Here is a 54,065-nt window from a genome sequence, read left to right on the forward strand (position 1 = left end):
AATCCCCCCCCCCCCCCCCCCCCCCCCCCCCCCCCCCACCGCGCCCCCCCCCCCCCCACCCCCCCCCCCCCCCCCCTTGTCCCCCCCCCCCCCCCCCCGGGGCATGTCCGATTCCCACGGCGTACAGCCGGCCGAGACCGTCCGTGACCGGGTGACCGCCCGGCTCAGCGCCTGGGACCGGGAGGTCTTCCACCGGGTCGCCACCCGCCACTGGCCGGGTGGCGACCGGGTGCTGCCCCGGTTGAGTCATGCGGCGAACCATGGGCTGCTGTGGTTCGGCGCCGCGGCCGGCATGGCCGTCGTCGGGCGCGACCCGCGCTCGCGGCGGGCCGCCGTGCGCGGCGTGGCGTCCCTGGCGCTGGCGTCCGCGGCCATCAACACGGTCGGCAAGCGGTCCGTGCGCCGCGCCCGGCCGGTGCTGGACGCGGTGCCGCTGGTGCGCCAACTGAAGAAGCAGCCGTTCACCACGTCGTTCCCGTCCGGGCACTCGGCCTCCGCGGCCGCCTTCGCGACGGGCGTCCTGCTGGAGTCCAGGGGCTGGGGCGCGGCCGTGGCGCCGGTCGCCGCCGCCGTGGCACTGTCCCGCGTCTACACGGGCGTCCACTACCCGAGTGACGTGCTCGTCGGCGCGGCGCTCGGTGTGGGAGCCGCGTTCGCCGTGCGCGGGATCGTGCCGACGCGGTCGCAGTTGCCCGCCCCGGGCCGCCCGCACGCCGACGCGCCCGCCCTGCCCGGCGGCGCCGAGCTGGTCGTCGTCGCCAACCGGGGCTCCGGCTCCGGGGACACGGCCTCGCTCGTACGGGACGCGCTGCCGCGCGCCGAGGTGCTGGAGTGCGACCCGGACGACCTGGCGCACGTGCTGGAGAAGGCCGCCGTGTCCGGGCGGTGCCGCGCCCTGGGCGTGCTCGGCGGCGACGGCACGGTCAACCGGGCCGCCGCGGTGGCCGTCCGGTACGGCCTGCCGCTCGCGGTGTTCCCGGGCGGCACCCTGAACCACTTCGCCCACGACCTGGGCGTCGAGTCGGTCCACGACACCTGTCGCGCGCTCGCCTCGGGGGACGCGGTCCGCGTCGACCTGGGCCGCTTCGCCCCGGGGCCGGACGGCGCGCCGTACGGGTACTTCCTCAACACCTTCAGCCTGGGCGTGTATCCGGAGCTGGTACGGCTTCGGGAGCGCTGGTCGCCCCGGATCGGCGGCTGGCCCGCCGGTGTCCTGGCGGCGTGGAACGTGCTGCGCGGCGAGCATCCGCTGGAGGTCGAGCTGCGCGGCCGCCGGCGCCCGCTGTGGCTGCTGTTCGCGGGGAACGGCGTCTACCGGCGCATGGGCCCGACACCGGGCCGCCGCCACGACCTGGCCGACGGCCTGCTGGACGTCCGGGTGGTGCACGCCGGCCGGCTGCCGGGGCTGCGGCTGCTGGCGGCGGCGCTCGCCGGGCCGCTCAGCCGGTCGCCGGTGCACGCGGCGGAGCAGGTGCGGCGGGTGCGGGTCTCGGGCCTGGCGCCGGGGACGCCGCTGGCGTACGACGGCGAAGTGACGAAGGCCCCGCCGGAGTTGTTTGTCGACAAGGCCGACGAGGTGCTGACGGTCTACCGGCCGCGTAAGGCCCTGTGACGGCGGGGCCCGGAAGGTCTTTGGGCACCCGGCGGTCACCGTCCGAGCGTTCCCGCGTCCCCCATCACGATCACCGGGTTCTTCGCCGGGTCCAGGGCGAGCAGCAACTGCCGCATGTCGTCCCGCTGGAGGGAGATGCACGCGCGCGTGGGCCCGCCGTGGTCGACGTGGATCCAGACGCCGCCGCCCTTGCCGAGTCCCAGGGGGCGGACCTTGTTGAGGGGGGACGTGCCGGGGACGCGGTTGTAGTCGATGGCCACGACGTGGTCGAAGGAGCCCTCCAGGGGTTCGCCCAGGAAGCCCGTGCCGGACAAGTTGAACTCCGGGTCCTGGTCGTAGGGCAGCAGGGTGCCCGGGTCGGGCAGGGCTCCCCCGGCGTCGCCCAGGGCGAACACCCCGATGGGCGTCCGCAGGTCTCCGGCCCGGTGGTTGGCCGTCCAGCCGCGCAGCGCGTTGTGCGCGGGCCACGGCTGGCTGACGGCCTTCCACCCGGTCGCCGGATCGCGCTCGTACAGCACGGCGGTCGACTGGTGGGAGTGCGGTCCGTCGCCCTTGACGACGAGCGCCTGGCTGCTGGTGGCGGGGATGTGCGAGCGGGTACCGGGGCCCAGGCCGGGGATCTCGGCGGGCGCGGGCCGCGTGGGCCGTACGGGCGCTCCGGGTGCCGGGGCCGCCGCCGTCTTCTTCACCGGGCCCTGGGGGCCGGTGGCTGTCCGTGGCTCTCCCGCGCATCCCACGAGCAGTCCGGCGCACACCGCGGCGGTGAGCACGAGACGTCCTGCGCTGTTGACGACGGGCATGTCGGAGCCTTTCCCTTCATCGCCGGCGGCCGGGCGGCGTGGACTGCGACCACCGGATGATGATCTGCTGATCCCGTTGCCGAGCGCGGTGGTGACGGGGCGACGCGCGTGAATTTCCCCCGGTCCACCTAGCGCGGGCCCGCACCGGGCCCGTTCCGTGTACGAGTTCGAATCCGGGGCACCCGGAGGGCGGAGGTGCAGATTATGGTTCCCATCCTGCTCGTTCTGCTGCTGGCGCTGGTGCTGTTCGGCTTCGGCTTCGCGGTGAAGGTGCTGTGGTGGATCGCCTTGGCGGTCCTGGTGATCTGGCTGCTCGGCTTCCTGATGCGCACGACGACGGACGCCGGACGGTCACGCTGGTACCGCTGGTAGCGGGTGAGAGAGGGTCAGGTCGCGGAAGCGGACAGGAGAAACGGATCAGAGCAGGGGCCCGAGCGGCCCCAGGTCGATGTTGAGGTCCTCCGGCGCGAGTCCGAAGCGCGTGCGGAGGACCTCCATCCGGTCCTCCAGCAGCATCAGCGTCAGCCCGATCCGCTCCTCCTGCTCCTCGGTGAGGTCCCCGCTCTCCACGCGCCGCAGCGCCTGGCGCTCCATGAGCTGTCGCAGCAGCTCCACGACCGTCAGGACGAGCGCGGCGAGGTCCCGTTCGACGGTGTCGGGGTCGAGCTCCACCGTGCGGCGGCGCGGCGCGGTCACGGGCCCACCTCCCAGGGGGACGGCACGTCCTCGCTCACCGAGCTGATGAGGGCCTTCAGGTCGACGCGTACGAGGTCGACGTCGGCGATCCGGAGGGTCAGGTCACCCGTGAGCACCACACCGCCCGCGAGCAGCCGGTCCAGCAGGTCGACCAGGGCGATGCGCCGCACGGCCAGCGGCTCCACCGCGCTCGACGAGCTCGTCGTGCCCACCGTGCTCATCGGCCGGCCTCCTGGCCCTCATGGGCCTCCTCGTCCGCCACGCCCGCGAACGAGTACGGCGCCCACGGCCCCGTGAGTTCGACACGTACGCCCGGCTCGGACGCCCCGTCGACCAGCTCGACGAACCGCTGGCTGCGCGCCCGGTCCACCAGGTAGGCGGCGTTGAGCACGTTCACCCCGGCGGCGCCGGAGAGCCGGGCGTCCTGGGGCCGGTGGACGGTGCCGGCCTCCGCGTACCGGGACAGCTCGGCGTGCAGCCGCCGGCACAGGGCGTCGGCCCGCTGCCAGTCGCCCTCGCGGCTGCGGCGGGCGTGCAGGCGGCGGCGCAGGTAGTCGCGGCCGCTCGCCCCGGTCGCGGGCTTCGCCGCTCCCGTCTCCGGCTCAGCCTCCGGTTCGACTCCGGCGCCTGGCTCCGCGTACACCTTGACGCCCCATTCGACCCGGCCGTCCAGCCGCTCAAGGGCCCGTACGAAGCGGTCGTGCCCGTCCTCCAGCAGGCGCCGCACGCCGCTGTCGTCGCGGCAGACGGTCGCGAGTCGCAGCGGGAGCGGGCAGGTCACGGTCGACAGGGCGGAGATCACCGCGTCGTGGGCGCGCGCGGTGCCGGCCAGCCAGTCGAGGTCCTCCAGGCGGGCGCGCAGCGGCGCCTCGTCGAACTCCTCGGCCGGGACGGCGCCGGTGACGGCGACCAGGTCGCCGTGGCGCAGCAGCCTGGGCGGTTCGCCGTCGATGCCGCGTGCCCCTTCGGGCAGGACGCCGTCGAAGGGTCGCGTGACGGCGTACACGTAACGCAGCCGGTCGGTGCTCATGCGGTGCGTCCCTCCAGTTCGGCGATGCGGCGCTGCAAGTCGGCGTTCTCGCGGGCCAGTTCGCTGTGGCGGGCGCGGGAGGAGAGCGCGGGGTCGCTCTCCCACCAGTCGATGCCCATCTCCTTGGCACGGTCGACGGAGGCGACGACGAGGCGCAGCTTGATGGTCAGCAGCTCGATGTCGAGCAGGTTGATCTTGATGTCACCGGCGATGACGACGCCCTTGTCGAGGACGCGCTCCAGGATGTCGGCGAGGTTGGCGCTGCTGCCGTCCGAGGCGTACGGGCTGGGCAGGCCGCCGCCGGGGCGTGCGGGGCGTGGGGTGGTCATGGCTGTCTCGGGCCCTTCTCCAGTCGGTCGAGGAGCTCGTCCTCGCGGCGGTCGAATTCCGCCTCGTCGATCTCGCCCGCCTCCAGCAGTTCGTTGAGGCGGGCGAGTTCGCGCTGTACGGCGGCGGGGTCGTAGTACTGCCGCTCGGCCTCGGCCACCACCTGGCGCAGCACCCAGGCGGTGCCGCGCACGGGGGCGGCCGGCAGGAGCAGCAGCTCGCCCAGCAGGCCCATGGCTCGGGTCCTTCCCTCTCACTCCACGAAGCTGTACGGCGGCAGCGGTCCGTTCACCTGGAGCACGAGGTGGTTGTGCGTCTGCCGGAGCTTGTCGATCGCGGTGATGAGGGCGCCGGCGCGGTCCCGCTCCACCAGGAACGAGATGTTGGCCAGCCAGCCGCCGCTCTCCGGGCCGGGGCGGACGTCGGCGGCCTCGGCCTCCAGCGCCTGCTGGATGAGGACCGCGTCGCTCGCCTCCCGCTGCTGGACGGCGGCCGCGACGCGTTCGCCGAGGGCCAGCTTCTGTTCGTACGTGCCGCCGCCGGCCGCGCGGTTGGCCTCGCTGAGCTCGCGCAGCTCGGGGTTGTCGGCGAGCACGCGGTGCAGGACGGCCTCTTCGTCGTGGCTGGCCTTGACGTTGTACTCGACCTTGTCGTCCAGGGCCCGCAGCCGTTCCAGGTAGTGCTCCTCGCGCTCGCCCAGGACGGCGACGACCGCGTCGTCGTCGGGTGAGATGCCGCCGAACCGCATCGGCAGGACGGCTCCGCCCGCGCCCGCCTCGGCCAGCACGTTCTGGTGGGCGAGCAGGTCACGCCGCTTGGGCCTGAGGTCCTCGGGCGCGTCGCTGACGAGCGCGGCGAGGGCGCCGTGGGTGAGGACGCGGACGGGCTGGGGCGGTTCGCCGATGCCGCCCATCTTCTCGGGCAGGCTCGGGTGTGAGCTGCGTGCGATTCCGTAGACGTACGTGCTCACTCCTGCTCCTCCTTCTTGCGGGTCGACGACGAGCGGCCGGACGAGCCGCTGGACGAGCCGCCGGACGAGCCCTTGAGGGCGTCCGAGATGGTTTCGGCGGCTCCGGAGAGCGCCCCCTTGGACTTGCCGCGGGCGCCGGACTCGGTCATCTCACCGACCAGGTCGGGCAGTCCGGGGTCCTTGCGGGGGCCCGCCTCCAGGTCGAGGCGGTTGCATGCCTCGGCGAAGCGGAGGTAGGTGTCGACGCTGGCGACGACGACCCGGACGTCGATCTTCAGGATCTCGATGCCGACCAGGGACACACGGACGAACGCGTCGATGACGAGTCCGCGGTCCAGGACGAGTTCGAGGACGTCGTACAGGCCGCTGGTGCCGCGGGCGCCGCCGCCTCCGCCTTGCTGTGCCGGGACAACGGTCATGGTGGGGTGCCTCCCTCCCTCAGGAACGGTCGGCCCTGCCGCGTTCGTAGCGGCGGACGCGCCGGTAGCCACTGAGCTCGCCGTGGGCGTCGAGTTCGACGTCGTACGAGGCGAGCAGGCTCATCGTGTCGGGGACACGGGCCAGTTCGAGGACCTCGACGGTCAGGCTCCAGCCGTCCTCGGTGCGTTCGAACGACGACACCGACTCGGCCTCCATGCCGGTCAATTCGGCGAGCTGGGCGCATGCGCCGCGCAGCACCTGCATGGGGCCGGGTGACTGTTCCCGGGGCTGTTGTTGTGCCCGGGCGCTCTTCGCCCGGGCGTTGGTGTGGTTCTGGGTGTTCTCGGGTTGGTTCGCCATGAATGCCTCGCTCTTCGGGTTGCCGTGACTCGGGCCCGCAAACCCTTGGCCCTGGCTCGTGCGCGGCTCAGCGCAGTGCGTCGAGGCGCCGGCGGGCCGGACCGAGGGCGCGGGGGCGGAGCGCCGAGCCGTCCCAGGGGGTACTGCGGGCCTGTTCGAGTGCGGTGGCGACGGTCCAGCGGCGGGCGTGGGTGGCCGGGTCGTCGAGCTGGTCCCAGCGCAGCGGCGTGGCGACGGGGGCGCCCGGCCGGGCGCGTACGGAGTAGGGCACGACGGCGGTCTGCGCGTAGCCGTTGCGCTGGACGTCCAGGTAGAGGCGGTCGCCGCGGGCCTGTTTGCGTGCGGCGGTGGTGAGTTCGCCGGGGTGGGCGGCGGCGAGGGTGTCGGCGACGTCGCGGGCGAAGCCGCGCACGTCGTCGAAGGCGCTGTGCCCGTCGAGCGGCACGATGACGTGCAGCCCCCTGGAGCCGGTGGTCATCAGGGCGGAGGGCAGCCTGAGCGCGTCGAGGAGTTCGCCGAGGAGGTGGGCCGCGCGGCGTACGGCGTCGAAGTCGTCCTCGGGAGGATCGAGGTCGAACACCATGCGGTCGGGCCGGTCGATCCGGTCGGCCTTCGACTGCCAGCGGTGCAGGGTGACGCACGCCTGGTCGGCGAGGTGGAGGAGCGTGGCGGTGTCGTCGCACACGGTGTGGGTGACGGTGCCGCCCTCCTTGGGGACCGTCACGCGGTGCACCCAGTCGGGGTAGTTGCCGGGCGTGTCCTTCTGCATGAAGCGGGGGCCGTCGATGCCGTCGGGGTGCCGTTCGAGCATCAGCGGCCGGCCGCGCAGGTGCGGCAGCATGAAGGGCGCGACGGAGTGGTAGTAGTCGGCGAGTCCGGCCTTGGTGATCCCGTCGCCGGGGAAGAGGACCTTGTCGGGGCGGTGGATGTCGACGGTTCGGCGGCCGGCGCGTACGGCCCTGGTGCTGCTCGTACTCATCGTGTGCGCGTACCCGGCCGGCCCCGGGCCACACCCGCAATCCCGTTGCGGGGCGGCGGTGCCGGGGCGGACGATCCGTTGCCATGAGTGTCTTCCTGGAAACGCCCCGGCTGGTGCTGCGTACGGTCACGGAGAACGACCTGGACCACGTGGTGGCGCTCGACAACGACCCCCGGGTCATGCGGTACCTCAACGGCGGCCGGCCCGTGTCGCGCGACGAGGTGCGGACGGGAGCGCTGCGGCGGCTGATGGGGCCGGGCTTCTGGGCCGCGGAGGCGCGCGGCACGGGCGAGTGGCTGGGCTGGTTCTCGCTGGAGCCACTGGCGGAGGAGGGCACGGTGGAGCTGGGCTACCGGCTGCGCCGGCCGGCATGGGGCCGGGGGTACGCGACCGAGGGCGCCCGGGCGCTGCTCGACAAGGGGTTCGGGGAGCTGGGCGTGCGGCGGGTGACCGCGCAGACGATGACGGTCAACGCGGGGTCGCGGCGCGTGCTGGAGAAGTGCGGGCTCCGTTACGTCCGGACGTTCTTCGAGGAGTGGCCCGACGTGATCGAGGGCTCCGAGCAGGGCGATGTGGAGTACGCCCTCACGCGCGAGGAGTGGCTGGCGGCGACCCGGCCCTGAAGGCCGGAGGGGCCAGGGCCGCAGGGCACGGGCCCGGGGGCTCGTCGGTCTTACGGCGCGGGGGCTCGGCCTTGGAAGGCGTACGGGTCCGGGGCCCCCGGCCCGAGTCGGTCTTACGGCGCGGGCGCTCGGCCACGGGGCCCCCGCGTGGCGGACCGGTGCGGGGGGCGGGCCGGGGTCGGCCGCCTCCCGCACCGGTCACGGTGCCACGACGCGCTCCACCAGCAGTTGTACGGCCGCCACGATGGCCTCGGCGTCGATGCCGGCCTTGTGGAGCTGCTCGTCCGGGGTCGCCGACGCGGGCATGTTCCGTACCGCGAGGCGGGCCATGCGCGGGGCGGGCCGGCCGTCGGAGAAGGCGTCCGCGACGGCGTCGCCGATGCCGCCCTCCGGGTGGTGGTCCTCCACGGTGAGGATGCACCCCGTGGCACCGGCCGCGTCGTCGAGCGTGTCGGCGTCGACGGGCTTGACGGAGTACAGGTCGATCACCCGCACCGGGATGCCGTGGTCGTCGAGCAGGTCGGCGGCCTTGAGCGCCTCGTGGACCGTGACCCCGGCGGCGACGATCGTCGCCCGGTCGTCGTCGCCGTGGGTGCGCAGCACCTTGGAGCCGCCGACGGGGAAGGTCTCGTCCGGCCCGTACAGCACGGGCAGGTCACCGCGAGAGGTGCGCAGGTACCGGACGCCCTTGAGGTCGGCCATCGTGGCCACGAGCCTCGCGGTCTGGTTGGCGTCGCACGGGTACAGCACGGTGCTGTCGTGCACCGAGCGGAACATGGCCAGGTCCTCCAGCCCCATCTGGGACGGTCCGTCCTGGCCGATGGCGACGCCCGCGTGGGAGCCGACGAGGTTGACCCCGGCGCGGCTGACGGCCGCCATCCGGACGAAGTCGTACGCCCGGGTCAGGAAGGCCGCGAAGGTCGACGCGTACGGCACGTAGCCGCGCGTCTGGAGCCCCACGGCGGCGGCGACGAGCTGCTGTTCGGCGATGTAGCACTCGAAGTACCGGTCGGGGTGGGCCTTGGCGAAGAACTCGGTACGGGTGGAGTCGCTGACCTCCGCGTCGAGCGCGACGACGTCGGCGCGTGCCGAGCCGAGGGCCTCCAGGGCGTGCCCGTAGGCGGTGCGGGTGGCGACCGAGTCGCCGACGTCGAAGCGCGGCAGCTCGGGCTCGGGCGGTTCGCCCTCGCCGCCGTTGGTGACGGTCTTGCGGCCGGTGGTCCGCGGGGGTTTCTGGACGTCCACGTGGACGGACCGGGGGCCGCCCAGCTCCGCGATGGCGGCCTCGGCGTCCTTGAGGGGCTTGCCGTGGAAGCCCTCCAGGTCCTCGACGGCGGCCACGCCCCGGCCCTTGTGGGTGGCGGCGAGGATCACGGTCGGCTGCCGGATGGTGGAGCGGGCCTCGGCGAACGCCCGGTCGAGGGCTTCCACGTCGTGGCCGTCGACCTCGATCGTGTGCCAGCCGAACGCGTGCAGCCGCCGCTCGTACGCGGCCAGGTTGTGCTCGTGCCGGGTCGGTCCGCGCTGCCCCAGCCGGTTGACGTCGACGATCAGGGTGAGGTTGTCGAGGTGGTTGTACGCGGCGTGTTCGACCGCCTCCCACACCGAGCCCTCCGCCATCTCGCTGTCGCCGGACAGGACGTAGACGCGGTACGGGATCTCGTCGAGGCGCTTGCCGGCCAGCGCGATCCCGACGCCGACCGGCAGGCCCTGCCCGAGTGAGCCGGTGGCGACGTCCACCCACGGCAGCCGGGGCGTTGGGTGCCCTTCGAGGCGGCTGCCGAGCTTGCGGAAGGTGAGCAGTTCGTCGTCGTCGACCGCGCCGGCCGCCTTGTACATGGCGTACAGCAGCGGTGAGGCGTGCCCCTTGGAGAGCACGAACCGGTCGTTGCCGGGGTGCTCGGGGTGGTCGAAGTCGAAGCGGAGGTGGTGGGCGAGGAGGACGGCCGCGATGTCGGCCGCCGACATGGACGAGGTGGGGTGCCCGGAGCCGGCGGCGTCGGCGGCGCGTACCGCGTCGACGCGCAACTGCTGTGCGAGGGTGGCCAGTTCTTCGTGGTGCATGTCACTCCTTGCCGGGTCCACCGGGGATCCGGGCCAGTTCGGGCGAGGCGGTGTCGAGGGGCACCTGCCAGGAGCGGAGCAGGCCGAGCTGGACGGCCTGGCGCGGCAGGGCGGCGTCGAGCAGCCAGTCGGCGGCGACCCGCACCCGGTTGCCGGGCATGGCGGCCAGGTGGTAGCCGCGGGTCACGGCGCCGGCGACCGGGCCGGACAGCTTCACGCCCATCGGGTTGGCGGCCGCCTTGACCCCGCCGAGGTCGACGGCGAAGCCCAGGTCGCTGTGCTTGTACGGGACGGCCTCGCCGTACCCGAGGGACGCGGCGACGTTGCGGGCGGCGACCTTGCCCTGCCGGGAGGCGTGCTGCGCGGTCATGGGCGTGAACTCGCCGGGCCGGGTCAGGTCCGGTACGGCGGCGGCGTCGCCGCACGCGAAGACGTCGGGGTGGCCGGGGACGCCCAGTTGCGGGGTGACGACGAGCCGGCCGCGCTCGACGGGCAGGCCAAGCTCGGAGACGAGCGGGTCGGGGCGTACACCGACGCACCAGATGAGCGAGCGGGTCTCGACGAACTCGCCGTCGTCCAGCAGGACCCCGTCCGTCCGGGACTCCTTGACCGACGTCTTGGTGCGCACGTCCACGCCCCGGCTGCGCAGCACCTCGTCGGCCGTGCGGGAGAGCTTCTCGTCGAGGCCGGGCAGGACGCGGTCGGCGACGTCGAGGAGCATCCAGCGGGGCCGTACGCCGGCGGGCCAGGCGGGCTGCTTGCGGACGAGGGCGTCGGTGAACATCTTGCCGTGCGCGGCCAGTTCCGTACCGGTGTAGCCGGCGCCGACGACCACGAAGGTGCAGCGGGAGGTGCATTCGGCGGGGTTCCCGGAGGCCGAGGCGAGCTCTATCTGCCGGGTGATGTGATCGCGCAGGTACAGCGCCTCGGGCAGGCCGCGGAAGCCGGTGGCGTTCTCGGCGACGCCCGGGATCGGCAGGAGTTTGCTGACGCTGCCGACGGCGAGCACGAGCCGGTCGTAGGTGAGGGTGCCCTCGGTGCCTTCCGGGTCGGTGTAGTGGACCGCGCGCCCGTCGAGGTCGACGTGGTCGGCCTGGCCGAGCACCAGCCGTACGTGGCGGAGGGTGCCGGGCAGGGACACGGTGATCCGGCGCGGTTCGAGGACACCGGCGGTGACCTGGGGCAGCAGCGGGAGGTAGAGGAAGTAGTCGGTCGGGTTCAGCAGCACGATCTCGGCGCTTCCGCGCAGGCTGCGGGAGAGGTGCCGGGCGGTCTGGTATCCGGCGAAGCCGGCTCCGACGATCACGACGCGCGGCAGGGCGCGGGCGCGGGTGCCGTCGGTGTGGCCGGGCCGGCCGGAGGGGCCGGGAAGCGGGCCGGACGGGCTGACGGACGGGGTCACAGGGCCTCCAGCGTCATGTCTGCGTGCACAGCTTCGTCAAGCGGACGGACCTTCCCGGTGCCCCGGAGCCTGCCTCCCAAACGCGGCATACCGGTCACCGGGCGGCCCCTCAGCGGCGTCGGCGCAGCGCCGTCACGGCCGCCGCGGCGCCCGCCAGGGCTCCGGCGGCCAGGGCGACGGGGTGGCGCAGCAGGACGGTGTCGGCGTAGAGGGCGTGGGAGGTGGCGTCGAACCGGCCGTGGGCGCCGAAGTCGCGGCCGAGGGGGCCGTCGACGGGTGCCCAGAGGTTGCTGGGGGCCGGTTCGTCGGCGTGCCCGGCGAGCGGCGCGCCGGGGTCCTGCTGGGCCTCGTACATGGTCCGGGCGAGGTAGCGGTCGAGGAGGCCGGGCGCGAGGGCGTTGGCGAGCAGGGTGGCGACGGTGGAGGCGCCGACCCGGTACTCGCGGCGGCCCGGGTGACCGGCGGCGTGGACGACGGCCCGGGCGGCGACCTCCGGCTGGTAGACGGGGGCGACGGGCCGGGCGCGGCCGGGCATCCGGGAGAGCACCCAGTCGAACTGCGGGGTGTTGACGGCCGGCAACTGCACCATGGTGGTGCGCACCTCGCTCCCGGCGTGCAGCAGCTCGCAGCGCACGGACTCGTTCCAGCCCTGGATGGCGTGTTTCGCGCCGCAGTACGCGGACTGGAGCGGGATGCCCCGGTAGGCGAGGGCGGAGCCGACCTGGACGACGGTTCCCCGGTCGCGGGGGACCATGCGGCGCAGGGCGGCCCTGGTGCCGTTCACGTACCCCAGGTAGGTGACCTCGGTGACGCGGCGGAACTCGTCGGGACCGATCTCGGTGAAGGGCGCGAACACGCCGGTGAAGGCGTTGTTGACCCAGACGTCGATGGGGCCGAGTTCCGTCTCGACCCGCTCGGCCGCCTCCTCGACGGCCTCGTGGTCGGCGACGTCGACCGGCACGGTGAGGGCCTCGCCGCCCGCCTCGCGCACCTCGGCGGCGGCACCCGCCAGGCCCTTCTCGCCGCGCCCGAGCAGGGCCACGCGGTCGCCGCGCGCGGCGAAGGCGCGGGCGGTCGCCCTGCCGACGCCTCCGCCGGCGCCGGTGATCACGACGGTGCGCGGCTGCGGCGGGTTCGCATCCATGCGGCGGCGGGTACCCCGGCCGGCCCGGGGCTTAACGGGCCACCACTCCGTATCAGAATGTGAGAAGCGCGTATCATCATGCGACACGGCAACGTACGGTGGCGGCACCAACCACCCGGCAGTCAAAGGGAGTACGGCGATGGCCGACGCTGTCTACACGCATGGGCACCACGAGTCGGTGCTGCGCTCGCACCGGTGGCGGACGGCCGCCAACTCGGCGGCGTACCTGCTCGGCGAGGTGCGGCCGGGACTGGACGTGCTGGACGTGGGCTGCGGCCCCGGCACCATCACGGCGGACCTGGCGGCGCTCGTCACCCCGGGCGGCAGCGTGACGGCGGTCGACGCGGCGGGCGGCGTCCTGGAGCAGGCCCGCGCCACGGTGGACGAACGCGGCCTGGACAACGTGGAGTTCGCCGTCGCCGACGTCCACGCGCTGGACTTCCCCGACGACTCCTTCGACATCGTCCACGCCCACCAGGTGCTCCAGCACGTGGGCGACCCCGTCCTCGCGCTGCGCGAGATGCGGCGGGTGTGCCGGCCCGGCGGTGTGGTCGCCGCACGCGACAGCGACTACGCGGCCTTCGCCTGGTACCCCGAACCGCCGGTGCTGGACGAGTGGCAGGAGCTGTACCAGCGGGTCGCCCGCGCCAACGGCGGTGAGCCGAACGCCGGCCGCCGGCTGCTGTCCTGGGCCCGGCAGGCCGGGTTCACCGACATCACCGCCACGGCCGGCACCTGGTGCTACGCCACACCCGAGGAGCGTGCCTGGTGGAGCGGGCTGTGGGCGGACCGCACGACCGCGTCGGCGTACGCGAGGCTCGCCGTCGACGGCGGTCACGCGACCGAGCCGGAGCTGGCCGCCATCGCCGAGGGCTGGCGCGAGTGGGGGCGCCAGGACGACGGCTGGTTCCTGGTGCCGCACGGCGAGGTGCTGTGCCGGGTGGCGTGAGGGCGAATCGATCTCACTGCCCCACTCGGTCAACTACCCTCGCCGGTATGGAGATCCTCGGCACCACGCTGCGCGTCTGCGTCGACGACCTGGAGACCTCGGTGGTCTTCTACGAACGGCTCACCAAAAGCCGCGCGCTCCGCTTCGAGCGCGGCGGCGTGTCCGTGGCGGCCATCGGCTGCTTCCTGTTGATGAGCGGCCCGGAGTCCGAGCTGGAGATCCTCCGCAAGGTGGCGGCCACCATCGCGGTCGAGGACGTGGACGCCGCCCACACCACGCTCACCGAGGCCGGCGCGAAGGTGCTGGCGGGGCCGGTGCCGACGCCCGTCGGGCGCAACCTGATCGCGGTCCACCCCGACGGTTCGGTCTTCGAGTACGTCGACCAGCGCCGCTGAGACCCGGGACCGCGACACCGGTCCTATATGATTAATTCAATGCTTTATGACACCTATGTCGGTTATGACAGCAGGTGACGAGAACGATGCCTTCGGAACGGCACAGCGACGGACAGCGGCGCGATTCCCGCGATGGCGGGGGCGGCCCGCCGCGGCGGATGTCGGCACCGAAGGCCATGCGCTCCGCTGCCCAGCAGTTGCAGGAGCTGCTGGGCAGGCCGCCGGAGTCGGTCTCCGCGCTCCGGCCCACCGATGACGGGTGGGAGGCAGAGGTGGAGGTGCTGGAGCTGGAGCGGATCCCCGAGACCACCAGTGTGCTGGCGAGCTACCGGGTGACGCTCGACACAGAGGGTGAGCTCATGGCGTACGAACGGATCCGCCGCTACACGCGCGGACAGATCGACCGGCGCACCTGAGCCCCGGCCCGGACCGCCCGAGCAGGCGGTCCGTGAAAGGAGGCACCATGACGGTGGTGCCGCAAGGAGGCGGAGGTCCTGTCGCCCGGGGCGGAGGCGGCGGCGGGTCCTCATCGCTGTACGACGTGCTGGAACTGATCCTGGACCGCGGCCTGGTCATCGACGTCTTCGTCCGCGTGTCACTGGTGGGCATCGAGATCCTCAAGGTCGACGCCCGCATCGTGGTGGCCAGTGTGGACACCTACCTGCGCTTCGCCGAGGCGTGCAACCGGCTCGACCTCGAAAGCGGGCGCAAGGCTCCCACGCAGCTCCCCGAGCTGGTGGGGGAAGTGACCGAGGGCGGGGCCCGGGGCAAGAGCAAAGGGGCGCTCACGGGAGCGGTGGAGGCCATCTCCGACTCGTTCACCGACTCGTTCCGCAAGGGACGCGACGACGAGCGCGACGAAGAGCCCGAACCGGTAGAGGAGCGGGAGAGGTCACGGCCACGCCGTCCTCCCCGGCGCCGGGAAGAGTGAGCCATGGCGGTCTACGTCTATGCGATCACGTGGGAGAGCCACCCCCTGCGCCTCGACGGCGTCTCGGGCGTGGGCGAGCCCGCCCAAGAGCTTCGTGTGGTGGCGGAGGGTGACCTCGCCGCCGTCGTCAGTGACGCGCCGGACGGCCTGCGGGCCAAGCGCCGTGACGTGCTCGCGCACCAGACCGTCCTCCAGGAGCTCCTGGGACAGGCCGGCGTGCTGCCGCTGCGCTTCGGTTCGCTGGCGCCCGACGACGACGCGGTGCGCGATGCGCTCAAGGAGCGCGCCGAGGGCTACCGGGAGCGGCTGGACGCCCTGGACGGCTGCGTGGAGCTGCACCTGAAGGCGTCGTGCGACGAGGAGGTCCTGCTGCGCGACGTGCTGCGGGAGTCGGAGCAGGCACGGCGCATGAACGAGGAGATCCGCGGCGGGCGCGGCGGCCAGGACCTGAAGATCTCCCTCGGTGAGCTGGTCGCGGCCGGGGTCGACGCCCGCCGCGAGTCCCTGGCGGCCGGCGTGGTGGAGGCGCTGCGCCCACTGGCGCGTGAGGTCCGGGAGTCGGACGCGGTCGGCGACGACTTCGTGAGCGTGTCCTTCCTCGTCGAACGCGAACGGCAGAGCGGCTTCCTGGAACGGGAGGCGGAACTCGCCGGGCAGTTCGGCGACGGCTTCGCGTTCCGGCTGCACGGGCCGCTGCCGCCCTACAGCTTCGTGTAGGGAAACCGCCGGTCATGGGCCTCTTCACCCAACTGATCACCCTTCCCCTGGCTCCCGTGCGAGGGGTCGGATGGGTGGTGCGGAGGGTCGCCGAGGCCGCGGAGCAGGAGTACTACGACGCTCGGCCGGTCGTACGCGCTCTCGCCGAACTGGAGCGGGAACTGACATCCGGCCGGATCGATCAGGAGACCTTCGACAGGCGCGAGGACGAGCTGCTGGACCGGCTCGAGGAGATCCAGCGCTTCTGGGAAGGCAGCGGACCATGACGTGCGAGGAGGACCTAGCGCGATGAACAACGCGACGACCGGTGCGGCGCTGCTGAGCGGTTACGTACTGGGACGGACCAAGAAGGGCAAGCTCGCCATCACCCTGGCGACGTGGATGCTGCGGAAGAAGATCAACCCCAAGAAGGCGGTGTCGACGGTCATGGATTCACCGGCCGTCGACGCGCTCAGCGAGCGGATACGCAACGACCTCGTCGCGGCAGGCAAGGAGGCCGCGGCCACGGCGGTCGCCGCCCGGGCGGACCGGCTGGCCGATTCCCTGCACGAGCGGACCGCCGGCCTTCGCAGCGGTCTGCCCTCCGTGCCCGGCGCGGAGGACGAGCGCGGGGACGAGTACGAGGGCGAGCACGAGGGCGACGGCGAGGAGGAGCGCGAGGACGAGCAGGGGGACGAGGCCGCCGAGGAGGAAGAGCGGCCCAAGCCGCGCAAGCGGGCGACGCGGGCCGGGTCCGACCGGCCACGCCGCGGTCCGGCGGGCAAGGCGGCCGGTGCGGCGGGCAAGGCGGCCGGTGCGGCACGCGAGAAGAAGACCACCGGCACGTCCACGTCGGCACGGAGCGAGGGACGTGACAGCGGCACGGCGAGGAGGTCCCGGTCATGAAGGGCGGAAAGGGCACGGACGTGGTTTCCGGTGCGGGTGACCGGCTGAAGGAGGAGCTGCGGAGCTACCTGGAGGCCCGAGCCGAGCGGGCGGTGAGCACCATGGGCGAACGCCTGGGCGAGGCCACGCGGCAGCTCGGCGACCCCGGCAATTCCCTCGGCAACGTCCTCGGCACCCTCTCCAAGGGCGGCGAAGCGTACGGCAAGGGCAAGTCACCCGGCGGTGTCGCGGCGTCCATGGCCTTGTCGCAGGTGGCCGGCGGGGTGAAGGACAAGGTGTCCGGTCTGGTGGGCGCCGTCACCGGCAAGGCGGGCAAGGGCGGCAAGGGTGAGACGCGGGGGAAGAGCGTCGTGATCATCGAGGACGTCGACATCGGGGTCCCCGTACGCCAGGCCTACGACCAGTGGTCGCAGTTCCAGCAGTTCGGCCGCTTCGCCAAGGGCGTCGTCAACGTCCAGCAGTCCGACGAGACCACCACCGACTGGCAGGTGAAGGTCGCCAAGGCCAACCGGAGCTGGCAGGCGAAGATCGTCGAGCAGGTCCCCGACGAGCGGATCGTCTGGACGTCCGAGGGACCCAAGGGCACCACGAAGGGAGCAGTGACCTTCCATCCCCTGGGCGACAACCTCACCAAGGTGCTGCTGGTCCTGGAGTACTTCCCGAAGGGGCTGGTCGAGAAGACCGGGAACATCGTCCGCGCGCAGGGCCGGCGGGCCCGCCTGGACCTCAAGCTCTTCCGCAAGTTCGTCACCCTCCAGGACGAGCCCGCGGAGGGCTGGCGCGGCGAGATCCGCGACGGCGAGGTGGTGCGCGACCACGAGGAGGCGGAGGACGGCCAGGAGCACGCCGAGGACGAGGAACGGGACGAGGACGAGGACCGGGACCTGGACGAGGACGAGGAACGGGACGAGGAACGGGTCTCCGCACGGGGCGGGCGCGGCCGCGAGGGGCGTCGCCGCACCGCGTACCAGGAGGAGGACGACGAACCGTACGGACAGTACGCGGAGGACGACGACGAGGACTGGGACGAGGAGCGGGGCCGGCCCGGGCGGAACGAGGAGGACTGGGAGGAGGAGGACGAGGACGACGAGGGGGCCTACGAAGAGGAACGCCCACGCCGCCGGGCCGGCGCCCGGGGCTGACCGACGCCGAATCGAGGTCGACCGGCCGTGACAGAACCTCTCTCCAACAGCCTGGGTTCGTTCCCGTCCCGGGCCGCGCCCCCGTACGGGCAGGGCTCGTCGGCGAACCTGGCGGACATCCTGGAACGCGTGCTCGACAAAGGGATCGTCATCGCGGGTGACATCCAGATCAACCTCCTCGACATCGAGCTCCTGACCATCAAGCTCCGGCTGCTGGTGGCCTCGGTGGACAAGGCGAAGGAGATGGGCATCGACTGGTGGGAGCACGATCCGTCGCTGTCGTCCCGGGCCGACCGCCGTGGACTCGCGGAGGAGAACCGGCGGCTGCGCGAGGAGATCGAGGCGTTGCGCGGCGAGCGTGCGCTCGGCCGGGCCGAGCCCACCGCCGACGAGGCGGCGGAAGGACGCGGGCGCAGGCCGTCCCGTGCGGCAACCGGCCGGCAGCGGCCCGTGGAGGAAGGCCGATGAGCGGGAGCGTCAGCTATCTGTACGCCGTCACCGAGGCGACGCCCGCGGTACGGGACGCGGTGGAGGGCCTTACGGGCGTCGCCGGTGCGCCCGTGCGTGTGGTGGCGGACGGGGAGCTCGCGGCGGTGGTGAGCGCGGTACCCGCCGCGGACTTCGAGGAGCGGCCGCTGGCGGCCCACTTGGAGGACCTGGCCTGGCTGGAGGCCGTCGCCCGCGCCCACCACGGGGTCGTCGACGCAGTGGCGGGCCGCGCCACCGTGCTCCCGCTGCGGCTGGCCACCATCTACCGCGACGACGAGCGCGTCCGGGCGCTGCTCCGGGCGGGCCGGGGCGCGTTCCTGGCCCGGCTGTCGAAGCTGGCCGGTCACGTCGAGTGGGGCGTGAAGGTCTACGCGGAGCCATCCATGGCGGCGGGCGCACCCGGCGGCGCGGTGCGCGGGGCCTCCGGGGGCGCCGGCCCGGAGGCGGGCGGCGCGGGGGCCGCGGAGGCGCCGGAGCTGAGCCCCGGGCGGGCCTATCTGCGCGGCCGCCGACAGGAGCGCACCGCCAGGGACGACGCCCACCGGGCGGCGGCGGAGGCCGTGGGGCGCATCCACGAGGCGGCGCGGGCCCATGCCGTCGAGCACGTGCGCCACCGAGTCCAGCAGGGTCCGCTGGTGCGCGGTACGGGGGAGAACATCAGCAACGACGCCTACCTGGTCCCCGCCCGGCTGTCGGACGCGTTCCTGGCGGCGGTCCGGGAGGCGGCCGGGAGCGGGGAGCCCGTACGGGCCGAGGTCACCGGACCGTGGGCGCCGTACTCCTTCGCCGCCGACGCCGCGACGGAACCGGCCCAGGAGGAGGCGACCCCTGGATGACCATGGACGCCCGGCCCGCCACGGCCGGCCCCGCCGGCCTGCCGCAGCGCCAGGTCGCCCTGATCGACCTGCTGGACCGGCTGCTGACCGGTGGCGTGGTCATCACGGGCGACGTCGTCCTGTCGATCGCCGACATCGACCTCGTACGGATCTCGCTGCGTGCGCTGATCGTGTCCATCAGCGCCGAGAACCCCCCTCCCTGGGACCGCGCCGTGACCGCCGCCCCTCCTGATCCCCATGCCGCCCGATCCTGACCCGGCCCGCTACCGGGAGGTCGCCGACGCGGCCGCCCGCGCGTTCCGGCTGCTCCCGGCCGCCCCGGGTGAGCTGCCCCGGCCCGGGCGCACGGCCTCGCCTCCGCGGCCGGCCCGCCGGATCAACACCGATCCGGACAGCGTCGAGCGCGACCTGATGAAACTGGTGCTGACGCTCGTCGAGCTCCTGCGGCAGCTCATGGAGCGGCAGGCGCTGCACCGGGTGGACGCCGGGGACCTCACGGAGGAGGAGGAAGAACGCCTGGGAGCGACCTTGATGGTCCTGCACGACCGGATGACCGGACTCTGCGCGCGGTACGGCCTCGCCATGGAGGAGCTCAACCTGGACCTCGGGCCGCTGGGAACCCTGCTCCCGCCCCCGGAGGACCATGAGTAGTATAAATCTCCAATATGGGGATCCGCGTGCTTGGTCCGCCACCCGGCGGGTAACTGCGCGTTGTAGGGGCGTGTTCCGCACGGCGCCCCGCCGGTGCGGGCGATCGCCCAGGAGGTGACACACATGGCCACGGGCAAGAAGGCCAAGAATGTGGCGCGGACCGCCAAGGGCAAGGCCAAGGAGGCCACCGGAAGGGCGGTCGGCAACGAGAGTCTCGAGGCGAAGGGACGGCTCGAGCAGATGAAGGGCGACGCCAAGCAGACGGTGGAGAAAGGCAAGGACACTCTCAAGCACTGACTCAGGTGTCATGGCCGGCGAGCGGCGGGGCCGCCCGCCGGCCGACGCCTGTGCGCCATCGGGCCCGTCCCCTCACGACCCGTCCGTCCTCCCGCGCCCCCTCACGACCCGTCCGTCCTCCTGGGCCCGGTCCGGAAGTCGTAGCGCGCCGGGAGCGGCTCGTCCGTCGCCGCCGACCACAGCTCGCCCAGCGTCTCGGCACCCTCCCGCAGGTCCGGCACGTCGAAACCCGCGTCGAACACCGCCCGCGCACCCGCCCGGTCGCCCTCGGCGAGCAGCACCCGCACCTCGGCCAACCGGAACGCTCCCCGCTGCCGCGTCCCCGGGGGCAGCCTGTCCAGCACGGCCCGGGCGGCACCGGGGCGGCCCGCCGCCAGCAGCGCGTCGAGCGCCTCGCGGGAGAGCGCGACCAGGACGGGGGTGTCATCCGTACCCAAGGAGGCGCACAGGCCGTCGAACGCCTCCGCGTACCGGTCGGCGGCCCGTTCGGGGTGGCCGCCCTCGCGGTCGGCGACGGCCAGGCAGCGCAGCAGCGGCCACCGGGCCGCCCCGGCGCCGCCCAGGCCGCGCTCCCAACTGCGGGCGGCCTGCGCGCGGTCGCCCGCGTGCCACTGGGCGACGCCCAAGTGGTACTCGGTGTGCCAGTCCGCCGGCGCCGTCTCCAGCATGTCCCGCCAGTGCGGCGCGACCAGTGACGGACCCGGCGGCGCCCCCGGCGGCGGCGCGGGCAGCGTGCCCGTGCGCAGCAACTCCCGCCACGGCTCCTGCTGTTCGCCGATGGCCGACTCGGCGAAGGGCGTGCCGGGCAGCGTGAAGTGCCCGCGCAGCACCTCCAGCGCGCCCCACCCCGACCCGGTGGCCAAGAGCGTGCCGGGCTCGGTGTCGGCGCACCGGCGCCAGGCCCGGTACGCGGCCTCGACGTCCGCCCGGGGCAGTTGTTCCTCCAGCCGCTTCGCGACCTCCTCGCGTGCCGCGCCCCAGTCAGCGCCGTGCACGGCGCGCGGGTCGGCGGCCAGCGGCCCGTACGCCTCCAGCCAGCTCAGCTCCCCGTCGGCGTCCAGCCGTAGGTGTTCGAGCTGGGTGCGGGCGAGCCCGGCCTGGATCTCGGCGTAACCGGGCGCTCCGGGCGTCCCTGGCCCGGTGAGCCACTCCTGCCAGCGCCGCCCGCCCCTGGCGTGCCCCCACACGAACAGCTTGCGCCCGCGCAGCAGGTCGGTGGAGGTGTGCACGAACCCCTCGCCGTCCGCGTCGAGCGCGGCGATCCACTTCCGGGAACCGTCCGGCACCTCGTAGAACCAGTCGCCCGAGTGGGCGCTGTTGAGCGGGTACGTACGGTCCTCGCCGTCCTGGTACGGCACCGGGACGCGGCGCAGGGCGTGGGCGTGGCCGTGGTGCCAGGCCTCGTCGGCGGGTGCCAGGACCCGACGGTCCTCGGGGACGGCGATGTTGGTCCACCAGTAGACGGGCGCGGCCCGCTCGTGCGGGTTGCGGAGGCGTACGCCCGCGTAGAGGAAGTCCGAGCCGGCCGGCAGCCACAGGTCGACCTGGAAGGGCAGGTCGCGCAGCCGCTCCCACTCCCACAGCCGCACCATGTCGCCGCCGTCGGGCGCCGGGACGACGGCGGCGTGCAGCGGGGCGCAGGTGAGGGTGGTGTGGCCGGTGGCGCCGATGTTCCACTCGATGCCGCCGGAGAACCAGGCGCCGTTGAGGGCGAAGGCGGCGGGCTGGAACACCGGGTTGCGGTGGAGGAGTTCACGGCCGGTGGGCTTGTGGTGGAGCGAGTGGACGCGGCCGCCGAGCCCGGGCAGCACGGTGACGCGCAGCCGGTCATTCTCGATCACGATGGCGTCGAACGCGGTGTCGGTGCGGTCGCGCCCGTACCCGTCGAGGACTCGGGTGGGCAGCGGCGTGCGCAGCGGCGCGTGGCCGGTCTGGCGGGCCATGTCGCGGGGCATGGCCCGCCGGGTGGCGTCGTCGACGGTGCGGGGCCGGTCGAGGAGGCGGAGTGCGGGAAGCGGGTTCTCCGGTCCCAACGCGGCGGCCGGCAGGGTCAGTACGGCACGGCGCACGGTCGTCCCGGCGTTCGTCGTCATGACGACCATGGAACACGGTGGACGCCCCCCGGGCCAGGGCGTCTCACCCCCGCCGGGGCGCGGCGGCAAGGGGCTGGTCGGCCGTGATCGCCCAGCGTTCGTGGTCGCGCCAGGCGCCGTCGATGAAGATGAACGCCGGGGAGAAGCCCTCCAGTCGGAACCCTGCGCGGCGCACGAGCGCGATCGACGCCTCGTTCAGTGGCTGGACGTTGGCCTCCAGCCGGTGCAGGCCGAGCGGCCCGAAGGCGTAACCGAGGACCAGGCCCAGCCCCTCGCTCATCAGGCCCCGGCCGGCCGCGTGGGCGAAGGCGCCGTAGCCAAGGGTGCCGCTGAGGAAGCCGCCCCGGACGATGTTGTTGATGTTGATGAACCCGGCGATGGCGCCGCCCGCCTCCCGCTCGCAGACCAGGAGCGGTTCGGCGGCCGCGCTCTCGATGCGGGCGCGCGCGTAATCGGCGTACGCCTCGGGGGTGTCCGGCGGGAAGAGCCACGGACGGTGCAGGTCCCTGCTCTCGCGGACCCGTGCGGTGAACTCCTCGGCGTCCTCGTGGGCGAAGTGCCGGATGCCGACGCGCGGGCCTTCGGCGAGGTAGCGGGCGTGGGGGCCGTTCGCGGACATCCGGTCAGGGTAACGGGGGCGTCAGCGGGGGCGCTTCGGGCGGGGCGCCGCCTTCCGGGGTGGGCACTTCTCGCCCTTCTTCATCACCTCGACGGAGAGGGTGCGGCCCCCGAGGTCCGTACCGGGGGCTGGGTGCTGGGAGCAGACCTTCCAGTTCGTCGGCCACAGCACCGTACGGTCGTAGCCGCTGGCGTCACGCACCTCGACCTTGGTGCGGTAGTCCATCGTGGTGAAGACGGTCATGAGCCCCTTGCCGGTGAAGTCGGGCAGCGGCGGGACGGCATTCGCGGCGGTCGCCGCCGCGCTCGCCGCGCTCGCCGGGCCCGTCGCCGTCAGGACGAGGGCCAGCCCCGCCGCCACCGTGACCGCACGCCGCACTGTCGCCTCCCGGGTGGAAAAACGCCGCCGCCCCCGGCAACCAGGATGTGCGGATCCTGGCCGCGCGGGGGCGGTGGAGCGGGCCGTACGGGTGATCAGTGGTGGGTGACGACGAGCTGCGGCTCGTCGGTGTCGGCGGTGTCGGCCGGGTCCGGGCGCTGGATGAGCAGCGCGGTGACGACGCCGATGCCGAGCAGGGCCAGCGCGGTGTACATGGCGTGCTGGTAGCCGGCCTCGGTGACGCCCTGGGCGTCGCTGCCCGCGCTGATCATGGCGGAGGCGAGGGCGATGCCGAGCGAGGCGCCGATGCCGAAGCAGGCCCCGTTGAGACCGGAGAGGGAGCCGGGCTTGTCTTTGGGGGCGGTGGTGACGGCAAGACCGTTGAGCCCGGTGAGCATGAAACCGCCGTACGTGACGCCGAGCGCGGCGAGCGCGGCGACCAGGATCCACTCGCTGTGCAGGAACAGCGTGGCGAAGATGAATATCGCGAAGTTGGCGACGGCACCGGTGACCACGACCGTGCGCCAGCCGATCTTCGGGCCGAGGCGGCCGGTCAGCGGGGCGGAGATCACGCCGATGAGCTGGATGGGGGTGAGGAAGAGGATCGCCGCGGTCACCGCGCTGAGGCCGAGGCCGACCCGGGCGTCCTGGGAGAAGAGGGGGATCGTCAGCGCGATGGCGCCGAACGCGCCGCCCAGGGTGCACACGGTGGTGAGCAGCAGCGGCCAGGCGCGGCGGGAGGCCAGGACATCGAGGTCGATGACCGGGTTGGGGGCGCTCTTCTGCGAGACGACGAAGAAGACGAGGGAGGCGACGCCGCCGAGCAGGAAGCCCAGGGTGAGCGCGGAGGTCCAGCCCCAGGCGCCGCCCTGGGCGAGGCCGACGAGGATGCCGGTGAGGCCGAGGGCGAGGGCGGCGATGCCCCGGGAGTCGAAGCGGGCGTCGGCGTCGGTGGTGGGCGGGACGTCGGGGACGTACCGGCGTACGCCGATCAGGCCGGCGACGGCGATCAGGGTCGAGCAGACGAAGATGCCGCGGAAGCCGATGGTGTCGGCGATCTGACCGCCGGCGATGGCGTCCACACCGGCGAGGCCGCCGTTGACGGCGGTGATGATGCCCGCGGCCTTGCCGAAGCCGGCCGGGGTGAGGAGCTGGTTCAGGGTGAGGAAGGCGAGGGTGAACATCGCGGCGGAGATGCCCTGGAGGACGCGGCCGGCGATGAAGATCTCGATGTTCGGCGCGAAGACGCACAGCAGGTTGCCGATGATCAGGACGAACGCGCAGACGATCATCATCGGCTTGCGGCCGCGCTGGTCGCTGAGGCGGGCGAGCGTGACCTGGCCGATGGCGGCCATCAGGAAGAACAGGGTCTGCGACAGGCCGGCGGCGGCCGTGGTGGTGCCGAGGCGCTCGATGACGTCGGGCAGCGCGGGGCTGAGCATGGTCGCGTTGATCTGGTAGCCGAGCACGGCCATGACCATCGCCAGCAGCATGGGGCCACGGCCCGCGAGGTCTGATTCGGCTCCGGAACGCGTCCGGCCGAGCGAGATGGACATGTCGGCCCCTTTGCCTTGGATGTCATGTCGGGATCGGTGAAACGGCACGCCGCTTGCCTTGTCAGACAAGTGCTGCTGAGCCAGATTGAGATCTACGCGCGTAAACGTCAATACCCTGCCGCCAACTTTTCGAATTGCCGCAGCTCAGTGCGGCTGAATCGAGACCGAACACCATTGCCGAGCCCGGCCGCCGCGGCATAACTTGCTGACAAGTGAGCCGAGGAGGGGCAGTGGTGGTCAGCAGCGCTGAGCAGCGGAGACCGGTGGTGGTGCTGTACGAGCGGATCGTGGACGCCATCCACGCCGGCACCTACCCGCCCGGCTCGACCCTCCCCTCCGAGCCCAAGCTCGCCGCCGAGCTGGGCGTCAGCCGCCCGGCCCTGCGCGAGGCGCTGCTGCTGCTCCAGGAGGACGGGCTGCTGTCGGTGCGCCGTGGAGTCGGCCGGACCGTCGCCGACCGGCCGCCCCGGCGCGGCTTCGAGCACATCCAGCCGCTGGAGGAGCTGATCGGCGCGGGCGCCCCCGTGCGCGTACGGGCCCTGTTGCGGGCGGTCGAGGAGCCGACCGACTTCACCGCCCAGCACCTGCTCGCGGCCGCCCGGGCCCGGCTGCGGTTCTGGGAGTCCCTGCTGGCCGCGGACGGTACGGCGGCGGCGCTCAGCCAGGAGTGGGCGGCCGCCGAGGACGTCCTGGAGGCGGCCCACCCGGGCTTCGCACGGACCCTGGAGGCCGTCGCCGGACAGCCGGACGCCGCCCGCACGTCGATGCTCGCCGTGCTCGTCTCGTCGTCACGGGGTGTGCCGCTGAGCGCCCACAGCAGCGTGACGGCCACGCTGGTCGGGCAGCGCCGCGGGGAGCAGCTCGGCCGGCCGGCCGACACCCCGGCCGTACTGATCACCCAGGTCGTCCGCACCGGCGACGTCCCCGTCCTGGCCGCGAAGCACATGCTGCCAACGGGCGCGGCGGCCCTTCCGGTCCTCCAGTCGAACTGACCCTGCCGCCGCTCCCCGGTCACCGGTTCCTGTCGCTGGCCCCTGTCGGGGGCCTGCCCCCTACCCCCGGGTCGCCGCCCACTGCCACCGCCGCCCCTGCCCCCTCCGCCGCCGCACCCCGGGTCCCCGCCCCCTCCGCCGCCGCACCCGGGTCCCCGCCCCCTGCCGATCGACCCCTGCCACCGGCCCCTGTCGGCTGCGTCACGGCGCCGGGGCGGGGCGTGCCGTACACTCGCGCCCCATGCACTTGTCTGACAACGTCCCCGCCGACGCTCCCGCCATCGCCGACTGGATCCGCCGCGCCCCCAAGGCGGTCCTCCATGACCACCTGGACGGTGGCCTGCGCCCCGCCACGATCATCGAGCTGGCCCGCGAGTGCGGTTACACCGGCCTGCCGACCGAGGACCCGGCCGAGCTCGCGGTCTGGTTCCGCGACGCCGCCGACTCCGGCTCACTGGAGCGCTACCTGGAGACGTTCGCCCACACCTGTGCGGTGATGCAGACCCGCGAGGCGCTGTTCCGCATCGCGGCCGAGTGCGCCGAGGACCTGGCGGCGGACGGTGTCGTCTACGCGGAGATCCGGTACGCCCCCGAGCAGCACCTGGCGGGTGGCCTGACCCTGGACGAGGTCGTGGAGGCCGTGAACGACGGCTTCCGCGAGGGTGAGCGCCGCACCGGCGGGCGGATCACCGTCGGCACGCTGCTGACCGGCATGCGTCACACGGACCGGTCGCTGGAGATAGCCGAGCTGACCGTCGCCCACCGTGAGCGGGGCGTGGCCGGGTTCGACATCGCGGGCGGCGAGATCGGCAACCCGCCCTCCCGGCACCTGCCGGCCTTCCAGCACCTGAAGCGGCACAACTGCCACTTCACCATCCACGCGGGCGAGGCCGTCGGCGCCGAGTCGATCCACGAGGCGGTGCAGGTCTGCGGCGCCGAGCGGATCGGCCACGGTGTGCGGATCACCGACGACATCCAGGTGCACGAGGACGGCACGGCCACGCTCGGCCACCTGGCCGCGTACGTCCGCGACAACCGCATCGCACTGGAGGTCTGCCCGACCTCCAACCTCCAGACGGGCGCCGCGAAGGACTACGCGACGCACCCGATCGACCAGCTCCGCCGCCTGGGCTTCCGCATCACGCTGAACACCGACAACCGCCTGGTGTCGGGCACCACCATGAGCCAGGAGTTCCAGCACATGGCGGACGCCTTCGGTTACGGCCCGGAGGTCTTCGAGGAGTTCACGGTCGCCGCCGTCGAGGCCGCGTTCCTGCCGCTGCCGGAGCGCCGCCGGATCATCGACGAGCTGATCCGCCCGGGTTACGCGGCGCTCTAGCCGCGCTCCAGCCGGCCCCCAACGGCCCTCCGGCGGCCATCCGGCGCCCATCCGACGGCCATCCGGTCGGCGGCCCTTCGGCCGGCGAGGTCCGTTCTCGGACGTGCCACCGGCCGGCTCCGGTCCGGCCCCCGCCCGGGCGAACGTTCGCCCGGGCGCGTGGCGCGGCCGCCTCCCGGTGGTACCTCGCTGGGCATGGAGCCCCAGGTGTCCCCGTTCCTCCGCCGGGCCGCGGCGCACGCCTGGCGGCTGCTGGTCGTCGGCGCGGTGGTGTACGCCGTGTTCGCCGTGCTGGGCCGGTTCCACGAGATCGGGGTGGCCCTCTTCCTGGGGCTGGTCATCACGGCGATGCTGCGGCCGGTCGCCGACGTCGTGGCCCGCGGCCTGCCCCGGGGGCTCGCCGTCGCCGTCACGCTGATCGGCGGGATCGCGCTGGTGCTGGGGGCGCTGGTACTGGTCGGGGAGGCCGTGGCGGGCGAGACGACGACGCTGGTCCGGGAGTTCCGGGATGGCGTGGACCGCATCGAGGAGTGGCTGGAGGACCCGCCGTTCCGGCTCAACCCGGACGTGCTGTCCGACCTGCACTCCCGGGTCGCCCAGTTCCTCTCCAGCCACCGCTCGGCGCTGCTCAGCAAAGCGGTCAGCGGCGCGACCGAAGCGGTGCACGTGCTCACCGCCGTCGCCCTCGGCCTGTTCGCCTCGGTGTTCTTCATCCACTCGGGCGACCGGCAGTGGGCGTGGTTCTGCGCGCAACTGCCGGAAGGGTCGCGGTCGCGGTGGGCTGTCGCGGGGCTGGCGGCCTGGCGCACGTTCACCGGCTACACGCGCGGGATCGTGCTCGTGGCCGCGACCAACGCGATCCTGGTCGGCCTGGCGCTGTACTTCCTCGGAGTGCCGCTGGCCGTACCGCTGGCGCTCCTGGAGTTCTTCGCCGCGTTCGTGCCCCTGATCGGCTCACCGGTCGCCCTGGCGGTGGCGGCGGTGGTCGCCCTGGCGGCGAAGGGACCGCTCACGGCGGCCATCGTGATCGCGCTGATCGTGATCATCGGTCAGATCGAGGGGCATCTGCTCCATCCGCTGGTCATGAGCTGGGCGGTCCGGCTCCACCCGCTGGTGGTGGCGGTCTCGGTGGTCGGGGGCGCCATCGCGGCGGGCGTGGTCGGAGCGGTGGTCTCGGTGCCGCTGGTGTCGGTGGTGTGGTCGGTGTACACGACGCTGCGCGAGGCCCACCGGTCACCGGCCGTGGGCGCCCCCTGAGGCCGGTACGCCGATGACGGGCAGCCGGAGCGCACCCGTGTCCCCGGGGGAACTGGTGATGGTCACCGGCTTGATGCCGCGGTTGCCGAGGTACGCGGTGTCGCTCGCGGCGATCACGAACCGGAGGCGGTGGCCCGCCTCGTACCGGTGCACGATGCCGGGCAGTTCCACGGTGAACGGCCGGGTGACGTCCGGTACGCGCACGGGCGCGACGAGCCGGTTGACCAGCGTCTGCGTGCCGTCGGGCGCCACGTCGTACACCTTGGCGAAGAGCACCAGCTTGTCGGCGGCGTCCCCGGAGTGCTGCACCCGCTCGGCCGCCGGGGAGCTGACGCGGAGGGCGGCCCTGGGGGCGCCGACCACGTCGAGGGGGGCCTTCAAGGGCTCGCTGGTCCAGCCGAGGAAGGTGCCGGGCGTGTCGTAGGGCTGGGGGTCGGCGAGGCCGATCAGCCCGGCGAGCGAGGACTCGGAGTGGCTGGTCGGGAGCGGCAGATTGCGGTAGTGGCGCGCGCCGCGCGCCACCTTGGCGCGGTTGTCGACGAGCTTGCCGTCGCCGGACAGGTACAGCGTGCGCGACAGCGGCGGCACGGCGCCGGCGGTGCCGTAGCCGGTCTGCCAGTCGCGGTAGTAGGCGAAGGCGGGACCGGTGTCCGTGCCCGTCCTCTTGTGCAGGTGGCGGTCGAACCAGGCGAGGACGCGCCGGCCGACGTAGCTCGTCTCCAGGTTGCCCCGGCCGAGGTCGAGTTCGCCGCTCGCGGGGTCGGTGAGCCCGCCGCTGTGGCCCCATGACTGCCAGATCATCTTGGTCTCGGTGCCCCGCGCCTTGAGCTGCTCGTAACTGGCCTGTGCCTCGTTGAGGTTGAACAGGCTGTCGGCCTGCCCCTGGATGAGGAGCGTCGGCGCCTTGACCTTGCCGAGGTACGAGACCGGGGACACGCTGCGGGCGAAGTCGAGCATCTCCCGCGTCTTCGCGGCCGGGTAGCGGCCGGAGTTGAGCAGCCGGACGGTTTCGCAGGCGCGGGTGACGAAGTGCAGACAGTCCAGGCGGTTGATCCGGGTGGGGTCGAGGCTCGGCACGAGCAGCGGCTGCCCCTCCCCGATCAGGTAGAAGCCGTTGGCCCACTGCCATTTGAACGCGCCGGGCACGTCGCGCGAGGCGTTGTTGGGGTCCAGCGAGTACGCCAGGTCGTGCCAGGTGATCATGGGTATGAGGGCGTCGACGCGGTGGTCGACGGCGGCCGTGGCGAGCTGGACGGCCCCGCCGTACGAGCCGCCGATCATGCCCACGCGCGGGTCGCCGTGGCCGTCGGTGGTGACGAAGTCGGCCTTGGTGCCGTCGTCGGCGGCCCGCTCGCCGCCGAGGAAGTCCAGCAGCCGGGACGCCGCCGTGCCGTCGATGCGCGGGTCGTCGAGGGAGATCAGGCAGCCCGACTTGCCGAACCCGAGCCCCGAGTAGACGAGGGTGACATAGCCGCGTTCGGCGAACGCCTTGCCGATGGCGGCGGTTGATCCGTCGGACTTGCTCCCGCCGAACCCGTTCGTGGCCAGCACGGCGGGCGCCGGGTGCCCGGAGTCGACCCCGGTGGGCCGGTACAGGTCGGCGTCCACGGCGCAGGTGCGTCCCCCCGCCTCGACCGTGAACGTCAGTGGCGTGACGGTGAACGGACCCTCCGCCCTGGTCGCCGCCGCCTCCACCGCCTCCGCCTCCGCCGCCGCCGACGTCGGCACGGCCACGGCGAGCGGCGCTGCCGTGGCGAGCGGCGCGACGAGCGCGGCACCGGCCGCGAGAACGAGGGACTTCCGAAGCCGGGGCAGGGCGCGCGACGACACGGGGACCTCCACGGTGAGGTGGCACATACCGACCGGTAAGTACCGGGCCGCGCTCATGGTGTGACACGTGTCAGATCCACGTCAACGGTTGTGCGGGGGTTTCTTGACGCGCATTCAACCAACAGGCGGGGCGCGCCGTCAGCGCAGTGCGGGCTCGTCCAGGGTGAGCGTGCCGGCGTCCGCGTCCAGGGTGGCGGGGACGCCGAGGGGCACCGTCAGGTTGGTCGGGCCGTGGCCGAAGCCCAGTTGCTCGACCACCGGTACGCCGAGGGGCGCCAACCGGTCCAGGAGAGTGGCCCGGACCTCGGGGTAGGGACCGCACTCCTCCCACGAGCCGAGCGCGATGCCCGAGACACCGTCCAGCCAGTCGGCGCGAAGGAGCTGGGTGAGGATGCGGTCCAGTCGGTACGCCTCCTCGCCGGTGTCCTCCAGCAGGAGCAGGCCGCCGCGCGCGGACGGGCGGCCGTGCGGCGTGGCGAGGTCGGCGGCGAGCAGGGCCAGGCAGCCGCCCAGGGTGACGCCCCGCGCCCGGCCGGGCACCATGGGCCGGGCGCTGTCCAGCCCCAGGGTGCGCACCGTCTCGGGGTCGAACAGCGTGGCCCGCAGCGACTCCTGGGTGGCCGCGTCCTTGAGGAACGTGAGCACCCCCGCCATCGGACCGTGCAGCGTGGCCAGCCCCATCCGTACGGCGAACGCCTCGTGCAGCGCCGTCACATCGCTGTAGCCGACGAACACCTTGGGCCCCGCCGCCCGCATCGCCGTCCAGTCGAGCAGATCGGCCATGCGGTGCGCGCCATAACCGCCCCGCGCGCAGAGCACCGCGGAGACGGACGGGTCGCACCACGCCGCCGTCAGGTCGCGGGCGCGGTCCTCGTCGTCGCCCGCGAGGTACGGCAACTCCGGGTGCACGTCCAGGGCGTGCGGCATCACCACGGCATCGAGTCCCCAGCCGCGCAGGATGTCCACGCCCGCCCGGAGGCGGTCCTCGGGCACCGGGCCGCTGGGGGACACGATGGCGACCCGGTCCCCCGGCCGCAGTCGCGAGGGCCGTTCCAGCGGCGTGGCCGTCACTTCTTCAGCTCCAGCAGCGGGACGTCGGAGCGGGTGATCCCGAAGACCTGTACGTACAGGGAGAGTTCCGCCTCCAGGGCGCGCACCACGCTGTCGGCCCGCCGGAATCCGTGCCCCTCCCCCTCGAAGGCGATGTACGCGTGCGGGATGCCGCGCCCGGCCATCGCCGCCAGGAACCGCTCGCTCTGGGCGGGCGGGCAGATCACGTCGTCGAGCCCCTGGAGCAGCAGGAACGGCGAGGCGATGCGCTCCACCTGGGAGATGGGCGCGCGCTCCCGGTAGCGGCCGGGGACGTCCGCGAGCGGCCCGATCAGGGACTCCAGGTAGCGCGACTCGAAGTCGTGCGTCTCGTCCGCCCATCCGGTCAGGTCGAGCACCGGATAGAGCAGCGTGCCGCAGGCGTAGACGTCGGTGGCGGCCAGCGACGCCGCGGCGGTCCAGCCACCCGCGCTGCCGCCCCGGATGGCGAGGCGGGCCGGGTCGGCGGTGCCCTCGGCGGCGAGCGCCTCCGCGACGGCGGCGCAGTCCTCGACGTCGACGACGCCCCACTGCTCCCGCAGCCGGTCGCGGTAGGAACGGCCGTACCCAGTGGAGCCGCCGTAGTTGACCTCCGCGACACCGATCCCGCGCGAGGTGAAGTAGGCGATCGCCAGGTCGAGGACGAGCGGGGCGTGCCCGGTGGGCCCGCCGTGCGCCCACACCACGTAGGGCGGCAGTTCATCGTCGGGGGCGATCCGGTCGGGGTTGTGCGGCGGGTAGATGTGGGCGTGGATCTCGCGGTTGTCCGGGCCGGTGAACGTGCGGATCTGCGGCTCCGGGTAGTACGCCGGGTCGACGGAGTCGGCGTGGGCGGAGCCGATGACCCGGGTGCGGCCGGTGCACGTGTCCAGTTCCACGACCTCGTAGCCGCTGCGCGGGCTGGCCGCCACACCGATGACGCGCGTGCCGTGCCCGGCGAGCGTGGAGGCCCATTCCGTCCACGGCCCGGGGGCGTCGACCACCTCACCGGTCTCGGGATCGAGTATGCCGAGGCTGGTGGCGCCCCTGCCGTGGATGACGGCGATCGTCCCGTCGCCCAGCGGCTGGAACCACTTCTGACCGATCTTCCACAGCGGCCCGCCGAACTCCTCGGCCCGCCCCGTGCACAGCCCGGCCTCCCCCGCGCCCGGCCTCATCCGCCGCAGCTCCCACCAGCCGCAGGCGTCGGAGACGAACAGCAGCGAGCCGTCCGGTGCCCAGTCGACCTGGCAGACCGACTCCTCGGTCCCCCCGGCGACCGCCCGCACGCCGGTGAACGGCCCGCCGTCCGTGACGTCGCCGGTCATCACCTCCGTGCCGTCCCACGGCATCCGCGGGTGGTCCCACGCGAGCCACGCGGCCCGTGTGCCGTCCGGTGAGAGCCGTGGCCCGGTGACGAACCGGTGCCGGCCGTCGGTCAGCTCCCGCACGGCGCCCCGGTCCTCGGCCGCCGACCCGTCGAGCGGTACGGCCGCGATGACCCGCCGTACGTCACCGGGTCCCGGGCCGGTGAACTCCTCCAGGACGCACCACACTTCGCCCTGGTCCAGGTGGATGACGGGGTCCACCCAGCGCAGTCCGCCGCCCACGCCGGACACCGGGGTGAGCGGCTGCGGGTCGCCGTCGCCGTCCGGCTCGTACGCGTACAGCCGCTGGTCGGGGAAGTGACTGAAGACGACGAGCGGTCCGGCGGCCCCCTGTCGTACCGCCCCGGCCCACGGCTGCCCGCCGTACTCGACGACCCTGCTGCGTACGTTCCACGGGGCGGGCAGCACCGGCGCCTCGGTGCCGTCCGGGTGCCTGCGCACCAGGGCGCGTCTGCCGCCCTCGGCGGGCCTCGGCTCGGTCCACCACACCTCGTCGCCCACCACGCCGACGTACTCGGGGCGCCCCTCGTGCGCGGCGGCGAGGTGCGCGTCGATCGGTGACGGCCAGGTTCCGTAAGCCCCCGTGGGTACCATGCCGGATGCTCCCCCTCTATGCGGTCTGGAGATAGTGGTCGAGGACGCGGACTCCGAAGTGCAGCGCCGCGATCGGGACGCGCTCGTCGACGCCGTGGAAGAGCGCCTGGTAGTCGAAGCCGACCGGCAGCCGCAGTGGCGCGAAGCCGTAGCCGACGATGCCGAGCCGGGCGAAGTGCTTGGCGTCGGTACCGCCGGACATGCAGAACGGCACCACGTGCGCGTCCGGCTCGAAGTGCTCCAGGGCCGCACGCAGCTTGGCGTACGTCGGTGAGTCGACCGGCGCCTGGAGGGGGATCTCCTGGTGCTGGAACTCCCACTCGACGTCCGGCCCGGTGAGCATGTCCATCGTCTCGGCGAACTCCAGGTCCCCGCCGGGCAGCACGCGTCCGTCGATGTGGGCGGTGGCGCTCCCCGGGATCACATTGACCTTGTAACCGGCGTGCAGCATGGTCGGGTTGGAGCTGTTGCGGATGGTCGGCTCGACCAGGGCGGCGGCGTGGCCGAGCTTCGCCAGCAGGATGTCGGCGTCGAAGTCGTCGGCGTCCAAGTCGGGGTGGAGGCCGTACAACGCGCAGAGTTCGGTGAGGGCGGCACGCACCGTCGGGGTGAGGCGCACCGGCCACTGGTGGTTGCCGATGCGGGCGACGGCCTCGGCGAGCCGGCTGACCGCGTTGGACCGGTTGACCTTGGAGCCGTGGCCCGCCCTGCCCTCCGCGGTGAGCTTGAGCCAGGCGGTGCCGCGCTCCCCCGCCCCGATCGGATAGATCTCCAGGTCGGGTCCGGCGTGGAAGGTGTAGGCCCCGGACTCGCCGATGCCCTCCGTGCAGCCGTCGAAGAGCTCCCGGTGGCGGCGTACGAGGAAGGCGGCGCCGTCGGCGGCGCTGGCCTCCTCGTCTGCCGTGTACGCGATGACGATGTCGCGCCGGGGCCGGATGCCGTGGCGGGCCCACTCCCGGACGACCGCCAGGACCATGGCGTCCATGTTCTTCATGTCGACGGCGCCCCGGCCCCAGACCAGCCCGTCGCGGACCTCACCGGAGAAGGGGTGCACGTCCCAGTCACCGGGGTCGGCCGGCACCACGTCCAGATGGCCGTGGACGAGGAGCGCTTCGGCGGACGGGTCGGTGCCCTCGATCCTCGCCACCACGTTGCTCCGGCCGGGGGTGCGCTCCAGGAGGGCCGGCTCCAGCCCGGCCTCGGCGAGCTTCTCGGCGACGTACTCGGCGGCGGGCCGCTCCCGGCAGTCGCCGTTGCCGCGGTTGGTGGTGTCGATCCGGATGAGCTCGGAGGTGAAGGTCACCACCTCGTCGAGAGCCTGGGAATCCGTGTCGAAGGGCGTCACGTCAGCCATACTGCTCCTCCACTGCGGCCGAGACGATCGTGGTGACCGCCTTGAAGGCGCGAATGGCCTCGTACATCGTCTCGCTGGTGTACGCGACGCGCCGTTCCCCGCTGATGGCCACGCCCGGGACGACGGTGGCGGCAGCCGCGAGGTGCTCCGCGTCGAACTCCAGCTCCACGGTGAACGGCCCGCCGCGCACCGGTTCGTACCGTACGGCGAGAGCGGTCGCGTCCTTGGCTGCGGCGCGGATGTCGGCGGCCGTCCGGGTGGGGGTGCGGCACACCGCCGCGTACCGCGACACGTGGTCCTTGACGGCGACCTTGCGGGCCTCCGGGGCGTACGCGAGGGCGTCCTCGCAGGTCAGGTCGTCGCCGGTGACGAGGATGACGGGGACGCCGTACTCGGCGACGACATGGGCGTTGAGCATGCCCTCGCTCGCCCTCACGCCGTTGAGCCAGACGCCGGTGATGGAGTTGGCGAGATAGGTGTGCGCGAGGACCCCTTCGCTGCCCGCGCCCGTGTGGTACCCGACGAACGCGATGCCGTCCACGTCGCCGTGCTGGACGCCTTCCACCATGGAGAGGGACTTGTGCCGGCCGGTGAGCATCTCGGCGCGCCCGTCCAGTTGTTCGAGCAGCAGATTGCGCATGCTCCAGTGCGCTTCATTGATGAGGACCTCATCGGCGCCGCCGTCGAAGAAGCCCAGCACTGCCGCGTTCACATCGGAGGTGAACATGGACCGGCACCGCTCCCACTGGGGGGTTCCGGGCAGCACGTCGGCCGGCCAGGTCACACCGGTGGCGCCTTCCATGTCGGCGCTGACAAGGATCTTCATGCCTCGAAACCGTACGCGGTCCCGCCCCGCCTGCCCAGGCCTGTGGATAACTGTCGGCCGGGCGCCGGACGGCCACGTGCGGACGGAGCGCCGGCCGGGTGCCGGACGCGGACCGCGGCCGGACGCCGGATGCGGAAGACGGCTCGCCACCCGAACATGGACGCATGGACGACGTGGCCAAGGAGAGGACCGCGGAGCACACCGCCCCGGTCGCCGCGGCCCGCCAGGCACTGGTGTCGGCGGGCGCGTACGTGATGTCACCGGCGGCCGTCTCGGAGTGCCTCGGGACCGACGAGCACGGCTGGGCCTGCTTCGCCACCCACTGGGAGGACCTGGCCCCGGACGAGTACGCGGCCGAGCGGGGAACGCGCCGGCTGCGCCGTTACGGGCACTTCTCCCTCACCCGCACCGGAGAACTGACGCCGCTGCCGCACGTCGCCTTCGTACAGCCCGAGCAGTCCAACCCGCTGTACGTCGACGTGGACCGGCACTTCGAGCCCCTGACCGACGCCTTCGTGGCCGATCCGCTCCTGACGCCGCTGCTGCGGATGCTGGGCGACGTGGCGGCCTGTCTGGACGACGCGGCCGAATGGAGCGTGAAGGTCCACCCGTTCCGGGTGGTCGCCTCGGCCGACAGCCAGGGCGCGCCCACCCCGGAGGGCAGGCACCGCGACGGCGTCACGCTGGTGACGTCGCTGCTGATCGGCAGGGAGAACGCCACCGGCGGCGAGAGCACGGTGTACGACCCCGACGGCCGTGAGCTGCTGACCTGCACGCTCAGCGAGCCGGGCACGCTGCTCCTGGGCGACGACCGCGCCACCCTGCACGGCGTGTCGCCGATCCACCCGCTCGACGCCGGCAGGCCCGCCCACCGGGACGTCCTGGTGACCACGCTCAGGGCACGCTGACGCAGTCGGTGGCGCGCACCAGGGCGTCCACCACCCCGGCCGGGCCCGCCGCGCCCCGGGCCCAGGCGCGCTGCCGTTCCGCGCCGGTCCCCCGGGCCGCGAGCCGCCGCAGGAACGCCGACACCTCCCCCATGTCCCCGTACGCCTCCAGCACCGGCCGCACATGCCGCACGAGCCGCTCCGCCTGCTCGGGCGCGGGCAGGACGCGTCCGTTCAGGGCGTCCACGCCGCTGCCGGGCCAGCCGTCCCGGGCGGCCCGCCAGTACGCGGCGCGCAGCAGTTCGCCGCTGGTGCGCGGGCCCGGGTCGCCGCGTACGGCCTCGTTCGCCGCCGTGACGACGAGCGCCCTGATCAGTACCGTCAGGGCCACCGTGTCGTCGATGTCCGCCAGGACGTCCATGGAGCGGACCTCCAGCGTCGGCAGGCGCGGGTTGGGCCGGACGTCCCAGAACGGCATGCCGGGTTCCAGCATCGCCTCCGCCTCGGCCATGGCGGTGGCGAGCCGCTCGTGGTGGGCGAGCGACTCGGCGTACGGCGGCGGCCCCAGGCACGGGAAGCGGCTCCTGATCACGGACCGCCAGCTCGCGTAGCCGGTGTCGAGGCCCTCGTGGAACGGTGAGTTCGCGCTCATCGCCACCAGGAGCGGCAGCCAGGGCCGGAGGTGGTTGCCCACCAGGACGGCGAGTTCCCGGTCGGGCAGGTGCACATGGACGTGGAAGGCGCTGACGGCGAAGTCGTCGAGCATGGCGCGGTACTGGTCGGCCCCGGCGCGGTAGCGCGGGTGGTCGCCGATGTCCGCCCGGCGGGAAACGCCCAGGACCGGCGTGCCGGACGCGCACAGGCCAAGGCCCTCCGCCCGGGCCGCCGCCACGGCCGCCGCCCGCACCCGCGTCAGTTCCTTGCGCAGCTCTTCCGCGCCGGGGCACGGCGGCGTCTTCCCCTCGATCTGGTACTCGGTGAACTCACCGGAGACGCGGTCCCCGACCATCGAGGAGGCCCGTGCCACCACCCGGGCGCCGGCGGGTTCCACGGCGCGCGTCATGGGGTGGACGAGGAAGTACTCCTCCTCCACTCCGAGCGTGGGCGCGTGGGTCGCCCACGTGTTGTTCTCCCAACCGTTCACCGCTTCAGCATCACGCGTCGGGGCGGCTCTGTCTCGTTCAGCCCGCGAGCCGGTTCCCGAGCCGGTGGAGGAGCTGTTCCCGGTGCAGCTCCGCTATCGGGGCGAGCAGGTCCGGGTGGCGCAGCAGCGGGGCGGCCCGCCGGTCGTGCTCGTCGGGGTCGACCAGCCGCCGGAACTCCACCGGCGCCCCCTCCAGGTGCGGGGACCCGGCGAGGGCCTCCATGGCGGCCGAGGCGAGCCCGGGTGTACTGAGCAGGGACGCCGCCCAGCTCGCGACGACCTCGTCGACCCAGGTCCGCCACGCGTCCGGCTCCTCGGCACCGGCTTCGGTTGCGTCCGCGCCGGTGACCCCGTCGAGCCGGGCCGAACCGCCGGGCCCCGCCACGGCGACCAGGGCGGCGTCCATCGCGGTCGGGTAGCGCAGCCAGGCCGCGACCGTGACGGCCTGCCGCGCCTGTGCCTCGGCCCGGGCGTGGTCGAGCGCGCCGCCGCCCGGCGGGTAGGCGCGCGTCAGCCACTGCGCGGTCGCCGCTATGAGCGGGGAGAGCGAGAAGTCTGCGGGCACGGCTGATCCATCCGAATTCACGGGGGTGAGGGGACGGAAACCGTACCGCCGGAATTCCGGGGAGGAAATGACGCACCTCACGTGGAACGACACGCTGAGCCGACGGCAATACGCGGGGGACGGACCCGGCGGCGTTTCATTGGGGAAATCCGGAAATACCGCGCGAAGGAGCGTCGGCATGGCACACGGTGGAGACGTCGTCACAGAGTTGACCAATGACCACGAGGAGGTGGAGGAGCTCTTCACCACCATCGAGGAACTGCCGCCCGGTGACAGCCGGCGCAAGCAGTACGCCGACCAGGTCACCATCGAGCTGGTCCGCCACTCCGTCGCGGAGGAGGCCTACCTCTACCCGGCGGTGCGCCGGCACGTGCCGGGCGGTGACGCGCTCGCCGAGAAGGAGCTGGCCGATCATGCGGCCGCCGAGCGCGTCATGAAGGAGCTGGAGGGCTGCGAGGCGGGGCATCCGCAGTTCGACGTGCTGATGAACAAGCTGATGACGGAGATCCGGTCGCACATCACCGATGAGGAGAACAACCTCTTCCCGCGCCTGCGTGAGGCGTGCTCCGCCGAGATGCTCGACGACCTCGGGGAAAAGGTCCGCCAGGCGAAGCGGACGGCCCCGACCCGCCCGCACCCCTCCGCCCCCGACAAACCCCCGGCCAACAAGCTCCTCGCCCCCGGCACCGGCCTCGTCGACCGCCTTCGCGACGCGATGACGGGCCGCGGCAAGAGCTCCTGACGCGCTCCGCCCCAAGGACCGCCGGAGCTACGGGGCGGAGAGCGGCCGGGCCCCGATGGGGGCGAGCGGTGGGCGAGGGCGAGGCCCTCGGCAGGGCGGGGCCTCTGCGCTGGCTTCAGGCTCGCCGGGCGGGGCCTCTGCGGGGGCCGGAGAGGCCCGGCGAGGCGTGGGGCCTCGGCCTGAGTCCCGGGCCCGGCGGCGGAAGGTGACCCGGGTCGGGCCTCGCCGACCGGTGGCGGTGCCTCGGGTCGGATACGTCGCCGGGGGCGGCCGCCCGTGGCGGGGCGGGGGTGCCTCGCAGGGTCAGGGCATCGGCGTGTCAGGTGTCGCGGGCCACGACGAGCCAGAGGGACGGTAGGTCGATGGGGGTGCCGTCCGGAGTGTGTTCGGTTGTGGTCAGGGGCATCCGGCCCGAGGCGAGGACGTGGAGGCCGGCGGCACGGAAGTACTCCGGTACGTCGGCGTCCACGACGGTGGCCGGTGCGATCCCGTGGCGGAGTACCGGCTCCAGTTTCGGGGGCGGGCCCGCCGGGCCGCTGGCCAGGCCGTGGAGGGCCGTTCCAGCCGCCTCGGCGAGCTCCACGACGAACGCCCGGCCCCGCTCGCCCACGAGCGTCGCGATGGCGGTGGCCAGGGCCTGCCGGTCCTGCGGCTCGCTCTGGTGGAGCACCCCGCGCATGTAGACGTTGGCGTCGCCCAGCTCGGCGTGCAGCTCCCGCACGGCCGCCGGGTCGACGGCGTCGAGCACCCGGAACCGCGCGGCGGCGCCTGCCCGGCCGTCCCGCCGGCGGGCGTGCCCGATCGCCGCGGTGGCCACGTCGAGGCCCACCACGCGCGCGTACCGGCCCGCGAGGAAGAGGGTCTGGGTGCCGTTGCCGCACCCGAGGTCGACCAGGGGCAGGCCCGGCGCCGTCAGGTGGGGCTCGAAGAGCTCCAGGTGGCGGTCGGCCGCCAGCGCGGGGGCGGCGTCCCAGATGACGGCCCCCTCCTCGCCGGGCGCCTCCCTCCAGAAGCCCTCCCAGGCGTCCTTGTAGCGACGGGTCACGCTCACGGCCTCTTCCCCTCCCTCGGCAGCGGCAGCTCGAACCACACCGACGTCCCGTCGCCCGCCCTGCTCACACCCCACTCCCCGGCCAGGGCGCTCACCACCCGCAGACCGCGCCCGCTCTCGTCGGCGGGCCGCGCGCCGAACGGCGTCGGCAGGGTGTGCCCGTCGTCCGTGACCTCGCACAGCAGGACGTCCGTCCGGACCAGCCGCACCTCGATCCGGCGCGCGCCTTCCGCGTGCCGTACCGCGTTGGTGACGAGCTCGCTGACGAGCAGCCGCGCGGTGTCCGCCTGCTCGCCCAGGCCCCACCCGGCCAGCCGCTCCCCCACCAGCCGGCGTGCCCGCCCGACCTCGCAGGGCTCCGGGACCAGCTCCCAGCGGGCGACGTCCCCGGCGTCGATGCCGTTCAGCCGGGCCATCAGCAGGGCGACGTCGTCCTTGCGCCCGCCCCGGGCACCCAGCGCCCTGATGATGGCGTCACAGGCGTCGTCCATGGAGGCGGCCGGGTGGGCGGCCGACTCGCACAGCGCGGCGAGGCCCACGCCGATGTCCTCGCCCCGGACCTCGACCAGCCCGTCCGTGCACATCACGAGCCGGTCGCCGGGCGAGACCGGCACTCGTACGGTCTCGAACGGAACCCCTCCGACGCCGATCGGGGCGCCCGTCGGCAGGTCGAGCAGGTCGCTGCGCCCGTCCTCGGCGCGGACGATCACCGGCGGCACATGTCCCGCGTTCGCCATCAACAGCTCGCCGGGGACCGGGTCGTAGACGGCGTACAGGCAGGTCGCCAGGTAGTGCTCGCCGAGCCGCTGTGCCAGGTCGTCGAGGTTGCGCAGCAGTCGGGCGGGCGGCAGGTCGAGCCCGGCCATGGTCTGTACGGCCGTCCTCAACTGGCCCATCATGGCGGCCGTGTTCAAGCCGTGTCCCATGACGTCCCCGACGACGAGGGCCGTGCGCGAGCCGGGGAGCTCGACGGCGTCGAACCAGTCGCCGCCGACCCGGCCGAGCTGGGTGCCCGGCAGGTAGCGCGTGGCGGTGTCACAGCCGGCCATGCGCGGGGGGACCCGGGGCAGCATCGAGTCCTGGAGCAGCTCCGCGACGCTCTCCTGGTACCGGTACATACGGGCGTTGTCGAGGACGAGCCCGGCACGCGCGGCCAGCTCCGCGCCCGTCACCCGGTCCATGTCGTTGAACAGGGCCCGCCCGGGGTGACGCAGCAGGATCATGAACCCCAGCACCACGCTGCGCGCCTTCAGCGGCACGACCAGCATGGACCGCCCGATGACCAGCGGACGGATGTCACGCTTGTCGAACTGCGAGGCGATGGCCGTGCCCAGCTCCTCGCCGATCCTCGGTACGAGGACGGGCTCGCCGGTCGTCATGCACCGGAAGAACGGGGTGTGCTCGGGGACCTGCATGGCCTCGCCGACCGGTACGACGTCCTCCCACCGCCCCGGTTCGTCGACGTGCTCGACGGCGACCCGGTACCACCAGGTGGTGGCGTCCGGCGCGCCGTCCGGGAAGTCCTCCCCTGCGACGACCTGTTCCCGCAGATAGGTGCCGGCGAAGTCGCCGAAACGGGGTACGACCGCCTCGCTGACCTCCTGGATCGTACGGGCGAGGTCGAGGGAGGAGCCGATGCGGCCGCTGACCTCGTTGAGGAACTCCAGCCGCTCGCGCACGGCGGCGCGTTCAAGGTCCTGCTCCGCCTTCCGTTCCGGGTCCGGCCCCCGGCTCTCGCCCGGGCCCCGGTCCACGCCGCCCGGGGCCGACGCCGTCCCGGCTCCTCCGGTGGCACGCGCGCGTGCGGCGCGTTCCGCGCGCCGGGGTACGCCCCAGTCGGGGGTGACGGGCACGCGTGCGTGGTGGCTGAATTCGAGGATCGGATAACCCAGTTCGAGGACCTGGGACACGATCCGCGCTGACTGCCGGACGTTCATGTTCGGCAGGATCTCGGGGAGCCGACGGGCCAGCTCGTCGGAGCCGGGGAAGTCGGTGTGCAGGGCGAAGCCGGGCGCGATGCGCTCCACGTGCTCCTGACCGGCCGGGTCGCCACGGAGCCGGGCGGCGTCCGCCGCCAGGACGAGCAGCCGTTCGGGACCGGGGCCGACCAGCGGGTAGGCCCACCACAGGACGTCGGTGCGCTCCTGCCCCGGTTCGGAGAGCCGGGCGCGGCCGGCCGTCGGGTAGGAGGTGTGCCCGCCCAGGGAGGCGTCCAGCGCCGGGCCGGGGCTGTCGTCGGTCCCGTACACCCGGTCCAGGGCGCCGGAGACGGGGAGCAGTTCGGCGGCGGGCTGGCCCACGGCGGTCTCCTTGGCGTGGCCGAAGAGTCTGCGCGCGCCGGTCGACCAGTGGGACACCAGGCCGCCACCGTCCACGACGACCACGGCAAGCGGAACCCGGCCCGCTGTTCCTGCCGCGTTCGTCGCGGCCCTCGGCCGCGGAACGCCACTGTCCATCGTTGGAAGGCTCCTTCCCCGCGCGCGCTGCGGACCCGCGGCCGTGTTCCCACCGTACGGCCCGTGCGCCGTTGTGCGCCGGGCATCCAGGGAACTGGCCCGGCGCCGACCCGGCGTCAGTCCTCGTGCCCCAGGCGCAGATCACGCTCGGTGCGTGCGCCGCCCGTCACCTGGAGCACGGTGGCGACCGGCGGGTACCCGGCCGCGATCACGGTGTACTCGCCGGACGAGAGGTCCAGGAAGCGGAATGTTCCGTCGGGGCCCGTGGTGAGCGTGTCGACGACGTTGCCGGCGGCGTCGAGGAGCGTCACGCGCGCGTCCTCCACGGGCCGCCCGCCGGGCGCCCGTACCGTCCCGCGCAGCACCGCTCCGCCGGCCAGTTCGATGTCCTGGCGGGTCTCGCGGGCCGCCTGGACGCTCACCGGAAGGGCGGCGGGCCGGAAGGCGGGGGCGCTCGCCGCCAGGGTGTACTCCCCCGCGACGAGCGCGGTGAGGACGTACTCCCCGTCACGCCCCGTGCGGGTGTTGGCGACGACCTCTCCGCGTACGTCGGTGAGGGTGACCGTGGCGTCGCGTACGGGCGTGCCGTCGGCGGTGCGCACGGCCCCGGTGAGCCGGCCCGCGCCCCCGAGGACCACATCGATCTCGACGGGCCGTTCGCCGACGGTGACGGGAACGGCCTGGGGCTGGTGGCCGCCGGCCGCCGCGATCATCACGTACGAGCCGCCGCCCGGGACGCTGAGGGCGTACCGCCCGTCCTCGCCGGTGGCGCCGCGTCCGACCTGCTGTCCGTGCGCGTCGATGAGGGTGAGGGCCGCGCGCGGCACGCACGATCCGTCGTGGTGCTGGACGGTGCCGCAGACGGGGACTCCCGGGCGGGGGTCCGGGCGGCCTTCCGGGCGGGGGCCCGGCTCGGTGCGCGGCGGGGGCACGGCGGCGGTGGAGGCGTTCTGGGTCACCAGCGGTTTCTCCTTGAGGAAGAAGGCGACGAGCAGGCCGAGGCCGAGGACCGGCACCAAGTGGAGGAGGGTTCGCGGCATCGTCTCCGCGTAGGCCCCGAGATACGCGTCGCGCAGGGCGGGTGGCATGGCACGGACGGCGTGCGGGGTGACCGACCACGGGCTGGGCAGGTCGGCCCCGGCGGCCCCGGCGGAGAGCCGGCCGGCGAGGGCGTGGTCGAGGCGGTGGGCGAAGTGGGCGCCGAGTGCGGCGACGCCGGCGCAGCCGCCGATCCACCGGACGAGGGTGTGGGCGCCGGTGGCGGTGCCGAGGCCGCCGGGTGGTGCGGCGTTCTGGACGGCGAGGACGAGGGCGGGCAGGACGAGGCCGATGCCGACGCCGAGGACGGCCTGCCAGACACCGTGCGTGAGGCGTGGCGTGTCGGGCTCCAGCCGGGACAGCAGCCACATGCCGACGACCGCGACGGCACCGCCGAGGACGGGGTGGACCGTGTAGCGGCCGGTCCGGCTGATGAGGTGTCCGGAGAGGAGGGAGGCGGCGGCCATGCCGCCCGCCAGGGGCAGCACCAGCAGGCCGGCTTCGGCGGGGTCCGCGCCACCGGCCAGGGCGAAGCCTCCGGTCGCCGGGAGGCCGTCGGCCAGTTGGAAGAAGACCGGCAGGCAGGCGGCGACGACGAAGAGCGCGACGCCGACGGCGGTGCCGACGAGGCCGCTGACCACGAAGGTGGGGTCCCGCAACAGCCGTAGCGGGATGATCGGTTCGGGCGCGTAGTTCTCCACGACGAAGAACAGCAGGAGGGTGCCCGCCGCGCCGCAGGCGAGCCCCAGGACGACACGGGAGTCCCAGGCGTATTCCGTTCCGCCCCAACTGGCCAGCAGCACCAGGAAGGTCGAGGCGGCGGCGAGCAGGAGCGCGCCGAGGACGTCCAGGCGGCCCCGGGCGGCGGGCCTGAGCGGGGTGAGCGCTGCGCCGACGAGGAGCAGCGCGACCAGGCCCGGCGGAACGGCGGCCCAGAAGCACCAGCGCCAGGAGACGTGCTCGGTGACGATCCCGCCGAGCAGCGGGCCCGCCAACGTGGCGAGCCCGAGGGCGGCGCAGGTCACGCCCAGGAAGCGGCCGCGCCGGCGGGTGGGGACCAGGTCGGCGACGATCGCCTGGGCGCCGGCCAGCAGGCCGCCGGCGCCGACGCCCTGGAGTGCGCGGAAGGCGACGAGCTGGTCCATGGTGCGGGCCCAGCCCGCGAGTGCCGAGCCGGCGACGAAGACGACGAGGGCGAACTGGAAGACGCCTTTGCGCCCGTGGAGATCGCCGAGCTTGGCGTGGACGGGCAGGGTGACGACGGTGGCGAGGAAGTAGGCGGTGGCGACCCCGAGCGCCCGGCCCGGCGCGGTCCGCGCCCCCGGGAGGTCGTCGGCGATCGCCGGGAGGGCCGTGGCGGTGATGAGCTGCTCCAGCACGGCGAGCAGCAGGGCCAGGACGAGCCCGAGGAAGACGACGCGTACCCGACGCGGTCCGAGGGGCTCGCCCTCCGGGACGGGGTCCTCCTCGGGCCCGGCGGGGGCGGTGGCGTCCGGTTCGTCCGGCTCACCGGGCCGGGTGGCTGTTCGGACGCCCGGCGCGCGAGGGTCCGGCACGGCGGCGGCGTGGTCCTCCCCCGGCGAGGCGGTTCCCGTAGCGGCCTCCCAGGGGGCGGTTTCGGGGCCCCGCCATGGGTCGTCCCGCGGCACCGGTTCGGAAGTGGCGTGATCCCACGGCACCTGATCGGCCGACAGCGGATCGCCCGGCAGCGCGTCCCAGGGCTCCTTGGCACCGGGCACGTGATCCACCGGCACCCGGTCCCACGGCACCCCGTCACCCGGCACCCGGTCCGTCGGCACCTCGTCCCACGGCACTCCGTCGCCGGGAACCTGGTCCCACGGCCCCCGGTCGCCGCCCGCCAACCGATCGCCCGGCACATCGGCGCCCCGGCCCCGGTCCACCGGTCCCCGATCGGCCGGCACCCGATCCCCCGGCGTCCGGTCCACGGGTCCCCGATCCCCCGGCACCCGGTCGGCAGGAGCGCCCGGGCCCGAGGTGCCCAGGCGGCCCGAATCACCCGCACCGGAAGCACCCGCGCCCGAATCACCCACACCGGAGGCACCCGTACCGGAGGCACCCGCGTCCGAGGCGCCCATACCGGAAGCGCCCGCGCCCGAGGCGCCCCGGAAGCCCGGTCCCATGGCGGTGGCTTGTGGGCCGGGCCCTTGGGCGGGTGGCTGGGCGCCCGGTCCCTGGGACCCCGGCCCGGATCGGCGGCGGGCCGGCGGTGTGGTGTGGCCGTCGTTCGCCAGCGTGCTCCCACCCACGAACCTGCTCCCCTCGGTCGCGCCTACGCGGCGCGCCATTCTTCGCATTGGGCACCGAGGGGGAGCAAGCGGGGCATTACGGGGTCACGGGCACGGGCCGGCACCGGATACGGGGAGCGCCCCGGCGCTCATCAGGCCCTTTCCCGCGGCCCCCCGCGCGCCGGGCCACGCGGGCACGCCGGGGAGCCGACGGGAAGACCACCCGAACCGGTGACCGTCGCGCGTTACTTCTCGACCTCGGCGGCGAGCTTGGCGAGCACCTGGTCGTAGATGCGGCCGAGCCCCTTGGGGGCGAAGGTCCGCTCGAAGAACCCGCCGATGCCGCCCGCGCCGTTCCAGACGGTGGTGACAACGACCTTCGACCGGCCCTCACCGGCCGGGGTGACGGTCCAGGTGGTGACCATGGAGGAGTTGCGGTCCTTCTCGACGAGCCGGCCGTCGGACGGCTCGGTGACCTCCAGCAGGCAGTCCCGGATGCGCTTGCTGGTGGCCTGGAGCTTCCAGTGGACGAGGGTGCCCTCGCCGTCGCCGCCCTCACGCACCTCGTACTCGCTGAAGTGCTCGGGCAGCAGCTTCCCGCGGGTCTTCTTGTAGTCGGCCAGCGCGTCGAACACCGTCTCCGCGTCCGCCGCGATGACCCGTTCCGTCGTGGCCTCGACCTGCGCCATGCCATGTCCTCCAGCACTCGTTCCTAAGGGGAGGCACAAGCCAACCACCTGCGCGGTGGGCGCCCAAATCCGGGAAGCGCGAGGGAGGCGATCATGGGAACAAGTGTTCTATTGTGTGGCCCAGTGCTACCGAGGAGGCGTCCATGCGCTGGGACAACCTGAGCGACCACCCCACCGCGGCCACCGGGGACACCGTGCTGTTCGGTACGGACGCCGTGACCACGCGTACGTTCGACACCCCGGAGTTCCGGGGGATCACGTTCCACGAGGTGCGCGCCCGTTCGATCGTGAACCGGGTGCCCGGCGCCTCGCGCATGCCGTTCGAGTGGACCGTCAACCCGTACCGCGGGTGCACGCACGCGTGCGTGTACTGCTTCGCCCGCAAGACGCACAGCTATCTGGACCTCGACACCGGCCTCGGTTTCGACTCGCAGATCGTGGTGAAGATCAACGCGCCGGAGCTGCTGCGCAAGCAGCTCGCCTCGCCGCGCTGGCAGGGCGCGCACATCGCCATGGGCACGAACGTCGACTGCTACCAGCGCGCCGAGGGCCGCTACCAGCTCATGCCGGGCATCATCTCAGCCCTGCGCGACCACGCGAACCCGTTCTCGATCCTCACCAAGGGGACGCTGATCCTCCGCGACCTGGACCTTCTGCTCCAGGCCGCGGAGGTCACCGACGTCGGCATCTCCGTCTCCGTCGGCTTCACCGACCGCGAGCTGTGGCGGACCGTCGAGCCCGGCACCCCCGCCCCGGAGCGGCGTCTCGACGTCGTCCGCACACTGTCCGACCACGGCATCGGCTGCGGGGTGCTGATGGCCCCGGTGATCCCGTTCCTCGGCGACCACCCCGACCAACTGCGCGCCACCGTGCGCGCGATCGCGGCCTCCGGGGCGACGTCGGTGACCCCGCTCGTGCTGCACCTGCGGCCCGGGGCGCGCGAGTGGTTCATGGCATGGCTGAACCGGCACCACCCGCACCTGGTGCGGCGCTACGAGCGGCTGTACGCGGACGGCGCCTACGCCCCGAAGTGGTACCAGCGCCGGATCACCCGTCAGGTGCACGAGCTGGCGGACGAGTTCGGCATGGGTCCGGCGCGGCGGGGCGCGGCCCGGCGCATCACGGAGCCGCCCGCTCTCCCGGAGCGGCGGACCGAGCCGGAGACGGCGCCCACACAGCTCACCCTCCTGTGATCACCCTCCTCTGATCGGGTCAAGTCTGCTCGTGGCGTGCCCGTCCGGGCCGGAATACGGGGACGATCCGCCGAGGGCCTTATGCCCTCGCAGCCCCATCGTTCCGCTCGCTCGGGAGGCCGTATGCAGAAACGTGCAGGAGTGCTGATCGCCGCCGGGGCGCTGCTGGCGGGCGCGGTCACCGCCGTGCCGTCGGCGGCGGAGCCGTCCGCCGGGGAACCGCCCGGCCCACTCGCGTGGAAGGGGTGCGCCACCAAGCAGTACCCCCGGCTCCAGTGCGCGTCGGTACGCGTGCCGCTGGACCACGACGATCCGGACGGCGAGCGGATCACCCTCGCACTGTCCCGGATCCCGCACACCGCCAAGACCTTCCAGGGCCCCCTGCTCGTCAACCCGGGCGGTCCGGGTGCCAGCGGGCGCACGATGGCCGGGTTCGTCGCGGCGTCCCTGCCGGCGAAGGTGGCGGCGCAGTACGACGTCATCGGCTTCGACCCGCGGGGCGTGGGCGCGAGCCGGCCCGCGCTCGACTGCAAGCCGGGCTACTTCACACCCGTACGGCCGGACTCGGTGCCGCGCGACCAGCGGGACGAGCGGGTGAACCTGGCCAGGGCCGCGTCGTTCGCCAGGGCGTGCGGCGACAAGTACGGCGACCTGCTGCGGCACATGGGCACGGTGAACGCGGCCCGGGACCTCGACGTCGTCCGGCAGGCGCTCGGCGTGGAGAGGATCAACTACTTCGGGTACTCGTACGGGACGTACCTCGGCGCCGTCTACGCCAAGCTCTTCCCGCACCGGGTACGGCGGGTCGTGCTGGACTCGGTGGTCGATCCGCACGCGGTCTGGTACCGCCTCAACCTCGCCCAGGACGTGGCCTTCGACGCCCGCCACAAGGCGTTCATGGCATGGGTGGCCAAGCACCACAGCACGTACCGGCTGGGCACCGACCCGGCGAAGGTCGAGGCGCGCTGGTACGCGATGCGCGACGCGCTGCGCAAGAAGCCGGCGGGCCGGAAGATCGGTCCGGCCGAGCTGGAGGACACCTTCCTGCCGGGCGGGTACTTCAACGGCTTCTGGCCCACGCTCGCCGAGGCGTTCTCGGCGTACGCGAACGACAACGACCCCGACCCGCTCGTCGCGGCCCACAAGACCCTGTCCTCCCCGGACGCCGCGAACGACAACAGCTACTCGGTCTACGCGGCCGTGCAGTGCCGTGACGCCGACTGGCCGAAGGACTGGGGGGTGTGGCACCGCGACAACTGGCAGGTGTACGGCAAGGCACCCTTCTCCACCTGGAACAACGCCTGGTACAACGCGCCCTGCGCCTTCTGGCCGGTCGACTCCATGACGGCGCCGGACCTCACGAACGACGCGCTGCCACCGGTGCTGCTGTTCCAGGCGACGGAGGACGCGGCCACTCCGTACGAGGGCGGTGTCTCCGTCCACCGCCAACTGCGCCGCTCCAGCCTGGTGGTCGAGCAGGGCGGCGGGAACCACGCGGTCACGCTGGCCGGCAACGCGTGCCTGGACCGGTACCTCGCCCGCTACCTGGAGACGGGCGCGGTTCCACGGGGCGGCGGACGCGGGGCGGCGGACGCGGTGTGCGCGGCGACGCCCGACCCGCAGCCGGTGAAGACGGCCCGGGGTGGCGCGGAGCCCGCCGCCCGGACCGGCGGCACGGCGCTGCACGGGCTGCTCGGGCACGGGTGAGGCGCTGATTGTCAGTGGCGTGCGCGAGGATGAGGCACATGAGCAACCACCTCACCCACGTGCACGCCCCTGACGGGGTCGCCCCCGGTTCCGGTTACAGCCATGTCGTCTGGGGAAGCGGCCGGTTCATCGCGATATCCGGCCAGTGCGCCTTCGACGCGGACGGCCGGGTGGTCGGTGAGGGTGACGCGGGCGCCCAGGCCCGCCAGGTCTTCGAGAACCTGCGGCGGTGCCTGGCCGCGGCGGGCGCCGGTTTCGACGACGTGGTGAAGCTGACGTACTTCGTCACGGACGTGGCCCACCTGCCGGCGGTGCGGGCGGCCCGGGACGAGGTGATCGACACCGCGCGTCCGCCGGCGAGTTCGGCGGTCCAGGTGGCGGCGCTGTTCCGGCCCGAACTGCTCGTGGAGATCGAGGCGTTCGCGGTCCTGCCCGAGGGGCCCCGGCCATGACGGAGGCCGTCCGGGTACGGGACATGGTGGAGGCGGACTGCGAAGCCGTCGCCGAAGTCCGGGTGCGCGGCTGGCAGGCGGCGTACGACGGGCTGATACCGAGGTGGTACCTGGCGGCGATGACCGTCGAGGCGGACGCGGAGACCCGCCGGAGGCACTTCGCCCAGGACGGCACCCGTGCCGTCCACCTGGTCGCCGAGCGCGGGGGTTCGGTGGTCGGCTGGGCGTGCTACGGGCCGTACCGGGACGGGCAGGGCACGGCCGGGGAGGCGGAGCTGTACGCGCTGTACGCGCGGCCGGACCAGATCTCCACGGGCGTGGGACGCGCCCTCATGGCGGAGTCGGCGGCCCGTGCGGCCCGCGAGGGGTACGGGGTGATGCGGTTGTGGGTGCTGAAGGACAACATCCGCGCCCGCCGTTTCTACGAGAAGGCCGGCTTCGCCCCGGACGGAGCGGAGGAGCCCTGGCACGTGGCGGGCGTCACCGTCCCGGAGGTCCGCTACACCCGCCGCCTGACGCCCTGACCGGCCGCCCCCGTTCTCGGCGCCCGCCCGCCGGCGCCCCGCCGCCCCCCGGCCGGGCGCCCCGGGACGGACGTCCGCCCCGGGACGGACGTCCGCCCCGCAGCGGTACCCGGCCTCACCTCGCGGCCGGTAGGCGCCGGAGGGCCTGTGCCGCCGCGGCGGCGAGGCGGGGGTGGGCGCGGGCGGCTTCGAGGACCGGGCGGGCGCGGGGGTCGCCCAGGGTGCCGAGCCCTTCGGCGCAGGCGACGCCGACCCGCCAGTGCGGGTCGCCGACCGCGAGGCGGCGCTCCAGGACGGTGATGAGCGCCGGGACGGACTCCGGCGCGCGCAGCCACGTCAGCAGGCGGACCGGCAGCAGGGCGTAGGCGACGCGCAGTTCGTTGGTGGCGAGCGCGGCGGCCGCTCTCGGTGTGCGCGGGTCGCCCAGCCTGCTCAGGGCATGGGCGGCGGAGACGCATCGCTCGGGGTCCCGGTGGTTGAGGAGCAGGACCAGCGCCTCGAAGGCGCGCCGGTCACCGGCGAGGCCGAGCCGGAAGGCGGCGATCTCCCGGGCCCACAGCGGCTGCCCCGGCCCGGTCAGGACGGCGGCGAGCTCGTCGTGATCCTGGACGGTGAGCAGCCGTTCGTATGCGGGTGATCCGCCTGCCTCGTCGCGCAGCCGGTGCGCGAGCGACCTGAACTCCTCGTCCGTGCCGTCCGTGGCGTCCATGGCTGTCAGTATCCAGCCCCAGCGCGATCCAGATCACACGTTCCGCCCACTTCCCAGGACTGGCGCGCTCGTTACCCGCCAGTTAATCTCAAGTGAGCGGGTACCCCCCGCACCCTCACGGCGGCCTGGTGACGCAGCCGCCGCGAGTGCCTTGTCGGTTCGGCACCTTGTACGACGTGGCTCCGGGACAGAGTCCGTCGGTTCTCCTCACCGCGACAGCACGCCCTGCGCGCGATCCGCCCGCACCCGCGTACGCCGCCTCCCGGACGTACCCCCGTACCCGGGTCGTACCCCCGCGTACCTCCGCGCGCGCCCCTCATCAGTCGTCACTCATCCCTGGAGTCCCGTGATGGACATCCCTCTCTCCACCATCGCCGTCGTCGGTCTCGGCACGATGGGCACCGGTATCGCCGAGGTCCTGACCCGGGCCGGCCGCGAGGTCATCGGCATCGACATCAGCGAGGCCGCCGCCGCCCGCGCCATCACCACCCTGGAGGCCGCCACCGCCCGCTCCGTGGCGCGTGAGCGGATCACCGAGGAGGAGCGGCGCGACATCCTCGCCCGTTTCCGCACCTTCTCCGACCTCCAGGCGGCGGCCGACGCCGACCTGGTCATCGAGGTCGTGCCCGAGTCGTACGAGATCAAGCAGCAGGTCTTCCGGGCCCTGGACGCCATCGTCCGCCCCGACGCCATCCTCGCCACCGGCACGAACGCCCTGTCGGTGACCCGGCTGGCCGCCGACTCCGCACGCCCCGAGCGCGTGCTGGGCCTGCACTTCTTCAACCCCGCCCCGGCGATGAAGCTGGTCGAGGTGGTCTCCTCGGTGCTGACCGCCCCGCAGGCCGTCGCCGCCGTCACCGACCTGGCCCACCAGCTCGGCAAGGAGCCCGTCGCGGTCGGCGACCGGCCCGGTTTCGTCGCGGACGGGCTGCTCTTCGGCTACCTGAACCAGGCCGCCGCGATGTACGAGGCGAAGTACGCCTCCCGCGAGGACATCGACGCCGCGATGAAGCTGGGCTGCGGGCTGCCGATGGGCCCGCTGGCCCTGCTGGACCTGATCGGCATCGACACCGCCCGTACCGTCCTGGACGCGATGTACGCCGAGTCGCGCGACCGGCTGCACGCCCCCGCGCCGATCCTGAAGCAGCTCAGCGAGGCGGGGCTGACCGGCCGCAAGTCGGGGCGCGGCTTCTACACGTACGAGGCGCCGGGCAGCGGCGTCGTGGTCCGCGACGCGCTGACCCCGCTGGAGGCGGGCGGCCCGGACGCGGCGGCCCGTGAGGTCCGGTCCGTCGGCGTCGCCGGCTCCGGCACCATGGCGAGCGGCATCGCGGAGGTCTTCGCCAAGGCCGGGTACGACGTGGTGCTCGCCGCCCGCTCCCTGGAGAAGGCCGAGACCGCCACGGCACGGATCGCCAAGTCGCTGGCCCGCTCCGTCGACAAGGGCCGGATGACGGCCGAGGCGCGCGACGAGACCCTGGCCCGCATCACCCCGGCCGGCTCGCTGGACGCCTTCGCCGATGTGGACCTGGCGGTGGAGGCGGTCGCCGAGGACCTGGAGGTCAAGCAGCAGCTCTTCGCGACCCTGGACAAGGTCTGCAAGCCGGGCGCGGTGCTGGCCACCACGACCTCCTCCCTGCCCGTCGTCGCCTGTGCCCGCGCCACCTCGCGCCCGCAGGACGTGATCGGGATGCACTTCTTCAACCCGGCGCCCGCCATGAAGCTGGTGGAGATCGTGCGGACGGTCCTGACCGCCGACGACGTCCACGCCACCGTCCGCCAGGTCACCGCGCAGATCCGCAAGCACCCGGTGGACTGCGGCGACCGGGCCGGCTTCATCGTGAACGCGCTGCTCTTCCCGTACCTGAACAACGCGATCAAGATGGTCGAGCAGCACTACGCCTCGCTCGACGACATCGACGCCGCGATGAAGCTCGGCGGCGGCTACCCGATGGGGCCCTTCGAGCTCCTCGACGTGGTCGGGCTGGACGTCTCGCTGGCCATCGAGAAGGTCCTGCACCGCGAGTTCCGCGACCCGGGGCTGGCCCCGGCACCGCTCCTGGAGCACCTGGTGGCGGCGGGCTGTCTCGGCCGCAAGACGGGGCGCGGCTTCCGCGAATATGCCCGGCGCTGAGCCGTACGGGGAGTGGGGCGGGCTGCTCGACGGTGCGGGCGGCCCGGCCTCCCGGTCGGCCCCACAGGCGCGGCCTCCTGCACAAATGCAGTACGTTCAGGTCATGTCCCAGCCCGCTGACTCCGCCCGCCGGCCCTCCCGTGCCACCGCCACGCCCGACGCCCCCGAGAGTGCCGCGGGCAGCCGCGCCGCCGCCCAGCGGCTCAAAATGCGCCGCGAACTGGCCGCCGCCGCCATGGAACTGTTCGCGACCAAGGGGTACGAAGCGACGACGGTCGACGAGATCGCCGCCGCGGCGGGGGTGGCCCGGCGCACCTTCTTCCGCCACTTCCGTTCCAAGGAAGAGGCGATCTTCCCCGACCACGACGACACCCTGGTGCGGGCGGAGGCGGTGCTGAACGCCGCCCCCGCGCACGAGCACCCGCTCGACACGGTGTGCCGCGGCATCAAGGAAGTCATGAAGATGTACGCCGCGTCCCCCGCGGTGTCGGTGGAGCGCTACCGCCTCACCCGCGAGGTGCCCACCCTTCGAGAGCGCGAGATCGCCTCGGTGGCCCGTTACGAGCGGCTGTTCACGCGCTATCTGCTGGGCCATTTCGACGAGCGGGACCACCACGACGGCAACGACGACCCGCTGCTGGCCGAGGTGGCCGCGTCCGCGGTCGTGACGGCACACAACCACGTGCTGCGCCGCTGGCTGCGGGCCGGGGGCCAGGGGGACGTGGAGGCGCAGCTCGACCACGCCTTCGCGATCGTCCGGGACACGTTCGGCACGGGCATAGGCGCGGGGCGCGCCGCCGGCGCGACGGCCCCCGCCAAGCCCCCTGCCGCGACGGCGAGCACCACCGGCGACGTGCTGGTCACCGTGGCCCGTACGGACGCGCCGCTGGAGGAGATCATGCGGACCATCGAGCGGACCCTCAAGGCCCGCTGAACCGCCTGGCGGCCTCCACCCGGCAGCCTCCCGCCCGGCTCTCCGCCCGGCGGCATCCGCCGCCCGGGACCTCCGCCCGAAGCCCGCCCTGCCCGACGCTGTCCGTCGGGCAGGGCGGGCCTTTTTGCGCCTTCCTCCCCCCCCCGTTCGATCGATCATCGCTCATCTGTGAACGGCCGATGTCACCTGAGAGAAATTGTTGGCACTCAGTGTCTTGCGGCTTGGCACGCGGTGTCATACGTTGATGTTGTCCGGGCGGCCGGCGTGCAGAGATCTCTCGTACGCCGGCTGTCCCCGCAAGGCCATCGTGCCTCGCGCGCCCGGACGCCTGCGTCACAGGCAATCCCGCGCACCACCCAGCGCTGCCAGCACCACCCCGGCCGAACCGACGGCACACCTCCACAGCAGCACTTTCCCGAGTTCCCCTCGACGTCTCCCCTCAAGACGTTCTTCGCCGGAGGCAACACCGTGAAGGAAATCCTGGACGCGATTCAGTCGTCGGACACCACGTCCGCGGACTTCGCCGCTCTGCCCCTCCCCGAGTCCTACCGCGCGGTGACCGTGCACAAGGACGAGACCGA

The 54,065-nt window shown here is 73.5% G+C and carries 57 protein-coding genes (1 of these 57 running past the window's edge); 28 read left to right on the forward strand and 29 right to left on the reverse strand.

Annotation, left to right across the window (positions count from 1 at the left end; genetic code table 11):
• The first annotated feature begins 103 nt into the window (after positions 1–103).
• On the forward strand, positions 104–1,612 hold the full coding sequence (locus tag ACZ46W_RS03265) for a phosphatase PAP2 family protein (RefSeq protein ID WP_468330490.1): 1,509 nt from the start codon (positions 104–106) through the stop codon (positions 1,610–1,612).
• A 35-nt stretch (positions 1,613–1,647) separates the two neighbouring features.
• On the opposite strand, the gene ACZ46W_RS03270 is transcribed toward ACZ46W_RS03265, so the two are convergent.
• Complete coding sequence (locus ACZ46W_RS03270) at positions 1,648–2,412, reverse strand: hypothetical protein (protein WP_468330493.1); 765 nt, start codon at positions 2,410–2,412, stop codon at positions 1,648–1,650.
• Between the two features lie 204 nt (positions 2,413–2,616).
• On the opposite strand from ACZ46W_RS03270, the gene ACZ46W_RS03275 reads away from it, so the two are divergent.
• Positions 2,617–2,784 (forward strand): hydrophobic protein, encoded by a 168-nt coding sequence (locus tag ACZ46W_RS03275; RefSeq protein WP_366126381.1) that lies wholly within the window; start codon positions 2,617–2,619, stop codon positions 2,782–2,784.
• Between the two features lie 45 nt (positions 2,785–2,829).
• Here ACZ46W_RS03275 and ACZ46W_RS03280 read toward each other — a convergent pair whose 3' ends face one another.
• From ACZ46W_RS03280 to ligD, 9 genes are all read right to left on the reverse strand, one after another.
• The gene (locus ACZ46W_RS03280) at positions 2,830–3,108 is read right to left on the reverse strand and encodes a gas vesicle protein K (RefSeq protein WP_468330496.1); all 279 of its coding nucleotides are present in this window, start codon (positions 3,106–3,108) and stop codon (positions 2,830–2,832) included.
• Positions 3,105–3,329 (reverse strand): gas vesicle protein, encoded by a 225-nt coding sequence (locus ACZ46W_RS03285; protein WP_468330498.1) that lies wholly within the window; start codon positions 3,327–3,329, stop codon positions 3,105–3,107. The genes ACZ46W_RS03280 and ACZ46W_RS03285 overlap by 4 nt, the downstream gene beginning before the upstream one ends.
• Positions 3,326–4,138: a GvpL/GvpF family gas vesicle protein gene (locus ACZ46W_RS03290; protein WP_468330500.1), complete on the reverse strand. Its 813-nt coding sequence runs from the start codon at positions 4,136–4,138 to the stop codon at positions 3,326–3,328. The genes ACZ46W_RS03285 and ACZ46W_RS03290 overlap by 4 nt, the downstream gene beginning before the upstream one ends.
• Positions 4,135–4,467: a gas vesicle protein gene (locus tag ACZ46W_RS03295; RefSeq protein WP_468330503.1), complete on the reverse strand. Its 333-nt coding sequence runs from the start codon at positions 4,465–4,467 to the stop codon at positions 4,135–4,137. The genes ACZ46W_RS03290 and ACZ46W_RS03295 overlap by 4 nt, the downstream gene beginning before the upstream one ends.
• Positions 4,464–4,700: a gas vesicle protein GvpG gene (locus ACZ46W_RS03300; RefSeq protein ID WP_468330506.1), complete on the reverse strand. Its 237-nt coding sequence runs from the start codon at positions 4,698–4,700 to the stop codon at positions 4,464–4,466. The genes ACZ46W_RS03295 and ACZ46W_RS03300 overlap by 4 nt, the downstream gene beginning before the upstream one ends.
• 18 nt (positions 4,701–4,718) lie before the next feature.
• Positions 4,719–5,435, reverse strand: coding sequence for a GvpL/GvpF family gas vesicle protein (locus ACZ46W_RS03305; protein WP_468330509.1), 717 nt, complete (start codon positions 5,433–5,435; stop codon positions 4,719–4,721).
• Positions 5,432–5,854: a gas vesicle structural protein GvpA gene (locus ACZ46W_RS03310; protein WP_468330512.1), complete on the reverse strand. Its 423-nt coding sequence runs from the start codon at positions 5,852–5,854 to the stop codon at positions 5,432–5,434. Before ACZ46W_RS03310 ends, ACZ46W_RS03305 begins: the two co-directional genes overlap by 4 nt.
• A 19-nt stretch (positions 5,855–5,873) precedes the next feature.
• The gene (locus ACZ46W_RS03315; RefSeq protein WP_366126389.1) at positions 5,874–6,215 is read right to left on the reverse strand and encodes a gas vesicle protein GvpO; all 342 of its coding nucleotides are present in this window, start codon (positions 6,213–6,215) and stop codon (positions 5,874–5,876) included.
• 67 nt (positions 6,216–6,282) lie between these two features.
• Positions 6,283–7,194: a non-homologous end-joining DNA ligase gene (gene ligD, locus ACZ46W_RS03320; protein WP_468330515.1), complete on the reverse strand. Its 912-nt coding sequence runs from the start codon at positions 7,192–7,194 to the stop codon at positions 6,283–6,285.
• An 83-nt stretch (positions 7,195–7,277) separates the two neighbouring features.
• On the opposite strand from ligD, the gene ACZ46W_RS03325 reads away from it, so the two are divergent.
• The gene (locus ACZ46W_RS03325) at positions 7,278–7,817 is read left to right on the forward strand and encodes a GNAT family N-acetyltransferase (RefSeq protein ID WP_468330518.1); all 540 of its coding nucleotides are present in this window, start codon (positions 7,278–7,280) and stop codon (positions 7,815–7,817) included.
• A 198-nt stretch (positions 7,818–8,015) separates the two neighbouring features.
• Here ACZ46W_RS03325 and ACZ46W_RS03330 read toward each other — a convergent pair whose 3' ends face one another.
• From ACZ46W_RS03330 to ACZ46W_RS03340, 3 genes are all read right to left on the reverse strand, one after another.
• A complete protein-coding gene (locus ACZ46W_RS03330) occupies positions 8,016–9,881 on the reverse strand; it encodes a transketolase (protein WP_468330521.1) in 1,866 nt (621 codons plus the stop codon).
• Position 9,882: 1 nt separating this feature from the next.
• Complete coding sequence (locus ACZ46W_RS03335) at positions 9,883–11,187, reverse strand: NAD(P)/FAD-dependent oxidoreductase (protein ID WP_468332422.1); 1,305 nt, start codon at positions 11,185–11,187, stop codon at positions 9,883–9,885.
• A gap of 205 nt (positions 11,188–11,392) precedes the next feature.
• Positions 11,393–12,427 (reverse strand): SDR family oxidoreductase, encoded by a 1,035-nt coding sequence (locus tag ACZ46W_RS03340; RefSeq protein WP_468330524.1) that lies wholly within the window; start codon positions 12,425–12,427, stop codon positions 11,393–11,395.
• Between the two features lie 139 nt (positions 12,428–12,566).
• Here ACZ46W_RS03340 and ACZ46W_RS03345 point away from each other — a divergent pair, with 139 nt between their 5' ends.
• The 13 genes from ACZ46W_RS03345 to ACZ46W_RS03405 all read left to right on the forward strand — a co-directional run bounded on the left by ACZ46W_RS03345 (position 12,567) and on the right by ACZ46W_RS03405 (position 19,719).
• Complete coding sequence (locus tag ACZ46W_RS03345; RefSeq protein ID WP_468330527.1) at positions 12,567–13,376, forward strand: methyltransferase domain-containing protein; 810 nt, start codon at positions 12,567–12,569, stop codon at positions 13,374–13,376.
• 47 nt (positions 13,377–13,423) lie between these two features.
• On the forward strand, positions 13,424–13,771 hold the full coding sequence (locus ACZ46W_RS03350) for a VOC family protein (protein ID WP_468330530.1): 348 nt from the start codon (positions 13,424–13,426) through the stop codon (positions 13,769–13,771).
• Positions 13,772–13,857: 86 nt separating this feature from the next.
• On the forward strand, positions 13,858–14,187 hold the full coding sequence (locus ACZ46W_RS03355; protein WP_468330533.1) for a gas vesicle protein GvpO: 330 nt from the start codon (positions 13,858–13,860) through the stop codon (positions 14,185–14,187).
• 47 nt (positions 14,188–14,234) lie between these two features.
• Entirely contained in the window at positions 14,235–14,702 is a 468-nt protein-coding gene (locus ACZ46W_RS03360) for a gas vesicle structural protein GvpA (protein ID WP_468330536.1), read from the forward strand.
• Between the two features lie 3 nt (positions 14,703–14,705).
• Positions 14,706–15,419 (forward strand): GvpL/GvpF family gas vesicle protein, encoded by a 714-nt coding sequence (locus tag ACZ46W_RS03365; RefSeq protein ID WP_468330539.1) that lies wholly within the window; start codon positions 14,706–14,708, stop codon positions 15,417–15,419.
• A gap of 14 nt (positions 15,420–15,433) precedes the next feature.
• Positions 15,434–15,685 carry a gas vesicle protein GvpG gene (locus ACZ46W_RS03370; RefSeq protein WP_468330542.1) on the forward strand — a complete coding sequence of 84 codons (252 nt, stop codon included), beginning with the start codon at positions 15,434–15,436 and terminating at the stop codon, positions 15,683–15,685.
• Between the two features lie 22 nt (positions 15,686–15,707).
• The gene (locus tag ACZ46W_RS03375) at positions 15,708–16,304 is read left to right on the forward strand and encodes a hypothetical protein (protein ID WP_468330545.1); all 597 of its coding nucleotides are present in this window, start codon (positions 15,708–15,710) and stop codon (positions 16,302–16,304) included.
• A complete protein-coding gene (locus ACZ46W_RS03380; protein WP_468330548.1) occupies positions 16,301–17,446 on the forward strand; it encodes an SRPBCC family protein in 1,146 nt (381 codons plus the stop codon). The genes ACZ46W_RS03375 and ACZ46W_RS03380 overlap by 4 nt, the downstream gene beginning before the upstream one ends.
• A gap of 27 nt (positions 17,447–17,473) precedes the next feature.
• Complete coding sequence (locus ACZ46W_RS03385; RefSeq protein ID WP_468330552.1) at positions 17,474–17,914, forward strand: gas vesicle protein; 441 nt, start codon at positions 17,474–17,476, stop codon at positions 17,912–17,914.
• Positions 17,911–18,771 (forward strand): GvpL/GvpF family gas vesicle protein, encoded by an 861-nt coding sequence (locus ACZ46W_RS03390; RefSeq protein ID WP_468330555.1) that lies wholly within the window; start codon positions 17,911–17,913, stop codon positions 18,769–18,771. The genes ACZ46W_RS03385 and ACZ46W_RS03390 overlap by 4 nt, the downstream gene beginning before the upstream one ends.
• On the forward strand, positions 18,768–19,025 hold the full coding sequence (locus tag ACZ46W_RS03395; protein WP_468330558.1) for a gas vesicle protein: 258 nt from the start codon (positions 18,768–18,770) through the stop codon (positions 19,023–19,025). Before ACZ46W_RS03390 ends, ACZ46W_RS03395 begins: the two co-directional genes overlap by 4 nt.
• Positions 19,009–19,422 (forward strand): gas vesicle protein K, encoded by a 414-nt coding sequence (locus tag ACZ46W_RS03400; protein ID WP_468330561.1) that lies wholly within the window; start codon positions 19,009–19,011, stop codon positions 19,420–19,422. The genes ACZ46W_RS03395 and ACZ46W_RS03400 overlap by 17 nt, the downstream gene beginning before the upstream one ends.
• A gap of 123 nt (positions 19,423–19,545) precedes the next feature.
• Complete coding sequence (locus ACZ46W_RS03405) at positions 19,546–19,719, forward strand: CsbD family protein (RefSeq protein ID WP_126885377.1); 174 nt, start codon at positions 19,546–19,548, stop codon at positions 19,717–19,719.
• 101 nt (positions 19,720–19,820) lie between these two features.
• Here ACZ46W_RS03405 and ACZ46W_RS03410 read toward each other — a convergent pair whose 3' ends face one another.
• The 4 genes from ACZ46W_RS03410 to ACZ46W_RS03425 all read right to left on the reverse strand — a co-directional run bounded on the left by ACZ46W_RS03410 (position 19,821) and on the right by ACZ46W_RS03425 (position 24,365).
• The gene (locus ACZ46W_RS03410) at positions 19,821–21,812 is read right to left on the reverse strand and encodes a DUF5107 domain-containing protein (RefSeq protein ID WP_468330565.1); all 1,992 of its coding nucleotides are present in this window, start codon (positions 21,810–21,812) and stop codon (positions 19,821–19,823) included.
• Between the two features lie 43 nt (positions 21,813–21,855).
• The gene (locus ACZ46W_RS03415) at positions 21,856–22,431 is read right to left on the reverse strand and encodes a GNAT family N-acetyltransferase (protein WP_468330568.1); all 576 of its coding nucleotides are present in this window, start codon (positions 22,429–22,431) and stop codon (positions 21,856–21,858) included.
• 21 nt (positions 22,432–22,452) lie between these two features.
• The gene (locus tag ACZ46W_RS03420) at positions 22,453–22,809 is read right to left on the reverse strand and encodes a hypothetical protein (RefSeq protein WP_468330571.1); all 357 of its coding nucleotides are present in this window, start codon (positions 22,807–22,809) and stop codon (positions 22,453–22,455) included.
• A 95-nt stretch (positions 22,810–22,904) separates the two neighbouring features.
• Positions 22,905–24,365 carry an MFS transporter gene (locus ACZ46W_RS03425; RefSeq protein ID WP_468330574.1) on the reverse strand — a complete coding sequence of 487 codons (1,461 nt, stop codon included), beginning with the start codon at positions 24,363–24,365 and terminating at the stop codon, positions 22,905–22,907.
• A gap of 233 nt (positions 24,366–24,598) precedes the next feature.
• On the opposite strand from ACZ46W_RS03425, the gene ACZ46W_RS03430 reads away from it, so the two are divergent.
• The 3 genes from ACZ46W_RS03430 to ACZ46W_RS03440 all read left to right on the forward strand — a co-directional run bounded on the left by ACZ46W_RS03430 (position 24,599) and on the right by ACZ46W_RS03440 (position 27,953).
• Positions 24,599–25,357 (forward strand): GntR family transcriptional regulator, encoded by a 759-nt coding sequence (locus tag ACZ46W_RS03430; RefSeq protein ID WP_468330577.1) that lies wholly within the window; start codon positions 24,599–24,601, stop codon positions 25,355–25,357.
• Positions 25,358–25,598: 241 nt separating this feature from the next.
• On the forward strand, positions 25,599–26,696 hold the full coding sequence (locus ACZ46W_RS03435; protein WP_468330580.1) for an adenosine deaminase: 1,098 nt from the start codon (positions 25,599–25,601) through the stop codon (positions 26,694–26,696).
• Between the two features lie 195 nt (positions 26,697–26,891).
• Positions 26,892–27,953, forward strand: coding sequence for an AI-2E family transporter (locus ACZ46W_RS03440; protein ID WP_468330583.1), 1,062 nt, complete (start codon positions 26,892–26,894; stop codon positions 27,951–27,953).
• On the opposite strand, the gene ACZ46W_RS03445 is transcribed toward ACZ46W_RS03440, so the two are convergent.
• The 5 genes from ACZ46W_RS03445 to ACZ46W_RS03465 all read right to left on the reverse strand — a co-directional run bounded on the left by ACZ46W_RS03445 (position 27,930) and on the right by ACZ46W_RS03465 (position 35,013).
• Positions 27,930–29,810, reverse strand: coding sequence for a CocE/NonD family hydrolase (locus ACZ46W_RS03445; protein ID WP_468332425.1), 1,881 nt, complete (start codon positions 29,808–29,810; stop codon positions 27,930–27,932). The genes ACZ46W_RS03440 and ACZ46W_RS03445 overlap by 24 nt on opposite strands.
• A gap of 111 nt (positions 29,811–29,921) precedes the next feature.
• On the reverse strand, positions 29,922–30,854 hold the full coding sequence (locus ACZ46W_RS03450; RefSeq protein WP_468330586.1) for a S66 peptidase family protein: 933 nt from the start codon (positions 30,852–30,854) through the stop codon (positions 29,922–29,924).
• Positions 30,851–32,833, reverse strand: coding sequence for a prolyl oligopeptidase family serine peptidase (locus ACZ46W_RS03455; RefSeq protein WP_468330589.1), 1,983 nt, complete (start codon positions 32,831–32,833; stop codon positions 30,851–30,853). Before ACZ46W_RS03455 ends, ACZ46W_RS03450 begins: the two co-directional genes overlap by 4 nt.
• A 16-nt stretch (positions 32,834–32,849) precedes the next feature.
• The gene (locus ACZ46W_RS03460; RefSeq protein WP_468330592.1) at positions 32,850–34,187 is read right to left on the reverse strand and encodes a M20/M25/M40 family metallo-hydrolase; all 1,338 of its coding nucleotides are present in this window, start codon (positions 34,185–34,187) and stop codon (positions 32,850–32,852) included.
• Positions 34,180–35,013, reverse strand: coding sequence for a M55 family metallopeptidase (locus ACZ46W_RS03465; RefSeq protein WP_468330595.1), 834 nt, complete (start codon positions 35,011–35,013; stop codon positions 34,180–34,182). The genes ACZ46W_RS03460 and ACZ46W_RS03465 overlap by 8 nt, the downstream gene beginning before the upstream one ends.
• A 164-nt stretch (positions 35,014–35,177) precedes the next feature.
• On the opposite strand from ACZ46W_RS03465, the gene ACZ46W_RS03470 reads away from it, so the two are divergent.
• Entirely contained in the window at positions 35,178–35,921 is a 744-nt protein-coding gene (locus ACZ46W_RS03470; protein ID WP_468330598.1) for a 2OG-Fe dioxygenase family protein, read from the forward strand.
• Here ACZ46W_RS03470 and ACZ46W_RS03475 read toward each other — a convergent pair.
• Both ACZ46W_RS03475 and ACZ46W_RS03480 read right to left on the reverse strand, forming a co-directional pair.
• Positions 35,908–37,044: a carboxylate-amine ligase gene (locus ACZ46W_RS03475; RefSeq protein ID WP_468330601.1), complete on the reverse strand. Its 1,137-nt coding sequence runs from the start codon at positions 37,042–37,044 to the stop codon at positions 35,908–35,910. The genes ACZ46W_RS03470 and ACZ46W_RS03475 overlap by 14 nt on opposite strands.
• A 37-nt stretch (positions 37,045–37,081) precedes the next feature.
• Positions 37,082–37,609: a hypothetical protein gene (locus tag ACZ46W_RS03480; RefSeq protein WP_468330604.1), complete on the reverse strand. Its 528-nt coding sequence runs from the start codon at positions 37,607–37,609 to the stop codon at positions 37,082–37,084.
• Between the two features lie 178 nt (positions 37,610–37,787).
• Between ACZ46W_RS03480 and ACZ46W_RS03485 the strand changes: the two genes are divergently transcribed.
• A complete protein-coding gene (locus tag ACZ46W_RS03485; RefSeq protein WP_468330607.1) occupies positions 37,788–38,351 on the forward strand; it encodes a hemerythrin domain-containing protein in 564 nt (187 codons plus the stop codon).
• 319 nt (positions 38,352–38,670) lie between these two features.
• Here ACZ46W_RS03485 and ACZ46W_RS03490 read toward each other — a convergent pair whose 3' ends face one another.
• The 4 genes from ACZ46W_RS03490 to ACZ46W_RS03505 form a co-directional block, all read right to left on the reverse strand.
• Positions 38,671–39,402 (reverse strand): class I SAM-dependent methyltransferase, encoded by a 732-nt coding sequence (locus tag ACZ46W_RS03490; protein ID WP_468330610.1) that lies wholly within the window; start codon positions 39,400–39,402, stop codon positions 38,671–38,673.
• Positions 39,399–41,858, reverse strand: coding sequence for an ATP-binding SpoIIE family protein phosphatase (locus ACZ46W_RS03495; RefSeq protein ID WP_468330613.1), 2,460 nt, complete (start codon positions 41,856–41,858; stop codon positions 39,399–39,401). Before ACZ46W_RS03495 ends, ACZ46W_RS03490 begins: the two co-directional genes overlap by 4 nt.
• 116 nt (positions 41,859–41,974) lie before the next feature.
• Positions 41,975–44,452 (reverse strand): MFS transporter, encoded by a 2,478-nt coding sequence (locus ACZ46W_RS03500; RefSeq protein ID WP_468332428.1) that lies wholly within the window; start codon positions 44,450–44,452, stop codon positions 41,975–41,977.
• Between the two features lie 935 nt (positions 44,453–45,387).
• Entirely contained in the window at positions 45,388–45,831 is a 444-nt protein-coding gene (locus tag ACZ46W_RS03505; RefSeq protein WP_366126414.1) for an SRPBCC family protein, read from the reverse strand.
• A 143-nt stretch (positions 45,832–45,974) separates the two neighbouring features.
• On the opposite strand from ACZ46W_RS03505, the gene ACZ46W_RS03510 reads away from it, so the two are divergent.
• From ACZ46W_RS03510 to ACZ46W_RS03525, 4 genes are all read left to right on the forward strand, one after another.
• Positions 45,975–47,024: an Rv2578c family radical SAM protein gene (locus tag ACZ46W_RS03510; RefSeq protein ID WP_468330618.1), complete on the forward strand. Its 1,050-nt coding sequence runs from the start codon at positions 45,975–45,977 to the stop codon at positions 47,022–47,024.
• Between the two features lie 123 nt (positions 47,025–47,147).
• Complete coding sequence (locus ACZ46W_RS03515) at positions 47,148–48,731, forward strand: alpha/beta hydrolase (protein ID WP_468330621.1); 1,584 nt, start codon at positions 47,148–47,150, stop codon at positions 48,729–48,731.
• Between the two features lie 38 nt (positions 48,732–48,769).
• Positions 48,770–49,183, forward strand: coding sequence for a RidA family protein (locus tag ACZ46W_RS03520; protein ID WP_468330624.1), 414 nt, complete (start codon positions 48,770–48,772; stop codon positions 49,181–49,183).
• Positions 49,180–49,707, forward strand: coding sequence for a GNAT family N-acetyltransferase (locus tag ACZ46W_RS03525; protein WP_468330627.1), 528 nt, complete (start codon positions 49,180–49,182; stop codon positions 49,705–49,707). The genes ACZ46W_RS03520 and ACZ46W_RS03525 overlap by 4 nt, the downstream gene beginning before the upstream one ends.
• Positions 49,708–49,822: 115 nt before the next feature.
• Here ACZ46W_RS03525 and ACZ46W_RS03530 read toward each other — a convergent pair whose 3' ends face one another.
• A complete protein-coding gene (locus ACZ46W_RS03530; protein ID WP_468330630.1) occupies positions 49,823–50,416 on the reverse strand; it encodes an adenylosuccinate lyase in 594 nt (197 codons plus the stop codon).
• 349 nt (positions 50,417–50,765) lie between these two features.
• Here ACZ46W_RS03530 and ACZ46W_RS03535 point away from each other — a divergent pair, with 349 nt between their 5' ends.
• The 3 genes from ACZ46W_RS03535 to ccrA form a co-directional block, all read left to right on the forward strand.
• Complete coding sequence (locus ACZ46W_RS03535; RefSeq protein WP_468330633.1) at positions 50,766–52,550, forward strand: 3-hydroxyacyl-CoA dehydrogenase family protein; 1,785 nt, start codon at positions 50,766–50,768, stop codon at positions 52,548–52,550.
• 103 nt (positions 52,551–52,653) lie between these two features.
• Positions 52,654–53,484 carry a TetR family transcriptional regulator gene (locus ACZ46W_RS03540; protein ID WP_468330636.1) on the forward strand — a complete coding sequence of 277 codons (831 nt, stop codon included), beginning with the start codon at positions 52,654–52,656 and terminating at the stop codon, positions 53,482–53,484.
• A gap of 468 nt (positions 53,485–53,952) precedes the next feature.
• Positions 53,953–54,065, forward strand: partial view of a crotonyl-CoA carboxylase/reductase gene (gene ccrA, locus ACZ46W_RS03545; RefSeq protein WP_468330639.1) — the beginning only. It continues 1,225 nt past the right edge of the window; the window shows 113 of its 1,338 coding nt (coding positions 1–113); its start codon is at positions 53,953–53,955; the stop codon falls past the right edge of the window.

The organism is Streptomyces sp. NPDC031064, assembly GCF_055570965.1.

Bases quoted from the DNA above. Each gene is read 5' to 3' on its own strand.
- ACZ46W_RS03265 (WP_468330490.1), top strand. From the start codon at position 104: ATGTCCGATTCCCACGGCGTACAGCCGGCCGAGACCGTCCGTGACCGG.
- ACZ46W_RS03270 (WP_468330493.1), bottom strand. From the start codon at position 2,412: ATGCCCGTCGTCAACAGCGCAGGACGTCTCGTGCTCACCGCCGCGGTG.
- ACZ46W_RS03275 (WP_366126381.1), top strand. From the start codon at position 2,617: ATGGTTCCCATCCTGCTCGTTCTGCTGCTGGCGCTGGTGCTGTTCGGC.
- ACZ46W_RS03285 (WP_468330498.1), bottom strand. From the start codon at position 3,329: ATGAGCACGGTGGGCACGACGAGCTCGTCGAGCGCGGTGGAGCCGCTG.
- ACZ46W_RS03290 (WP_468330500.1), bottom strand. From the start codon at position 4,138: ATGAGCACCGACCGGCTGCGTTACGTGTACGCCGTCACGCGACCCTTC.
- ACZ46W_RS03295 (WP_468330503.1), bottom strand. From the start codon at position 4,467: ATGACCACCCCACGCCCCGCACGCCCCGGCGGCGGCCTGCCCAGCCCG.
- ACZ46W_RS03300 (WP_468330506.1), bottom strand. From the start codon at position 4,700: ATGGGCCTGCTGGGCGAGCTGCTGCTCCTGCCGGCCGCCCCCGTGCGC.
- ACZ46W_RS03310 (WP_468330512.1), bottom strand. From the start codon at position 5,854: ATGACCGTTGTCCCGGCACAGCAAGGCGGAGGCGGCGGCGCCCGCGGC.
- ACZ46W_RS03315 (WP_366126389.1), bottom strand. From the start codon at position 6,215: ATGGCGAACCAACCCGAGAACACCCAGAACCACACCAACGCCCGGGCG.
- ligD (WP_468330515.1), bottom strand. From the start codon at position 7,194: ATGAGTACGAGCAGCACCAGGGCCGTACGCGCCGGCCGCCGAACCGTC.
- ACZ46W_RS03325 (WP_468330518.1), top strand. From the start codon at position 7,278: ATGAGTGTCTTCCTGGAAACGCCCCGGCTGGTGCTGCGTACGGTCACG.
- ACZ46W_RS03330 (WP_468330521.1), bottom strand. From the start codon at position 9,881: ATGCACCACGAAGAACTGGCCACCCTCGCACAGCAGTTGCGCGTCGAC.
- ACZ46W_RS03340 (WP_468330524.1), bottom strand. From the start codon at position 12,427: ATGGATGCGAACCCGCCGCAGCCGCGCACCGTCGTGATCACCGGCGCC.
- ACZ46W_RS03345 (WP_468330527.1), top strand. From the start codon at position 12,567: ATGGCCGACGCTGTCTACACGCATGGGCACCACGAGTCGGTGCTGCGC.
- ACZ46W_RS03350 (WP_468330530.1), top strand. From the start codon at position 13,424: ATGGAGATCCTCGGCACCACGCTGCGCGTCTGCGTCGACGACCTGGAG.
- ACZ46W_RS03355 (WP_468330533.1), top strand. From the start codon at position 13,858: ATGCCTTCGGAACGGCACAGCGACGGACAGCGGCGCGATTCCCGCGAT.
- ACZ46W_RS03360 (WP_468330536.1), top strand. From the start codon at position 14,235: ATGACGGTGGTGCCGCAAGGAGGCGGAGGTCCTGTCGCCCGGGGCGGA.
- ACZ46W_RS03365 (WP_468330539.1), top strand. From the start codon at position 14,706: ATGGCGGTCTACGTCTATGCGATCACGTGGGAGAGCCACCCCCTGCGC.
- ACZ46W_RS03370 (WP_468330542.1), top strand. From the start codon at position 15,434: ATGGGCCTCTTCACCCAACTGATCACCCTTCCCCTGGCTCCCGTGCGA.
- ACZ46W_RS03375 (WP_468330545.1), top strand. From the start codon at position 15,708: ATGAACAACGCGACGACCGGTGCGGCGCTGCTGAGCGGTTACGTACTG.
- ACZ46W_RS03380 (WP_468330548.1), top strand. From the start codon at position 16,301: ATGAAGGGCGGAAAGGGCACGGACGTGGTTTCCGGTGCGGGTGACCGG.
- ACZ46W_RS03390 (WP_468330555.1), top strand. From the start codon at position 17,911: ATGAGCGGGAGCGTCAGCTATCTGTACGCCGTCACCGAGGCGACGCCC.
- ACZ46W_RS03395 (WP_468330558.1), top strand. From the start codon at position 18,768: ATGACCATGGACGCCCGGCCCGCCACGGCCGGCCCCGCCGGCCTGCCG.
- ACZ46W_RS03400 (WP_468330561.1), top strand. From the start codon at position 19,009: ATGCCGCCCGATCCTGACCCGGCCCGCTACCGGGAGGTCGCCGACGCG.
- ACZ46W_RS03405 (WP_126885377.1), top strand. From the start codon at position 19,546: ATGGCCACGGGCAAGAAGGCCAAGAATGTGGCGCGGACCGCCAAGGGC.
- ACZ46W_RS03410 (WP_468330565.1), bottom strand. From the start codon at position 21,812: ATGACGACGAACGCCGGGACGACCGTGCGCCGTGCCGTACTGACCCTG.
- ACZ46W_RS03415 (WP_468330568.1), bottom strand. From the start codon at position 22,431: ATGTCCGCGAACGGCCCCCACGCCCGCTACCTCGCCGAAGGCCCGCGC.
- ACZ46W_RS03425 (WP_468330574.1), bottom strand. From the start codon at position 24,365: ATGTCCATCTCGCTCGGCCGGACGCGTTCCGGAGCCGAATCAGACCTC.
- ACZ46W_RS03435 (WP_468330580.1), top strand. From the start codon at position 25,599: ATGCACTTGTCTGACAACGTCCCCGCCGACGCTCCCGCCATCGCCGAC.
- ACZ46W_RS03440 (WP_468330583.1), top strand. From the start codon at position 26,892: ATGGAGCCCCAGGTGTCCCCGTTCCTCCGCCGGGCCGCGGCGCACGCC.
- ACZ46W_RS03445 (WP_468332425.1), bottom strand. From the start codon at position 29,810: ATGTGCCACCTCACCGTGGAGGTCCCCGTGTCGTCGCGCGCCCTGCCC.
- ACZ46W_RS03455 (WP_468330589.1), bottom strand. From the start codon at position 32,833: ATGGTACCCACGGGGGCTTACGGAACCTGGCCGTCACCGATCGACGCG.
- ACZ46W_RS03460 (WP_468330592.1), bottom strand. From the start codon at position 34,187: ATGGCTGACGTGACGCCCTTCGACACGGATTCCCAGGCTCTCGACGAG.
- ACZ46W_RS03465 (WP_468330595.1), bottom strand. From the start codon at position 35,013: ATGAAGATCCTTGTCAGCGCCGACATGGAAGGCGCCACCGGTGTGACC.
- ACZ46W_RS03470 (WP_468330598.1), top strand. From the start codon at position 35,178: ATGGACGACGTGGCCAAGGAGAGGACCGCGGAGCACACCGCCCCGGTC.
- ACZ46W_RS03485 (WP_468330607.1), top strand. From the start codon at position 37,788: ATGGCACACGGTGGAGACGTCGTCACAGAGTTGACCAATGACCACGAG.
- ACZ46W_RS03495 (WP_468330613.1), bottom strand. From the start codon at position 41,858: ATGGACAGTGGCGTTCCGCGGCCGAGGGCCGCGACGAACGCGGCAGGA.
- ACZ46W_RS03505 (WP_366126414.1), bottom strand. From the start codon at position 45,831: ATGGCGCAGGTCGAGGCCACGACGGAACGGGTCATCGCGGCGGACGCG.
- ACZ46W_RS03510 (WP_468330618.1), top strand. From the start codon at position 45,975: ATGCGCTGGGACAACCTGAGCGACCACCCCACCGCGGCCACCGGGGAC.
- ACZ46W_RS03515 (WP_468330621.1), top strand. From the start codon at position 47,148: ATGCAGAAACGTGCAGGAGTGCTGATCGCCGCCGGGGCGCTGCTGGCG.
- ACZ46W_RS03520 (WP_468330624.1), top strand. From the start codon at position 48,770: ATGAGCAACCACCTCACCCACGTGCACGCCCCTGACGGGGTCGCCCCC.
- ACZ46W_RS03525 (WP_468330627.1), top strand. From the start codon at position 49,180: ATGACGGAGGCCGTCCGGGTACGGGACATGGTGGAGGCGGACTGCGAA.
- ACZ46W_RS03530 (WP_468330630.1), bottom strand. From the start codon at position 50,416: ATGGACGCCACGGACGGCACGGACGAGGAGTTCAGGTCGCTCGCGCAC.
- ACZ46W_RS03535 (WP_468330633.1), top strand. From the start codon at position 50,766: ATGGACATCCCTCTCTCCACCATCGCCGTCGTCGGTCTCGGCACGATG.
- ACZ46W_RS03540 (WP_468330636.1), top strand. From the start codon at position 52,654: ATGTCCCAGCCCGCTGACTCCGCCCGCCGGCCCTCCCGTGCCACCGCC.